Genomic DNA, 41,713 nt, shown 5'->3' on the forward strand with positions numbered 1-41,713 from the left:
CCGACCGCCACGCCGTAGGCGACCCACCGCCAGATCGGCTGCCGGTGGATGAGCCACAGCGACGGCAGCAGCCCCGCCGTCACGACCACGTTCGACGCGAGTGCCAGCAGCGAGTACGTCTCCGCCAGCGTGACCGCCAGCGTCACCACGGTCACGACCACCAGCACCGCGCTGGCCGCCGACACCGTCAGCCCCGGCAGCCACGGTGTCGGCTCCGGCGGCCGCGGCGGCACGGGTGCGGGCGCGGGTCCCGGCACCGGCTCGACCACCGACTCCGCGCCCGACAACGGGTCGACGTACCGGACGACGACCCCCAACGACGTCGCGACGCGCCCGGCCAGCTGCAGCCCTCGCCGCGACACGACCGCGCCCGCGGCGGTCCCCGGCTCGGCGCGCCGGACCGCGGCCGCCACCTTCGCCCACTCGTGGAGCGCGTCGGTCAGCTCGGCGCCCAGCGGCAGACGGCCCGGCTCGGTGACCGCGACACCGTCGTCACCGATCAGGACCGCACGCTCGCCGTTCGCGCGCAGCTGTATCCCCGACATCGACACCTTCCGAAACTATCGGCCCGCCCCGAGAGCGTAGAAGGCGACCGCACCCGCGGTCGCCACATTGAGTGAGTCGACGCCACCCGCCATGGGGATCTTCACCGCCACGTCCGCGGCCGCGATCGCCTCCGGCGTGAGCCCCGGCCCCTCCGACCCGAGCATCACCGCGGCCTTCGCGGGCGGCTCGACCGACGACAGGTCAGCCGCCCCGGACGGCGTGAGCGCCATCACAGTGAAGCCGTTGTCCTGCAACAGTTTCAGCCCGTCCGGCCACGGCGAGAGCGTCGTGAAGGGGACAGCGAGCACGTGTCCCATGGAGACACGGACGCTGCGCCGGTACAGCGGGTCGCTGCAGCCCGCGCCGAGCAGCACGCCGTCGACGCCGAGCGCGGCGGCGTTGCGGAACAGCGCGCCGAGGTTCTCGTGGTCGCCGACGCCCTCCAGCACGGCCAGCCGGCGCGCACCGTCTAACACGGACGAAACAGACAGCGGCTCGGGCCGGTCGGCCATCGCGAGCACCCCGCGGTTGAGGTGGAAGCCGATCACCTCGGCCATCACCTCGGCGGTCGTCACGTACACCGGCGCGTCGACCGGCGGCAGGGTCTCGAGCTTCCGCCGGACGCCGAGCATCGACCGCACCGGGTAGCGCGACGCGAGCATGCGACCCACGGCGATCGTGCCCTCCGCGATCACCAGCCCCAGCCCGCCGGGCCGGTCGGGTCGGCGGTCGGCGGTGCGGAGGAAGCGGTACTCGTCGAGCCGCGGGTCGTCGGGGTCGGTCACCTCAATCACGCAATCATGGTTCCACACCGTGAGAAAGTGTTACGTGAGGCACACACATGTCTTGCTCTGCGTAACAACGGAAGTGAAACGATGCACCTTTTTGGCCCCTAGTAACAGCTTCCGCCGTGTGTAACGGTTGAACTTCCCGCGCACACGCCGACTGCTCGGATCGGCTGGGAGGGGCGGTATGGGACAGGATGTCGCGGCCGGCACGTTCGATCGCTCGGCTCGCCAGCGTTACCGCTTGAAGGTCCAGCGTTGTCTGGACGCCCTCGCGAGAATGCTCACCGAGGGCGGTTTCTCCACGTCACCACCGCGGATAGGGCTCGAGGTCGAACTGAACCTGGTCGACGACGGGCTGCAGCCCGCGATGGCCAACACCGTGGTGCTGGAGAAGCTCGACGACCCGTCGTTCACGACGGAGCTGGGTCAGCACAACCTGGAACTGAACGTGCTGCCCCGGCCACTGTCCGGTGACGAGGCGAGCAGGCTGGAGACGGAGCTGCGCACGTCGCTGACCGACGCGAACCTCAAGGCACAGGACGCGGGCGCCACGCTGGTGATGATCGGCATGCTGCCGACGTTGCGGAGCGAGCACTTCAAGGCGCGCTGGCTGTCGACCAACGCGCGGTACTCCCGGCTGAACGACCAGATCTTCGCCGCGCGCGGCGAGGACATGGTGCTGTCCATGGAAGGCCCGGCGATCCCGGGCCAGCGCGGCGAACGGCTGCGCAGCTCCGCGGACTCGATCCTGCCGGAGTCGGCGTGCACGTCGGCGCAGCTGCACCTCCAGGTGCCGCCGGAGGAGTTCGCGTCCCATTGGAACGCGGCGCAGTGCCTCGCGGGCGTCCAGGTGGCAATTGCCGCCAATTCGCCGTTCCTGTTGCGCAAGGCACTGTGGCACGAGACCCGGATTCCCTTGTTCCAGCAGGCAACTGACACCCGGCCGGAGGAACTGAAGAACCAGGGCGTGCGCCCGCGCGTGTGGTTCGGGGAGCGGTGGATCACGTCGATCTTCGACCTGTTCGAGGAGAACGTGCGCTACTTCCCCGGCCTGCTACCGGAAATCGACGACGAGGACCCCATCGAGGCGCTGGACTCCGGCAAGGCGCCGAAGCTCGCGGAGCTGCGCCTGCACAACGGCACCATCTGGCGCTGGAACCGCCCGGTCTACGACGTGGTCGACGGCGTCCCGCACCTGCGCGTCGAGAACCGCGTGCTCCCGGCGGGCCCGACGCCGGTGGACCTGATCGCGAACGCGGCGTTCTTCTACGGCGCGCAACGCGCCCTGGCGACGGCCGAACGTCCGGTGTGGACGCAGATGTCGTTCCAGGCGGCGGAGGAGAACCTGTACGCGGGCGCCCGGCACGCGTTCGACGCGCAGCTGTACTGGCCGGGCATCGGCTGGGTCCCGCCGGACGAGCTGGTGCTGCGCCGCCTGCTGCCGATGGCGCACGACGGGCTGCGCGAGTGCGGCGTGTCGGACGCCGTGCGGGAGCGGTACCTCGGCGTGATCGAGCAGCGGTGCCTCGCACAGCGCACCGGCTCGACGTGGCAGCGGGAGACGGTCGCGAGCCTGGAGGCCGGCGGCCTGGACCGCGACGCGGCGCTGGTCGGCATGCTCCACCGGTACGTGGAGCTGTCGGCCACGAACGAGCCGGTCCACACGTGGGCGGTCGTCTGATCCGCGGGAAACTCACTGAAACAACCGGTGTCCCCGGGTCGACCTAGCGGAGGTGACCTCAGGGCAGAAGATCGCGACCGTCGCGTGGAAGCGGGTCCTCGCCCTGCTGGCGATCCCGCTGGTCCTCGGCGGCGCGGTGCTGGGCACCTACCTGCTCGCCGAGAGCCGCGACGGCCTGCCCGGTGATCCGCCCGGGGAGTGCGGCAGGGGTGTGGCGTCCGGTGTGCGCGCGTCCGCCGACCTCGAGGTCTACAACACCGACCGGATGAACGTCGTGGTGTCGAGCAGGCTGCGGGTCATCCTCCCGCTCGACCACGGGTTCAGCGCGCCGTTGCTGGCCGCGCCGTCGAGCCCGGAACGCAAGTGGGCCATGCGTTGCGTGCTCGGCCGCCTTCTCCACGACTCCAGGGAAGAGGAGTACCGGACGGCGCTGCCGACCGTCGAGGTGCGCGACGGGCACGTCGTGGTCGAGGACTACGCCTACCGGGAAGTGGTCGGCGAGCCGGACATGTGGGTCGGCGTCGCGAGCATCCACGCCGGGGAGGACGGACAGTGGACCCTCTGGTTCCAGCCACCGGCCGCCCTGGAGAACGCGATCTGGACCCGGGTCAGCGTCAAGACCCCGGAGGGCTGGGGGAACAACCCCACGCCATGGCCTCCCGCCGCCCGTGACGGCACGACGACCAGGTGGGCGTTGCACGCGGACGGCCAGTCGGTCATGGGCGTGACGACGACCATGCGACCGGACACCCGCGCGACCGTCACCGGCACCGGAGCCGTCTTCCCGTACTCGGTCGGCCGCGCCGTGCTGTACTCGCTGATCAGCGCGTTGCTCGCCGCCCTGATGTACGCGCGGCTCCGGCGCGTCCCGGCGGGCGGGAACACACCGGAGTTCCTGGCCAGGAACGACGAAGCCAGGCGGGTGGCCTTCCCCGCTGCGGCCGTCTCGGCGGTCATGCTGGTCACCGAGGTGGCCATGGTGACCTGGATCGGCCTCGAGGACGACGGGTTCCCGTGGGGGCTGGGAGCGGTGCTCAAGTCGGCCGTGGTGCTGGCGCTGTTCGCGTTCTGCGCGATCCGGTGGCGTGCGGGCATCGCGATGACCGCGGCCCTGACGCTGTGCGCCACGGCGGTGCTCGCCCTCCTCCTGCTCGCCGAAATCCGTGGGACACCACTGGTCGACGACGGACCTGTCCGGGCGGCCGTGAAGACGGCGTTCGTCCTGCTGACCACCTGTGTGTTCGCGGGCGGCTTCGTCGCGGCGGTGCACACGGTCCGCACCGCGGGCCGGTCACGACCGAACCGGGTGGCCGTGTGGTTGATCGCCGCGATCTGCGCGGTCGTGCTGGTCGTGGACGCCGCGGCCGCCGCGATCGTCGTCGTCGCACGACAGCAGTGGCTCTCACCCGACCCGTTGAACGCCGACAACGCCTGGCGCCTGGACTGGTACGTGGGCAATCTGGCAGCCGACGCGGCGCGGTGGCTGACCATCTTCCTCGCCGTCGTGCTGTGGTCGCGGGTGCGGCACCACCTGGAGCACACGGACGACGTCGACGTGACCTGGGTGAAGATCAACCTCGGGATCGTCTTCTTCGTGGTGGAGATGCGGTGGGGGGTGGTGGTCTGGGGTTGGTACTTCCCGGTGTGGCTGGTGGTCGGCGCGCTCGCGATGAAGGTCTTCCTCAGGATGGGTTCCCCTCTCGACCGGCTGACGAGGCCGGGCGGCCCCACGGTGCGCGCGGCGCTGGCGGGCATCGACGTGACCGAACTACGGCGGCGGGCGAAGGACTGGCAGCTCTACGTCCAGCACGCCAAGTCGGCCGAGCTCGCGTACGCGAGCGGTGACATCGACCGGGAGACCTACGAGTCCAAGGTGGGCGGCGGAGCGCCGGAACGCGGCTGGTTCACCGGGGTGCGGCGGCGGTTCGGCAGGCAGCAGACCCAGCCGAGGCCGGCGGTCCTGCTCGGCGGGCTCACCCCGATCGACGTGCTGCTGGCGCGGGGACCCAGCACCGACGTCGCGGGCAACATCCGCCACGCCACGCGGTACGCGCTCGTCCTCGGCCTGCCGGTCGAGCTGGCGATCTACCTGTACGACTGGCCGGACCTGTTCGTGCTGTGGCGCCGGCCGGAGTCGTACCTCTACGACACGGTGTGGCCGGTGACCGCGATGGCCGTCAGCTGGTACCTGACCGGCGCGATCATCGGCGGGCTGTGGCGCCACCTGCCTGGCAAGCGGGGACCGGTCAAGGTGCTGCCGCTGGCGGTGCTGTTCGTCGTGTCCCGGCTGGGCATGCTCGGCGTCGAGCACGTCACGGGCGTCGCCGTGTCGACCGACGAACTCGTGAGCTGCGGCGTCTTCGTCGGCGTCGTGACCATCATCGGGCTGCTGATGGACCTGGCCACGCTGCGTCCGCTCAGCTCCGCGTGGTCGCGCCCGCGGCAGGCGCTGATGGCGGTGTACGGCGTGCAGAACCTCGCAGGCCAGCTGACCTTCCTCCTGGCCCAGGTCGCCGCGACGCTCGCGATAGTGGCATTCCTCCGCGGCGGCGCCGAACCACCGCCGTACCCGGCCGTCGACCCGTTCCAGCTGGTCCCGCTGCGAGACCAGTGAGTTGTCCACAGCGTCACCAGTTGTCCACAGACAAGATCGACAACGCCCGGACTGTCAGCCCCCACTGGTAGACTGGCATGGCGGGTGGCCCCCGGGATCGGGTGGGGGTTGGGCACCGGGCGTTTTCGCGATTCGCGCGCCTTGGCTGTGACCCGCTCCACGCACCTGCGACGCGCGACTTCGCGGTGCCCACCTCCAGTTCGCGCACCTTCGCGCAACCCGCCCCCATGCGGCCTCGACGACGTGTCACCATCCACGCGACCGCAGCCCACCAGGCGAGCACCTTGAGCCCGAACCGAAAACAAGCGAGTTGTCCACAGGCAAGATCGACAACGCCCGGACTGTCACCCCCCACTGGTAGACTGGCATGGCGGGTGGCCCCCGGGATCGGGTGGGGGTTGCGTACGCGACCGTCCTGGGTCAGGTGTCCCTGCGAAACGCGGAACGACCTGGCCGTTCATAGCCGAGACCCCCACTCCGAGCAGTGCCGTCTGCCGAACCGGAGCGGGGGTCTCGCTGTTCCCGAACTGACTGCCGCTCCCACCACGAAGCGACGAGCTAAGGTTAGCCTAACTTAATCAACACGCGCAAGCTCAGGCGCGCGGGTCACCACCGGACGGCGTACCCACGGCAGCCGCGACCGCACCTGGATGCCGCCCCGACGTGCGAGGATCCACCCGCACACCACGGTCGACAGCACGGCAACCGCGCCGCCGATGATGAACGGCGACCGTCCGCCGAACTCCGCGGCCATCCACCCGGTCATCGGCGCGCCGATCGGGTTGCCGCCGATGAACACCAGCATGTACAGCGCCATCACCCGCCCCCGCATCTCGGGCGCGGTGGACAGCTGGATGGTGCTGTTCGCCGTGTTCATGAACGTCATCATCGCGAGCCCGCACGGGATCAGCGCCAGCCCGAACGCCAGGTACGTCGGCATCACGCCGGCGACGATCTCGAACACGCCGAACACGAACCCCGCGCCGACCAGCAGCGTCAGCCCCGGCTTGCGCCGTGTGCTGCGCCGCACCGCCAGCAGCGCGCCGGAGAAGCTGCCCACCGCCAGCAACGTCGACAGCAGGCCGTACCCGTCCGCCTCCCGGTGGAACACGTTCGCCGCCGCGATCGCCAGCGTCGTGAAGAACGTGAACGCGAACGTGCTCACGCAGAACACCAGCGCCAGCACGGCGATGATGTCCGGCCGCCCGCGCACGTACCGCAGCCCGGCCATCAGCTGCCCGCGCCGCGACGACGGCGCCGCCGTCCGGTGCAGCTCGCCGGCGTTCATCCGGATCAGCCCGTAGATCACGGCGAGCGTCGAGACCGCGTTGACCAGGAACACCCAGCCCGTGCCGGTCCAGATGATCATCACACCGGCGATGGCGGGACCGAGGATCCGCGCCAGGTTGAACGTGGACGAGTTCAGCGCCACCGCGTTCGCCAGGTGCTCGCGGCCGACCATCTCGCCGACGAAGCTCTGCCGCACCGGCGGGTCGAACGCGGTGAACACGCCGAACACCAGGCACAGCAGGTACACCTGCCACAGCTGCACGATCCCGCTGACGTCGAGCAGTCCCAGCGCCAGCGCGCACAGCGCCATGCCGGACTGGACGAGCACCAGCAGCTTGCGCTTGTCGACGCGGTCGGCCAGCACCCCGGCCCACAGCGTCAGGAACAGCGTCGGCAGGAACTGCAGCGACGCCGCGACCCCGAGCGCGACGGGGTCGTAGCCGGACAGCTCGAGCACGAGCCAGTCCTGTGCGATGCGTTGCATCCAGGTGCCGATGTTGGACACGGCCTGCCCGGACGCGAAGAGCCGGTAGTTGCGTACTCGCAGTGCCGCGAACATGCTCCGATGTTCAGCGGGCTTCTTCGAGTCCTCGGCGAGCCCGGCTCGAGAAGTTGTCGAGTCTGTTGTCAGTTCTCTCTTTTCCGCCACTAATCCTGTTGGCTCGCCATCCGGTCGATGATCTCCGCCGCGCGGGAGAGCAGTTCCCGTTCCGCTTCGGTGAGTTCCGCGAGCCGCTTGTCCAGCCAGGCCTCGCGCGCGGAGATGTCCGCTTGGATGTGCGCGCTCCCCTCCTCGGTGATCTCTACGATGGCCTGCCGGCCGTCACTGGGATGCGGTCGACGGCTGACGTAGCCGAGCTCCTCGAGTGCAGCGATCACCCTGGTCATCGACGGGGGCTGGACAACCTCCTTGGCCGCGAGCTCACCTGGGGTGAGGGGGCCACATTTGTACAGGCAGAACAGTGCGGAAAGCTGGGTGAGCGTGATCGAGGAGCTGGTCCGCTGGGCCCGGAGCCTGCGGTTGAGCCGCACTACCGCCAGCCGCAACCGGCTGGTCAGGGAGCTCTCGGCTACGTCGTGCTCCTTGTTCGACACATCGTTAGCATACCTCACGAGTTGACCCCAGTCACTTGCGTTCAGCTGAAGGCTGCCCTGATCGGCCCGATCGCGAAGTAAACCACGAACGCGGCGGCCACGACCCACATCAGCGGGTGGATGCCGCGGACCCGGCCGGTCGCCGCGCGGATCAGCACGTAGCTCACGAACCCGGCGCCGATGCCGTTGGCGATCGAGTACGTGAACGGCATGACCACGATCGTCAGGAACGCGGGCAGCGCGATCGTGAAGTCGCTGAAGTCGATCTCCTTGATCTGCGCCATCATCAGCACACCGACGATCACCAGCGCGGGCGCGGCCGCCTCGACCGGCACCGAGTTGTACAGCGGCGTGAAGAACATCGCGGCGATGAACAGCAGGCCGGTGACGACGTTCGCCAGGCCGGTCCGCGCGCCCTCGGCGATGCCGGACGCGGACTCGATGTAGACCGTGTTCGAGGACGACGACGCCGCGCCGCCCGCGACCGCGCCGAGGCCGTCGACGAACAGCGCCTTGCCGGTGTTGGGCAGCTTGCCGTCGTCGTCGACGAGGCCTGCCTCCTTGCCGAGGCCGGTCATGGTGCCGATGGTGTCGAAGAAGTCGGTGAGGACGAGCGTGAACACCAGCAGGACGGCGGTGATGATCGGCACCTGGACCCAGGCGTCGAGGTTCACGTCGCCGAGCAGCGACAGGTTCGGGGTGTCGACGACCTGGTCGGGCACACCGGGATAGCCGAGGTTCCAGCCCTTGGGGTTGGTGCCCATCGACGGCCCGGCGTCCACAATGGCCTCGAGGATGATCGCGAACACGGTGGTGGCGATCACGCCGATGAGGATCGCGCCCTTGATCCGGCGCGCGACGAGGATGCCGGTGACGATCAGCCCGACCACGAACACGAGCGTCGGCCAGGACGCGATCGACCCGTTGATGCCGAGCCCTACGGGGACGGTGGTCTCGGCGGCGTCGGGCAGGCGGCGCACGAACCCGGCGTCGACGAGCCCGATGAGCGTGATGAACAGGCCGATGCCGACGGCGATCGCGGCCTTGAGCGAGGGCGGGACGGCGTTGAACACGGCCGTCCGCACGCCGGTGACGACGAGGATGAGGACGACGACACCGTTGACGAGGACGAGGCCCATGGCGGCGGGCCAGGACATCTGCGGCGCGATGGAGACGGCGACGAAGGCGTTGATGCCCAGGCCGGTGGCCATCGCGAACGGGTAGTTGGCGACGAGTCCGAAGAGGATCGTCATCACGCCGGCGACGAGGGCGGTGACGGCGGCCACCTGGTCGGTCGGGAGGAAGCCGCCGAACTTGTCGGTGTGCGCCGGATCGTCGGGGAAGGACCCGATGATCAGCGGGTTCAGCACGACGATGTACGCCATCGTGACGAACGTGACCAGCCCGCCGCGAACCTCCCGGCCCACGGTGGAGTTCCGCTCGGTGATCTTGAAGAACCGATCGAGGGCAGCTGTCCTGGTTGCCATGGCCCGGTAGCCTCGCGCATGTGTCCGACGTAGGGAAACCCGACCCGGGAATCGAAACACAGAAGTCACCTCCGCCGCTCCCCGACCGGCTGCTGGCGCTGCCGCCGCTGGTGTACGTGGGGACGGCGGCGTGGTTCGTGGCGCTGTGCGTGCTGCTCGTCGGGCGGTACGTGTTCGACGTGTTCCCGCCGATCTGGCTGTGGACGGCACTGGCGGGTTCGATCCTGGGCTTGATCGGCTTCCCGATCATGGCGTGGCAACGCAGGGCCAACCGCCGCGGCAGCAGAGGCGCACAACGCCTCAAATAAGGACCCTGACCAGGGAAAACCCCTCGCGCGCGCCCGGTGCCCAACCCCCACCCGATCCCGGGGGCCACCCGCCATGCCAGTCTACCGGTACCCACCGACAAAAACGAGGCCATGACCGCCACCTGTGGACAACCGGGTGCCCTGTGGACAACCGCCGCTTCGCCACCGCCCACTGTCGGTCCCACCCGCTAGGCTGGATTCCGGGGGCCGGAGGCCGCCCACCCGGCAGGTTGTCCACAGCAGCCCGCCGCACGGCCCGAAACTGTCGGTCCACGCGACTACGCTGGAAATCGGGGGCCGGAGGCCGTCACACGTCGTGGTTCTCGGGGTCCTCCAGCAGCGCCACCACCAGGTGCCGCTCCTCCCACCGCCCCGTCACCCACGCCAGCGCCCGCCCCAGCCCGGCCGTCGAGTCCTCGCAGTGGACGGTCCCGTCCGCGACCCACCACGGCACCGGCTGCCCCGCCACCGTGAGTCCCTCGTGGACGATCGGCCCGCCCTCCGGCACCGGCATGCCGACGAGGTCGCACGCGTCCACCACCGCGCCGAGGTCGGCCCAGAGCACCGGTGCGCCGTCGGCGTCCGGCCCCGCCGGCGCCCCCTCCGACGCCAGCGGCACGTCGAGCAGCTCCGCCAGCGGCGCGGCCAGCGACGCGTCGACCGACACGTAACCCTCGGTCACCGGCGCGAGCCACGGCACGTCGAGCACCGCCGCGTTGACGGTCACCTCGCCCTCCGCCGTCCGCACCTCCGCGGGCGGGTCGAGGTCGGCCGGGTCGACCACGCCGTCGCGGACCGCCTCGGCCAGCGCGGTGTACGCCCGCCGGATGGCCCCGCGCGTGATCGTCCGCGCCGGATCCGCCAGCCGCTCGAGCAGGTCCTCGGCGTCCTCAGTGGACTCCACGACCAACTCGGCACGCACGCCCATCAACTCCTGGAGCCGTGGCTCCAGGTCCGTCGGCGCGACGTCGTACAGGCCGGCGAGCGACGTCGCGTCCGGCAGGCGCCAGTGCGCGGGCGGCTGCCCGGCCAGGAGCGCGTGATGCGCGATCCACCACGCCGTGTAACCGCCGCGCAGCACCCGCCACGTCTCGGGTTCGCTCGCCAGCAGCCGGATCGCGGCCGGCCACGCGTCGTCGGCGACGAGGTCGAGGTCCCGCACCGCCTCCAGCCGCTCGGGCGGTTCCGGCTGGTCGTCCCACCAGTCGGCCTCGTCGGCGAGGTCGTGGTCGGGCCCGGTGGGTGCCTCGTCGACGACCACGGTGAACCCGTCCAGCACTCCGACGGCGGCGAGCACGTGCGGTGACCACTGCGCGGCGATGTCCTCCGCGAGCACACCGACGGGTGAATCCTCGGCGAGGACGGTGAGGAACGCCGTACCGGGCAGCGCGAGTTCGTCGGCGCGCCGCGGCTCACCGGCGGTGTCACGCAGCGCGAGCGCACCGAGCCACGGTTCGTCGCCGGGACGCAGCCCGGCCTCCTCGACCAGTCGCAGCACGGTGTTCGCGAGCCCGCTCGTGTCCAAACCGGACTCGGCGTCCTCGAGGCTGTGGTCGACCTCGGTCACCATGGCGGCGAGCAACTCGTCCGCGCCACCGTGCCGGGCGCCGAGCCGTTCGAGCAGCGGGTGCACGGCGTCGGGGTGCACGACGTGCACACCCTCCAAACTGGACAGGTCGAGGTCGGCGATCAGCACGCCACGCGGCCCCGGCACGGTACGCCCGTCCGCGAGCGGCACCGGCAGCCCGCCCAGGTCGTCGACCGCGGAGGGGTCGTTGTCGACGATCTTGTCCAGCGCCTCGTAGAGCAACCGCCATTCGCTTGCGGGACGGCTGATCCCGGTCAACGCATCGACCACATCGGACAGTCGCAGCCGGACGACGTCGACCGCGGCGAGCGCGACCGACTGCTCGACGAACTCCGCGCGCACCAAACCGGGGACGAAGGAAGCGACGGAGTCGGCGAGTTCCTCGCTGGGCACGGGAAGCAGCCGCGCCTCGGCGGGCGCGAGTGGCTTGTCGTCGAGCGCGGACGGCAGCCACGGCGACACCCGCAGCTGCGCCAGCACCGCGTCCCGCAACTTCTCGTCCACTTCGGACAGGGGGAACCGCGGCAACGGCACGATCTTCGGCCGCGCAACGGGTTCGAGGCGGTCGAGCAACCGCGGATACGCCCGCGCGGCGGCGGCGAGCACGTGATCGGTGGCGTTCCCGGGCCGGATCCGTCGCCGCGACGGCTCGATCGGCAGAGTCGCGATCAGCCGAGCGGGCAGGGAAAGCCGTTCGTCGGTGGGCGTGGGCGCGTGGAGCACGTCGCTCACCCGTGGCACGGGCGTGCCGTCGGCGTCCACCTGGAGCGCCCAACAGACTGTCCACTGTAGACGTGCTTCGGCGCCGAGCGCGGGATCCGGCGGCAACTCCCCGCGATCACGGACGACCACCCATCGGGTGACACCGTCGGGCCCGTGGATGTCCGTGCCGTCCCGCCACCAGACGTCGCCATCGATCTCGATCCGGCTGAGACCGTCGAGCGCGAGCAGGACGTCGACGGCCTGGCGCCGGAACTCGTCGAGGTCGACACCCTCCCGCAAGGGCAGGCGCACCTCGGTGGTGAACCCGTCGGGCGGCGTTTCGTCGACGGGCCAGGGAAGACGCAGCACGGGAACCCGGTCAGCCCCGGCCTCACGCCGAGTGCGCTCGACGTCGAACGCCACCCCACCGGAGGCGGACACGATCCGCGGCGCGTCACACACCGTCAGCACGGCAGCGAAGCCGACCCCGAACCGCCCGACACCCTGGTCCTTGGCGGACGCACGCAGGGACGCGAGCGCCTCGACTCCTTGCCGGGTAAGGGCTTGCCCGGTGTTGGCAACGCGCAACTCACCGTCCACAAGCGACACACGCAGGACGCCGTCACCGTCGGCGGCGTCCGCGGCGTTCTGGGCGAGCTCGATGAGCAGCCGGTCGCGGTACCCGCCGAGGACGAGGTCCTCCTCGGCGTTGGCGTCCTCGCGAAGCCGCGTGGGCGAGGACCGCCAAGCCCCGAGCACCGACTCCCGCAACGCGGCGGTGTCGAAGGGATCGGTCACTCGCGGGAAGCCGGCTCGTCGTTCCCGGCCGTCTCCCCGGTGACGACCGGCTCGATCGCGGCAGGCGCGGCGGCCTCGACCACAGCGACGGCCGGCTCACCAGGAGCCTCGGACTCGCCCGGCTGCGCCTCGACCGGCTCGGCAACCGCGGCAGCCTCCGGCTCGGCCGTCTCGCCCGAGTTCCCGGCGGCCTCCGCATCGGGAACGTCGGCGACATCACCAGAGGTCGGAGCGGACTCAGCAGCCTCGCCCGGCGCACCGGAATCAGCCTCGACAGAGACTGGCGACTCCCCGACAGCAACCTCGCCCGAAGCCTCGGCAGCTCCGACCTCACCCGACGGCACACCGGAACCAGCCTCGGCAGAAACCGGCGACTCCCCGACAGCAACCTCGCCCGAAGCCTCACCAGCTCCGACCTCACCCGACGGCACATCGGAACCGATCTCGGCAGAAACCGGCGACACCTCGGCAGCGGGCTCAACCGCACCGACAGCCGCCTCACCCGAAGACTCGGCAACCTCGGCCTCAGCAGCTCCGGCCTCACCCGACGCACCGGAACCCGCCTCGGCAGAAACCGGCGACACCTCGACAGCAGGCTCAACCGCACCGACAGCTGCCTCGCCCGAAGACGCGGCAGTCTCGGCCTCAGCAGCTCCGACCTCACCCGACGGCACATCGGAACCGATCTCGGCAGAAACCGGCGACACCTCGACAGCAGGCTCAACCGCACCGACAGCTGCCTCGCCCGAAGACTCGGCAACCTCGGCCTCAGGCACCCCGGCTTCACCGGAACCAGCGTCAGCAGAATCGGACGACGCAGCCTCTACCGGCTCAACCCCATCGACAGCAGCCTCGCCCGAAGGCCCCGCGACCACAGCCTCGCCGGCCATCGCGCCGGAATCATCCGCCTCGGCAGACGCCGGCGACTCAGCCTCCACCGAGTCCGCCGCGCCTGGGGCTTCGTCGACCGCAGCAGGCACCTCGTCGACGACGGTCAACGGCTCGACGTCCAGCTGGGCGTCGTCGTAGATGAGGTCGGCCACCAGCACCGGGCTGACCTGCTCCACCTCAGCCTCGGAGTGCGCCCCGCACCCGTACTCGACGTGCACGACATGCCCGTCGGCAGGCGCGAACTCGTTCCCGCACGTCCCGAAAGCGGCCCGCAACGACCCGGCCAACGGCAGGTAGAACCCACACGTCCCACAGTGCGCGGGCGCGGATCGCGCCATGTCCGACCGCGGCCCGAAGTCACTCGCCAGCCACCGGTCGGCGGCGTCGAGCCGCGCGGGCCGCGACATGACCCGGACCCGCCCGAGCCCTGCCTCCGCGGCCACTTCCTCGACCGCCGGGTCGTCGGACGCGACGTACGCGGGCACGAGCCGGGGGTCGTCGGGCGAGGTCGGGAGCAGGTCGCCGACGCCGAGGTCACCGGCCTGGACGCGCTCTTGCCACGGGATCCACTCCGGCGCGACGAGCGCGGTCGGCCCCGGCAGCAGGACCACCTCGCTGACGGTCACGTCGGTGTCCGGGCCGGCCGACGTGATCGTCACGGCCCAGCGCCAGCCGCGGTAGCCGGGCTTGTCGGCTTCGAAGAGGTGGGTGACCGCGGCCGAGTCCTCGATCTGGTACTCGACGTAGTCCCCTACGCGCTCGTCGCCCGCCTCTTCCTGCGCGGCGGCGCGCGCGAGGTCGACCTCGCCCACCAGGGCGGGGTCGATCAGGTCAGACTGCTGCACGTTCATCACGAACGATTGTGCCCCACCGCCCGATCGCGCCCGACGCCGGTCGTGCAAGGCTTGGCTACGTGCGGGCCGTACTCGCCGTCGCAGGCGTTCTCCTCGTCGCAGGCTGCTCCGCCGAGACACCGGCGGCACCGGCCGACGGCACGCTGGAGGTCGACGTCCTGGCGACGATCCCGCACGACCCGCAGGCCTTCACCCAGGGCCTGGAGCTGGTCGACGGCGTCCTCTACGAGGGCACCGGCCTCGAGGGCGAGTCGAGCATCCGCACGGTCGACCCCGAGACCGGCGCGGTCGAGAAGAAGGTCGACCTGCCCGCCGACCTGTTCGGCGAGGGCATCACGGTCGCGGGCGACACGATCTGGCAGATCACCTGGCAGGACGGTGTCGCGATCCGCCGCGACCGGGCCACGCTCGCCGAGGAGGCCCGCGTCCCCTACGACGGCGAGGGCTGGGGTCTGTGCCACGACGGCGACCGCCTGGTCATGAGCGACGGCACCGACCGCCTCACCTTCCGCGACGTGCGGACGTTCGCGGCGCGGGGCGAGGTCCGCGTCCGCGACACGGACGACCAACCGCTGACCAACCTCAACGAGCTGGAGTGCGTGGACGGCCAGGTCTACGCGAACGTCTGGCAGACCGACCGGATCGTCCGCATCGACCCCGGGACGGGCCAGGTCACGGCGGAGGTCGACCTCTCCGGACTGCTGCCGGAGGAGGACCGCGCGGGCACCGACGTCCTCAACGGCATCGCCGCCGTCCCCGGCACCGACGAGTTCCTGGTCACGGGAAAGTTGTGGCCCTCGATGTTCCGGGTGAGGTTTGTCACCCCGGGTACGTAACCTGGTAGTGGGATCCCCTGCGCGGGTGGTTCCGTCTTGTCTGTGATGAGCCCACGAGTACGGCAGGATGGACGGTGTGATTCGTTCCGGTTCGGGAGACGCGCAGGAGCAGGGCGGCCGAGGTCGCGGCTCCGGTAAGAAGCGTCGCCGCAGCTGGACCAAGCAGCAGGCGCCGAGCTGGCAGCCGCACCCGCAGCCACCGCAGCCGACGCGTGCCTACGAACCGCCGCCGCGCCACGACCAGCCCCGTCAGGAGCCGCTGACCAGCGCGATCCCGGCCCCGGCCCACTACCCGCCGCCGCCGGAGGACCTGCGCAAGACGCGTCCGGTCCGCCGCGAACCACCACCCCCGCCGGCGCGCCGCGACTGGCGGGACGTGCCGCCTCCGCGTCGCGTGCTGCCGCCCACGCCGCCGACGCGGCCGATGGACTACGACTACGACGGCAGCCCGCCCGAGACGTACGGCCCCGACGGCTACGCCGCTGACCAGCCGGTTCCCCGTGAGCAGCCGCCACCCGGGCCACAGCCGACGGCCGTGGCGCCGCCGTCCGCGGCAGCCCCGGGCTACCCGAAGAAGCTGACGGTCACCCGTGTCGCCGCGCTCCGCGGCAAGCAGCTGACGAGCAACGCGGCCGCTGCCTTCAAGAGGGCGGTGAACGCCGACGGCGCCGACAAGTCCGGCCTCACCGCGCTCACCTACGCGACGATGCTCAACTACGCGAGCGACGCCGCCATGGCCGTCGCCCTCGCCAACACCCTGTTCTTCTCCGCGGCGAGCGCCGACTCGTCCAAGGGCAAGGTCGCGCTCTACCTGTTGATCACGATCGCGCCGTTCGCGCTGGTCGCGCCGGTGATCGGCCCCATGCTGGACCGCATCCAGCGCGGCCGCCGCCTCGCCATGTGCCTCACGTCGGTGGGTCAGGCCCTGGCCTGCCTGGTGATGGCCACGAACTTCGACGGCTGGCTACTGTACCCGGCGGCGCTCGCGAAGATGGTGCTGTCCAAGTCGTTCACGGTGCTCAAGGCGGCGGTCACCCCGAGGGTGGTGCCGCCGGACATCACGCTCGCCAAGACCAACGCGCGCCTCACCACGTTCGGCCTGATCGGCGGTGCGGCGTTCGGCGCGGTCGCCACGCTCGTGCTGCAGCTGTTCGACTCGGCGGGCGCGCTGTGGTTCACCGCGATCATCTGCGTGGTCGGCGCGGCGCAGGCCATGCGGATCCCGGCCTGGGTCGAGGTGACGGAGGGCGAGGTTCCGGCCTCCCTGTCGGCCCACCCGGAGAAGCCGAGACGACAACCCATGGGCCGCAACGTCGTCGTGGCCCTCTCCGGCAACGCGACCATCCGCGTGCTCACCGGCTTCCTCATGATGTTCTCGGCGTTCGCGGTACGTGCGCAGACCGAGGGTGAGCCGTTCAAGCAGCTGCTCCTGCTCGGTGTCATCGCGGGTGCGGCCGGCGCGGGCAGCTTCATCGGCAACGGCGTCGGCGCGCGTCTGCACCTCGGTCATCCCGACCAGATCGTGCTCGCCTGCATCGGCGGCAGCCTGGCGGCGACGGTGGTCGCGATGCTGATGGAGGGCATCGCGACGGCCGCGATCGTCGGTCTCGTCGGCGCGACGGCCAGTGCGCTGGCGAAGAACAGCCTCGACGCGGTCATCCAGGACGACCTGCCGGAGGAGTCCCGCGCGTCCGCGTTCGGCCGGTCGGAGACCGTGCTGCAGCTGGCGTGGGTGTTCGGTGGCGCGCTGGGTGTGCTGCTGCCGCCGACGTTCTGGCTGGGCTTCCTCGTGATCTCGCTGCTGCTGGCGTTCGGCCTGGTCCAGACCATGCTGACGCGCAAGGGCCAGTCCCTGTTGCCGTGGTTCGGCGGCGAGCGCCCGGTGCGACCGTGGCGGACGGCGACGGGACCGCAGCAGGCGGCGTTCTCGGAGGGGCCGCCGCCTCCGCCGAAGGACCGCACGTAGGCTCACGGCGTGCGCAAGCTGCTGGTCCTGGTGGTGCTGGTGCTCGCGGGCTGCACGTCCGCGCCCGAAGCGGAGCCACCGCCGCCGACGATCGACTTCCTCATCGCGGGCAAGAAGACGACCGCGAAGCCGTTCCTGTACTGCGACGTGAAGGTCGAGAACTGCAAGCGCGACAACACCGCCATGCTCAAGCTCCCGGTGCCCCCTGGCACACCGGTGAAGGTGACCGTCCCCAAGGACGTCGCCGACACGCCGTGGTCAGTGGTGATCCAGTACAAGACCGCGGCGGGTGAGCAGAGGGCCCCGGTCACGGTCGCCACGTTCGCGCCCGGCAAGGAGACCTCGTTCGAGGCGCTCCCGCCGGGCGCGGGCGACCAGCTGCAGACCGTGGAGGTCAAGCAGGCCGGTGGTGTTCTTGTTCAGGGCGATGCCGGCCCGGAGGCCGTGACCAGGACAGCGTGGTCGCTGCAGGTGACGGGTTAGGGATCCAGCTCGCGCGCGACAGCGCGGACGACGTCCGCGATGCGCTTGGTCATCTTGCGGTCGGGGTAGCGGCCGCGGCGCAGGTCCGGCTGGACCTTCGCCTCGAGCAGCTTGATCATGTCCTCGACGAGGCCGTGCAGTTCCTCGGCCGGGCGGCGCCGTGCCTCGGCGACCGACGGCGGTGGGTCGAGCAGCCGCACGGACAGTGCCTGCGGACCCCGACGACCGTCGGCGACGCCGAACTCGATGCGTTGACCGGCTTTCAGGCCGGGCACCCCGGCCGGCAGGGCGGAAGAACGGACGTAGACGTCTTCGCCCCCGTCCTGTGTGACGAACCCGAAGCCCTTCTCCGAGTCGTACCACTTGACCTTTCCGGTCGGCACAACGGTCACCTCCACACACAAATGAACGCGCCCCAGGGCGTACCCAGGACGCGTCATTCCAGCCTAGGCCACTTTGTGGCGGAGGGGGTAGCCGGTTATGCCCGCTGATGGATGCAGAGGATGTTGCCTTCGCTGTCAGCGAACCAGGCGGCGCGCTCGCCGCCCATCTCGGCGATGTGGTTGACGGTCTTCAGATCGGGCAGGTCGTAGTCGGCGAACGTGACGCCGCGGCCCTCCAGGTCGTGGATCTCGGCTTCGATGTCGTCGACCTCGAAGCTGAGGACGGTGTGACCGCTCTGCGCGCCGGGCTCGGCGGGGAGCAGGCCGATCGCGTCGCCACCGGCGGCGAACACGCGAGCGCCGTCAGGCGTGGTGTCGCGTGCTTCCAGGCCGAGGGTCTCGCCGTAGAAGCGAGCGGCGCGGTCCATGTCGGAAACGGGGAGCATGGTCGTGGTGGCTGATTTCGTGAGCATGGATTTCATGCTGCGCCCCTGCTCAGGGGCTTGGGAAGCGTGGTGACCAGGTGTCACCAGGCGTTCCTGCTCCGCAGGTGGAGGACCAGCGCGGCGATGTTCCACGAGTCGTCATCACCCCGGTGGTGACGGCCTTCCAGCGGCAGGCCCGCGATCTCCAGGGCCTGTGCCATGCCGGGACGTTTGCGCAGGCCGTGCGCCTCGGTGAAGCGGAGCTTGGCGTTGGTGTGGCCGGCGCTGAACGGGTATTCGGTGCCGGTGTGCTTGCACTGGCGGGTGAACTGGTTGCGGTCGTAGTCGCCCCAGCTGGCCCACGGCCGCCGGTTGCTCTCGTGTTCCGTGGCCAGCAGCCGGCAGGCCTCGGCGAACGTGACGCCCGAGTCCACTTCCTCCTGCGTCAACGAGGTCAGGTCGGTGCAGAACGCACTCACCCTCGACCGTTGCGGGCGCACCAGCACGCGGTGCTTGCCGAGCCGTGTGCCCCCGGCGAGGTCGACGACGGTGAGGCCGATCTCGATGATCTCGCTCACCTGCCCGGGCGGCGGCTGCCCGTCCCAGCAGGTCGCCTCCACGTCGACGATGTTGATCAAACTCACATCGCGTGAGTCTAGGGACGGGCCCGCAGGAAGCCGACCAGTTTTCGCGCCGCCCCCGCAGGAACGGCAAGGACCGTCCCCGGCGACTTGCTGTCCCTGATCGCAGCCAGATCGCCACGCAGTTCGACACAGTTGCCGGTCGGCCCCGACCGGGATGACTTCCGCCAGCTCACCGCAACTCCTCGTGGATCTTGTCCGTGGCCCGCACGGAAGGACCGCATGAGACCCGCGTCGGCAGGTCGCGTGAGTCTAGGGACGGGCCCGCAGGAAGCCGACCAGTTTTCGCGCCGCCCCCGCAGGAACGGCGAGCACCGTCCCCGGCGACTTGCTGTCCCTGATCGCAGCCAGATCGCCACGTAACTCGACGCAGTTGCCGGTCTCCCCAGACCGCGAGGACCTACGCCACATGCTCATACCTCCTCGAGAACCTGCCGCAGCATCGCCACGCTCGCAGGTGTGGACAGCGCGATCCTCTCCAGCTTGCCAACCAGCTCGAGATATGTCTCGGCAATCTCGTCGTGCAGATAAAGGCTGCCGTTCCTGGCCTCCACGTTGACGACCGGGCTGGTGTTCGCGAACTCCATGAGCCGCCAGGAGTGGAGCACCAGCGAGTGGGGCTGGTGCTCCCGCACGATCCGGACCCCGATTCCCCGGTCCCGCGCCCCCATCAGGTGCCGCAGCTGCTCGCGCAGCGCCTCGGGCCCGCCGAAGGGAGTCCGCAAGGCGGCCTCGCCGATGTAGGCGACGTAGTCGACCGTGCCGAGGATCTGCTGTCTGCGCAGCCGAGCCATCCAACGCGCCTCGATGACCTCCGCCGCCACCCCGCCTGATCGCATCAGACCGACCGCGTAGCGGTAGGTCTGCAGCAGCCCGGGGACCAGGTTCACCGACCAGTCCGTCAGCCGGATGGCCTCCGCCTCGTAGCTGGCGATGGCCCCCATGTCCATGGGCACCCCGGGCAGCGGCAGGTCCCACCACCCCGACCCGTGCCCCGCGCGAGCCGACTCGACCAGCTCCACCCGTTGCGCCAGCGGCAACTTGTAGATCGTCGAGATGGTCGCCACGTCCTCCGGCGAGATGTGCCGCTTCCCGGTCTCGATCCGCGACATCGTGCTCGGCGACCACTGCGCCAGCTTCGCCGCCTCCTCGAGCGAAAGCTCCGTCTGCTCTTTCCTGACCGCCCGCAAACGCGCCCCGATGATCCGGTCCCGCGCCCGCGGCGCTTTCCGCTCCCCACCCATGTCCCAGCCCTTTCCGCAATCGCAATTTCCGGCTTCCTGCCAGGCACGAAACTACCGTTCGGAAATCAGGAAAAGAAAACCGGCACGGAAACGACGAAATTATGACGCGGGAGTGTAAATGAGCCAGGAGGTGCACGTCAGCTCATGGGTTTCCATCAAGCCCGGGTGCTCGATCTCGTACCGCGTCAACGGCGACGAGATCGAGTTCCAGTTCGGTGCCACGGCCGACGGGCTGGAGTTCGTGTTCCACACCGCCGCGCTGCGCGACTTCGTCGATGTCGCGCAGGCGGCGATGTCGGAACGTCAGTGACAGAGCGCCGGGTCCGCCTGGAAGCCCGGGGTGTCCCGCGGGCCGCTCACCGGCACCCGCGCGACCTCGGTGGCGACGCCCCCGTCGACCACGTACGCGACGTACTCCCCCTCGTAGCGCGTGTAGTCGAGGTCGACCGCCTGACCGCTGACCTGGATCAGCTGACGGCCGTCGTGGTCGTCCACGCAGCCGTAGCGGACGATCGCGGCGAGGCCGCCGCCCTCCATGAGCCGCAGCGGCGTGCCGTCGGCGAGCTTGACCGGCGTCAACGCTGTGCCGTGCAGGCCCCACACGCCGTAGTGGTCGGTGTTGGCGCCGACCATCTCCGTCACGACCACCTCGTCGCGGCCGTCCGCGTCGACGTCCACGACCCGCATCGGCTGCGTGCCGGCGATCAGGCTCGACGACACCGTCGCGGTCAGCCGCTTGCCGCCGACCCTGGCGGTCAGGACCTGCTCGTCCATGTTGCCGTCGACGGTCCGCAGCGTCACCCGGTCCATCCGCCCGTCACCGTTGAGGTCCGCGTACACGGTCTGAACGTCGGCGTCGGCGGTCACGGCCTGCCGCTCGCCCGAATGCACCTGCCCCGCCAACCCGAAAACCGTCGCCGACAGGGCAAGCGCGGACGCAACGAAATTGAACACGTGATTCTCCCCAGAATTAATCGCAACCGGCCGCGAGGAATTCCTCGCGGCCCTCCCACAGCAAAGGAGACGCGGCGGATCAGGCCGCGTTGTGCGATGTGACCTGGATCACGCGTGCTTCGCGGACGCCGCCTTCTGCAGCCCGAGCAGCTCGACGGAAACCTCGCGCATCTCCACCTTGCGGATCTTTCCCGTGACGGTCATCGGGAACTCGTCGACCACCCGCACGTATCGGGGGATCTTGTAGTGCGCGAGTTTTCCGGTGCAGAACTCGCGGAGGGCCTCGACGGTCAGCGGCTCCGCGCCTTCCCGCATGCGGACCCACGCCATCAGCTCCTCGCCGTACTTCTCGTCCGGCACGCCGATGACCTGGGCGTCGAGGATGTCCGGGTGCGTGTAGAGGAACTCCTCGATCTCGCGCGGGTACACGTTCTCGCCGCCGCGGATGACCATGTCCTTGATGCGGCCGGTGATGTTGAGGTAGCCCTCGTCGTCCATCACCGCGAGGTCGCCGGTGTGCATCCAGCGCGCCTTGTCGATGGCCTCGGCCGTCTTGTCCGGCTGCTCCCAGTAGCCCAGCATCACCGAGTAGCCGCGGGTGCACAGCTCACCTGGCGTGCCGCGCGGCACGGTCAGGCCGGTCTCCGGGTCGACGACCTTCACCTCGAGGTGCGGCAGCACCCTGCCCACAGTGGACACACGGCGGTCGAGCGAGTCGTCCTTGCGGGTCTGCGTGGAGACCGGCGACGTCTCGGTCATGCCGTAGGCGATGGTCACCTCCGCCATACCCATCCGCTCGATGACCTGCTTCATCACCTCGACCGGGCACGGCGAGCCCGCCATGATCCCGGTCCGCAGCGATGACAGGTCGTACGACTCGAAACCGGGCTCGGCCAGCTCGGCGATGAACATGGTCGGCACCCCGTACAGCGAGGTGCACCGCTCGGCGGCCACCGCTTCGAGGGTGAGCTTCGGCTCGAAGCCCGGCCCGGGGTAGACCATGCAGGCGCCGTGGGAGGTGGCGGCGAGGTTGCCCATGACCATGCCGAAGCAGTGGTACAGCGGCGGGACGATGCAGATGCGGTCCTGTTCGGTGTAGGAGCACATCTCGCCGACGAAGTAGCCGTTGTTGAGGATGTTGTGGTGCGACAGGGTCGCGCCCTTCGGGAACCCGGTGGTCCCGGAGGTGTACTGGATGTTGATCGGGTCGTCCGCGGACAGCCGGGCCTGCAGCTCGGTGAGGTGCGCGACCGACCCGCCCCGCCCGATGGCGACCAGTGAGGTCCACTCCTCCCGCCCGATGAGCAGCACGTCCTGCAGGTCGGGGCACTCGCCGCGCACTTCGTCGATCATGGCCGCGTAGTCGGAAGTCTTGAAGCTCGGCGCGGCGACGAGCGTGCGGATGCCGGCCTGGTTGAGCACGTACTTCAGCTCGTGCACCCGGTAGGCGGGGTTGATGTTGACCAGGATGGCGCCGATCTTGGCGGTCGCGTACTGCGTGAACGTCCACTCGGCACAGTTCGGCGCCCAGATCCCGACCCGGTCGCCCTTGTCGACGCCGAGGTCCACCAGCCCGAGCGCGACGGCGTTGACCTCGTCGGCGAACTGCCGGTACGTCCAGCGGCGCCCGGTCGAGTGCTCGACCAGCGCCTCCCGGTCCGGCCAGGCCGCGACGGCGCGGTCGAGGTTGTCACCGATCGTGTCGCCGAGCAGCGGCTTCTCGGACGTACCGGACACGTAGCTCGGCACCGCTGGCGTGGTCATGTGAGCCTCCCGGGAACGACTGGCACCACGGTATGTCTACATCCGCGTCACGTCTCGCTCAACGTTCGTCAACACAGGTTCGCCGCTGTCGACAAAGATGGAAGGCACGATGAGCCTCGCCATCACCGTGCACGGGTCGAACGTGCGCCTGGCGGGCGCGGTGGACGTCCAGACCGCGCCCGCGCTGCGTGCCGAGCTGACGGAACTCATCAACGCGGCGAGCCCCGGCACGGAGCTGAGCGTCGACCTCGGCGAGATCTCGGTACTGGACTCGACCGGCCTGTCCACCCTGGTGAAGGCCCACCGCCTGGCCACGGCCAGGGAAGCGCGCCTCACGCTGACCGACCTCCCGGACCACATCGCGCGGATGCTCAACATCACGGGCCTGGACCTGCTGCTCAACCTGGCCTGACCCTGCTCCATTCGAGGGCATTCGACCGAAAGACGGCTGCCTTCGCGCTTGCCCAGGGCACGATCACGTATCCCCGGACCAGGTGGAGCACGTGGAAGACTACGAACCACTCGACTCGGTGAACGGCAGCCGATGGGTCGAGGACCGGCGAGAGCTCGCCTCCCTAATTGCGCAAGCCCTGTCGGATCCCGAGATCGCCGACGCTCTGCGCACATTGGGCGTACCTGCCCCGGAGGCGGCACGAGAGATCAGCGACCGAAATGGCCTGTTCGCCCGGTTTCGTACAGCGCAGCGGTGGCCAATCCGACTGAGGCTCTTCGAGGAGGTGGCCGACGCACGGTTCCCTCGGCTGCGACCAGGCGTAGGTGCGCTGTACGGACTGGCGCTTGTCGGCGCGTACCTTGCGGTGCTGTTGATGGCCTATCCCCGGATGCCGGTCCACCACCAGGTGTTCGGCTTGGTGGGCCTGGGCGCCACAGTTGCTGTGGCCGTTCGACTTGCCAGGAAAGACGTGGTCGTGGCGCGACGAGCGGTCCAGGCGATTCGGGAACCACACCGCGCACCGAATCTGCTCCGGGACATCGTCCTGGCAGAGGTACGGCAATACCTCGCTGAACACGGCCTGGTGCGGTACGGCACAGAGTTGCCAGTCGACCAGACCGGCCTCATCGGCGGTGCCGTCGAGCCGACGACGATCGTCACCCCCGCCGGGCAGCAACTACAGAGACTCGCCCAGAGTTCTGCGTCCGACGCAGTCGCTCTCGCAGGCCCCAGGGGCGTGGGCAAGACGACAACGATCCGCGCTATCGCGGACGGCATGTTCAGCGACGCTGATGAACCACCGCCGCTCGCAGTGGTGACGGCCGCACCATCCCGTTACGAACCGCGCGATTTCGTGCTACACCTGCACGCAGCGCTGTGCCGCCGAGTCATCGCGCTGTTGAACGGGTACTTACGTCTCCCACCCGAGGACAACAAGAGGTGGCGGATCCGGTGGCAGTGGTTCAAGCCATGGCTCATCGTCGCTGGGCTCATCATCTTCCTTCTCATCATGGCGCGTGGGTTGTGGGATCCCTCGTACCCGGACTTCTCGTCCATGTTCTGGGACCGGCCAGACAGCCCACCCAAGTCGGGCGCCGCCTGGCCGGATCCAGTACCACTGGCGTTCTTCGACACCCTGCGGTTCACCGTGGCTTTTGCCCTCTTCGGCGTCTTCGTCCAAGTCGTCGCCATCTTCGCGTTCGTCGTCGTCCGCGAGATCCACCGCTTCCTCGACGAGCCGGGAGATTGGCGGCTGACGACGCTGCGCACGGAGGCGTACGACGAACTGCACCGCATCCGGTTTCTGCAGACGTTCACGAGTGGCTGGTCCGGGAAGATCGGCCTGCCATACGGCGCCGACCTCGGCTTGAACCGATCAACTCAACTAGCCGAGCAGACGCTCACGCATCCGGAGGTGGTCGACAACTTCCGGCGGTTTGCGCAGCGGTGCGCGACCACACTGGTCAGAACCGGGGTCGCGGGACGGCTCGTCATCGCCATCGACGAGCTTGACAAGATCACGGATCCGGAGCAGGTGCACGAGTTCGTCAACGAAGTCAAAGGGATCTTCGGCGTTCCAGGCTGCCTGTTCCTGGTCTCGGTGTCGGAAGATGCCATTGTTGCGTTCGAGCGGCGCGGCATCCCAGTCCGCGACGCGTTCGACAGCGCGTTCACCCACATGATCCGGCTGGAGAACTTCACCCTCTCGGAGAGCAAACGCTGGCTGTCGCGGCGGTTGCTGGCTGTTCCGGATCAGTTCACTTACCTGCTTCACTGCCTGTCAGGTGGCCTCCCACGGGAGTTGCAGCGCGCGACGAACGAACTGGTCGACATCGTCCGTGACGACAAGTGCGCCGATCTGGCACACGTGACCACGACCATGCTCGACCGGGAGCTGGCCCGCAAGGCTCATGCCTTCGCCGCGGCTGCCCAGCGGTTCGAGGACGCCCCGGAGCTGTCGTCCTATCTGAGCGACCTGATGACCATGACCGAACCCTCAGTCGACCAGCTGGCACTGGCTCACCGGCTCGCACCGGCAGGAGCGACCAATGAGCTTCAACGAATCCGCTGGCAGAGCGCATGCTTCCTGCTCTTCTGCGTGACTGTTCGAGAGGTGTTCGTCAACACGCTGAGCAAGGATGGACTGAGGAATCTCGACTCGCTCGCCCGTGCACGCGCACACCTCGCCGTCGATCCGCAGACGGCGTGGCAACTCGTGCAGTCAGTGCGGTCTGCCGCCGACCTCGGGGAGAACGATTGACCTCACAGGCTTGAACGACCTGCTCAACCTCGCCTGACCTGCCCTTTCGGCAAAAACCCGAGCGAAAGTCCCATTCGCTCGGATTCGTGCCGCGCAACCGCGGCGGATCACCCTCGTAGCGCGTATGTTCGAAACCAGCTCGAAGAACGCCCACGTCAGGAGGGATCGAAAATGCGTCCGCCGTGACCACACCGAACCGACACAATGCGCCCATGCCGCCGTTCCGCTGGGACCTCGTGACCCCCGACCAGCTCGGGTCACTCCTCGACGACGTCGCAGAACCCTCCCTGTGGTTCCGCGACGATCTGGTGACCTGCGCCGGAAAGGTGCTCGCCCGCGGCGGTGACGCGCGGCTGGTGTTCGTCGGCCGCTCGCTGGACTCGATGTTCGACCTGCTCAGCGGCGCCCTACCGGACCGGGTGACACGCCTGCCGCTGTCGTTCGCCGGGTTCACCCAGGCGCACGTCCCCAGGGCCCGCGAGGTGCTGACCGAGCACGGCATCACCCCGGCGACCCTCGCCCGCGAAGCGGTGACCTTCGTGGACGTGGTGTTCCGGGGCAGCACGTTCGGCGAACTCTTCTCGCTGCTTGACAACTGGACAGTGGATTCTCGCGCACCATGGGACGTGATCCGCCGGCAGCTGCGGTTCGTCGGCGTCACCGTCCAGGGGAAGACGAGCCCCAACACCTGGCGCTGGCACCAGCACGCCGAGTGGACCGCGCGGCTGCCGGCCCGCGCGGTCCAGAACGTGTCGCTGCTCTACCTCGTCTGGACCTACTTCGGCGACCACCAGACGAAGCTGACCAGGTCGTTCCGGCCCGAGGCCTGGTACGCGGACGACGACGGCCCGGACAGGGGCGACCGGACCAGGCAAGCCCTCGCCGAAGCCGTCGCTCTCGTCCGGTACGGGCGCGGCCGCGAAGGGCGGCGGGCGCTCGCCCGTGCCACCGACGGGGAACCCGCCCGCCGGGAGAGCTGGCTACGGAGTCTCGTCACCGAACTCGGGCGGTGACCACGGCAGCTTGACCACGAGGCACGGCCCGCCGACGAAGACGCCACCGTCCACCCCGAGCGCCTTGCCACCGGCGTACTCGTAGGGGCTGTCGACCATGGCCGGGGCGATGCCCAGCTGGTCCGCGATCACCGAGTGCCCGTGCACGACCTGCTCCCCGCCCAGCACGGTCAGCAGCCGGGTCGCGACATCGGCTCCGTTCGGCCCGCGGAACGCGTGGCGTGTGGTCAGCCGCCGCCACACCTCCCACCACTCCACGATGTCGTCGGAGTCCAGGACGTCCTGGATGTTCTCGTTGATCTCCTCGATGTCCGCGCCCCACACCAGGTACTCGAGGGTGTCGGAGTGCATCAGCAGGTGGTCGCCGACCAGCTCGACCGCGGGGCGGGAGGTCAGCCACTCGATGTGCTCGTCGGTGACCGCCTCCTGGTCGGTGAGCTGGCCGCCGTTCATCTCCCAGCTGCGGGCGAAACTGCGCGGGCCGAAGTCCGACGGGACCTCCGTCTCGCCGAAGCGGTGCATGCCGAGCAGGAGGATCTCGTGGTTGCCGAGCAGGGCCTGCACCTGGCCGCCCGCGTCGGCGGCCTCCTCGGACAGGCGCATGACCAGGTCGATCACGCCGATGCCGTCGGGACCCCGGTCCACGAAGTCACCGAGGAACCACAGGTGGTCCTCGCCGCCGGACCAGTTCGCCTCGTCGTCGATCAACCCGGCGTCGGCGAGTGCGGCGAGCAACTCGTCGAGATGCCCGTGCACGTCACCGACCACGTAGGTCGACGGTCCTTCTTCCTGCACACCGCGACAATATGCCAGGCCGATTTCGCCCGCTTCTCAGTCGGCAAAAAGTTGCCGCGGCGCTCAGGCCGGGAACGGGTCGTCGACGTTCCCGACCAGGTCAGCGACCGAGTCGATGACCCTGCTGGGCCGGTAGGGAAATCGCTCGGCCGTTTCCGGGTTCGAAATGCCGGTGAGCACGAGAATCGTGCGCAAACCGGCTTCGAGCCCGGACCGGACGTCGGTGTCCAGGCGGTCGCCGATCATGAGGGTGGACTCCGAGTGCGCGCCGAGGGTGTTCAGCGCGGACCGCATCATCAACGGGTTCGGCTTGCCGACGAAGTACGGCGCGTGGCCGGTGGCCTTCTCGATCAGCGCCGCGACCGAGCCGGTGGCGGGCAGGGAGCCCTCGCGCGACGGGCCGGTCGCGTCCGGGTTGGTGGCGATGAACCGGGCGCCCTGCTCGATCAGCCGGATCGCCGTGGTGATCGACGTGAAGCTGTACGTGCGGGTCTCGCCGAGCACGACGTAGTCGGGGTCGCGGTCGGTGAGCACGTAGCCGATCTCGTGCAGCGCGGTGGTCAGGCCGGCCTCGCCGATGACGAACGCCGAACCGTCCGGGCGCTGCGAGTCGAGGAACTTCGCGGTGGCCAGCGCGGAGGTCCAGATCGACTCCTCCGGCACGTCGAGGCCGGTGCGGTGCAGGCGTGCCCGCAGGTCACGCGGGGTGTAGATGGAGTTGTTGGTGAGCACGAGGAACTGGTTGCCCTTGGCGCGCAGCTCCTCGATCAGTTTGTCCGCCCCCGGGATGAGGTGCTCCTCGTGCACCAGCACCCCGTCCATGTCCATCAGGTAGGTCCACTTGCGCGGTTCGGCCATGCGTCCATTGTCGCGGCAACGCCGTGAACATCCACCTCGGCCGCCTTCACCGCGAGGAACACCTGGTCGCCGGGGGCCAGGGCGAGGTCCGCGACGGCGGCCGGGGTGAGGTCGGCGGTGAGCCCGTCGGCGGGACCGTCGCCGACGGCACGCACGCGGACGACGTCGCCACGTGGTTCGAGTGCGCCGACCGTCGCGGGGAAGACGTTGCGGGGACTGCCTTGCGGGCGCTCGATGTGGACGGCGACCGCCGCCGGGCGGAACACGGCGACGGCCGGTTCCCCCTCGACGACGTCCTCGCTGTGGGCGCCCGCGACCGGGGTGCCATCGGCGGTGACGAGGCCGTCGGCGGTGGCGATCCCCGCGATCAGGTCGAGCCCGGCGATGCGGGCGGCGAACGGGGTGCGCGGTGCGGAGAGGACGGTCTTCACCGCGCCCTGTTCGACGATGCGACCCTGGTCGAGGACCAGCACCCGGTCGGCGAGCACGAGCGCGTCCAGCGGGTCGTGGGTGACGAGCACGACCTGGGTGTCCGGGTTGGCACGCAGCACGCGACGGACCAGGCCGCGCAGGGCGGGCGCGGCATCGACGTCGAGGGCGGCGAAGGGCTCGTCGAGCAGCAGCAGCGCGGGGTCGGTGGCGAGGGCCCTGGCGAGCGCGACGCGCTGCTGCTGCCCGCCGGACATGGCCCGAGGACGACGGTCCGCGAGCGACGCGGCGTCCACTTCGGTCAACAGGGTCCGGGCTTTCTCCTCCGCCGCCGCGCGTTTCTCACCGAGCGCTCGGGGCCCGAACGCGACGTTGCCGAGCGCGGTCAGGTGCGGGAACAGCAGCGGGTCCTGCGAGAGAAGCCCGACCCGCCGGTCGTACGGCCGCACGAAAGTAGATTTGTCGACAAGTGTCCTGCCGTTGACGGCGAGGTGGCCTCGGTCGGGCCTCAGCAGCCCGGCGAGCACGTCCAGCAGCGTGGACTTGCCCGCGCCGTTGGGCCCGAGGACGGCGACCACCTCGCCGGGTGCCGCGGTGAAGGCGACCTCGAGGCGGAACTCGCCGCGGACGACGGTGACGTCGACGTCGATCACAGGCGGCCCTCCACGGCCCGGGGGCGGGCCACGGCGATGACCACGACGGCGACGACGACGAGCAGCAACGAGAGGGCGACCGCACCGTCCACATCGGTCTCGCCGAGCGTGTAGACCTCGAGCGGCAAGGTCCTGGTCACCCCCTCGAGCGAGCCTGCGAAGGTGATGGTGGCGCCGAACTCGCCGAGCGCACGGGCGAACGACAGCACGAGCCCGGACCCGAGCGCGGGCAGCAGCAGGGGCACGGTGACACGCCGGAACACCGTCCAGGGCCGCGCACCGAGGGTCGCGGCGACCGTCTCGTACCGCTCCCCCGCGGTGCGCAGCGCGCCTTCCAGTGCCACGACGAGGAACGGCATCGCGACGAACGTCTGCGCGATCACCACGGCGGCGGTGGTGAACGGGATGCGCCAGCCGAACAGGAAGTCGAAGAACTGGCCGGCGAAACCGTTGCGCCCCAACAGGTACAGCAACGCGAGCCCGCCGACGACGGGCGGCAGCACCAGCGGCAGCAGCACGACCGCCCGCATCAGGCGGATGCCGGGCACGTGCGCTCGGGCCAGCACGACCGCCAGCGGACCACCGAGCAGCAGGCACAGGACCGTCGACGCTGCCGCCGTCCGCAACGACAGCTCCAGAGCGGCCAGCGCGGACGGGGAGGTCACCAGGGCGGGGAACTCCGCGAGATCGGTGCGGGTGACGAGCCCGACGATCGGCAGCACCACCAGCGCCAGCGCCAGGCACGCCGGCACCCAGAGCAGCGCCGGGACCGCCGTGCTCGTCCGCCTCCTGCCGGTGCTGCTGGTCACGGGACGACGAACCCGACCTTCTCCAGCTCGGCCTTGCCCACGTCGCCCGTGACCAGGTCGACGAACTCCTTGGCGAGGTCCGCCCGCGGCGCGTCCTTGAGCACGGTGATCGGGTAGGAGTTGACCGCATCCTCCGACTCGGGGAAGGCGATGCCCTTGACCTTGTCGCCGGCGGAGTTCACGTCGGTGACGTAGACGAGGCCGGCGTCCGCCTCACCGGTCTGGACCTTGTTGAGCACGGACTTGACGTCCTGCTCCTCGCTGACCGGCCTGATCGTCACGCCGGCGGCCTGCTCGACCTTCTCGGTCGCGGCGCCGCACGGCACCTGCGGTGCGCACACGACCACGACGACACCGTCCTTGGCGAGGTCAGCGAAGGAGGCGATGCCCGCGGGGTTGTCCGGCGGCACGGCGATGGTGAGCCGGTTGGTCGCGAAGACCTCGGGTGTCCCGTCGGCCAGCCCGGCGTCGGTCACCTTCGCCATGTTCTTCTCGTCGGCGGAGGCGAACACGTCGGCCGGCGCGCCGTTGGTGATCTGCTGCACCAGCGCCGACGAGCCGGCGAAGCTGATCTTCACGTCGACACCGGGGTGGTCGGCCTCGAACTTCTTCTCCAGCGCGGTGAACGAGTCGGTGAGCGAGGCGGCGGCGAGCACGGTCAACGTCCGCGCCTCCGTCCCCGTCTCGCCGGAAGCCCCCGCGCCGGACGACGAGCACCCGGCCACCAGGAGCCCAACGGCCACGACGGCCGCACCCAGCTTGCGCATGAAACCTCTCCTCAGGGGACCTCGACGGCGACGGAGGTCGCCTTGACCACCGCGACGGCCAGCGAGCCGGGCTCGAGCGCCAGCTCGCGCACCGCCTCCGCACTCATCAGCGACACGACCCGGTAGGGCCCGCACTGGATCTCGACCTGCGCCATCACGGTGTCGGCGACGACGTGGGTGACCAGCCCGACGAACCGGTTGCGCGCGGACCGCCCCACGCTCGTCGGGTCGTGCACGTCGGCGGCGTTGTCCCGCGCGAACGCGGCCAGCGCGGCCCCGTCGACGACTTTCCGCCCGGCGGAGTCGACCCCGGCGGTCAGCTGCCCCCCGTCCACCCACCGGCGAACCGTGTCGTCGCTGACCCCGAGCAGTCGAGCTGCTTCGGACATCCGAAACTGCGGCATGAGAAGGAGGATATAGCCGCAAACGCGGAAGTCCCAGGCGCGGCTAACCTTGAGGTGTGACCACCGTCCGAGTGCGCTACTTCGCGGGTGCCCGAGGCGCGGTCGGCCTCTCCGAGGAGACCGTGTCCGTGCCGGAAGACGCCACCGTGCAGGCCCTGGTGAGCGACCTGGGCACGCGACACGGCGAGAAACTCACCCGCGTGCTGACGGCCTGCAGCTTCCTGCTGGACGGCGTGGCGGTCCGGGACCTGTCGACCCCCCTCCCGGACAACTCGGAAGTGGACGTCCTCCCTCCGTTCGCAGGCGGCTGACCAGCAGGTCAGCGCCACCCGCCTCGACACGGCGACACCTCCCCGGGAACCGCGCCCCCGAGCTGAACGCTTGGCCCGTGCGCGCCCGTTTTCGCACGTCGCCGCACCCGCCAAGTGGCGGAATCGCCAGTTCAAACCGCTCCACACCCCCGGACTGGCGCGAAAAGATGCGGCGATTGGTGACCTGAGGCACGATCAGACTGATCGACAAGGGCCGTTACCGCCCGACCACGGGCGGCGACATCGGCGCACTTGCGCCCCTTACTGCCCTTCTTTCCCCGAGATCATTTCAACCTGGGATTGCGCAGGGCTTTGCGCCAGGTAACGGAGTGAATTCAGCGTGCAGTCGCCGTACCCTTCACGCCTGCTTCCGCAACGTGACCCAACCCTCAGCCAGAGTGAATTGTTGAGGTGCAATCACGGGGTTATAACGGCCCAAAACATGGCTCTGACCTGCGGTTACACACCCCATCGCGATACCCCGAATAGTGTTACTGTGACGACGGTCACATGCCTTACAATTTTGCAACTCGCTTTTGGATACGTACCGTCGCTCTCTGGTTGGCCCCGACCAACCGGCAGGACCCGAGTGCCCGGAGCGTCATCCCGATCCGGCGGGCACGAAGGAGATATCCCCCGAGTGAAAGAAAGCCTCCGGATCGGGACACAGGGTCTTACCGGCCCTTTGGCAGACGCAGGGGCAGAGACAGAAATGGCGTATCGAGGCATTCACCGCAAGCCGTCCACCTCCGTTCGTCGCACCATCGCTCGCGTCGTCGTTGCCGGCGTCGCGGTCGGTGCGCCACTGGCGGTGGCACCCGCTTTCGCGTCTGCCGACCCCGTCAACTGGGACGCGATCGCGCAGTGCGAGAGCGGCGGTAACTGGAGCATCAACACCGGCAACGGTTACTACGGTGGTCTGCAGTTCACCCAGAGCACGTGGGAGGCCAACGGCGGGTCCGGCAACCCGGCGAACGCGTCGCGTGAGGAGCAGATCCGGGTCGCGAACAACGTGCTGCAGACGCAGGGCATCGGCGCATGGCCGGTGTGCGGCGCTCGTGCGGGCGCCAGCGGCGGTGGCGGCGGTGCCGCCCCGCAGCAGCAGCAGAGCGCGCCGGTCGAGCAGACCCAGCAGCAGCAGCAGGAGGAGGCCCCGGTCCAGTCCGCGCCGGCGCGTCCGATCCTGGTCAAGTCCAACCCGAAGGGCGACTACACCGTCGTCGCGGGCGACTCCCTGTCGAAGATCGCCACCGAGAAGAAGGTGGCCGGCGGCTGGCAGGCGCTGTACCAGAAGAACAAGCAGTTCATCGGCGACCCCAACCTGATCGTCCCCGGTCAGAAGATCGCCACCAAGTAACTGGCTGGTTCAGGCGAGAAGGACTCCACCGCGGTCCCCCGGCGGTGGAGTCCTTCTCTGTCGGTGGTGCGGGCTACGGTCCGCCCCATGAACCGAACGGACCGGCTGTACGGGATCGTCGAGGACCTGCGGGCAGCCGCGCCGCTGCGGCGCAGTGCCCGCCAGCTCGCCGCCCGGTACGAGGTCAGCGTCCGCACCATCGAGCGGGACATCAGTGCCTTGCAGCAGGTCGGCGTGCCGATCTACGCCGACACCGGCAGGCGCGGCGGCTACGCCATCGACCCGGCGCGGACACTGCCACCCCTCAACTTCACCCCGGCCGAGGCGGTCGCCGTCTCGGTGGCGCTGAAGCAGGCCGCGGGCTCCCCGTTCGCGCGGGCCGCGAGCAGCGCGCTGCGGAAGATCATGGCCGCCATGCCCGCACACGAGGCGTCGGCCACGCGGGAGCTGGCCGGCCGGGTCGGCTTCCTGTTCCCGGAGACCGAGGCACCGGCCATCCCCGTCGTCATCGAGGACGCGCTCGCCGCGCGCCATGTGCTGCGGCTGGACTACGTCGACAAGCGCGGCACGCCGACCGAGCGGCTCGTCGAGCCGGTCATGTTCGTCGCCAATGAGGAGAACTGGTACCTGGTCGGGTGGTGCCGCCTGCGTGACCAGCTGCGGGCCTTCCGCCTCGACCGGGTCGTCGCCGTCCATGACACCGGCGAGTCCGTGCCCGACCGGCCGACCGAGGACCTCAATCTCCCCTATCACGTGACGCAGGCCACAGCGTTCACGTGAAACCGGGCTGGAAACACCGACAGGACGTTGTCGCCGACGAGCCCGATCGTGGTGCCACGCACGAGATGAGGAGGCACCACATGGCACACGGCTCGGTCGACTGGTTCCAGATCGACACCGACGACACCCAGAGCACCGAACGGTTCTACGGCGAGCTGTTCGACTGGACCTTCGCGAACGACCCCAACAGCCCCGGCTACCGGCTCGTCACCGCGAAGGACTCGAACCGTCCGCAGGGCGGCGTGTCCACCGGCACGCGCAACCGGGCCACGTTCTTCGTGGTCGTGTCGGACGTCGCCGCGACCGCCGCGCAGGCCGAGCGGCTCGGCGGCAAGGTGGTCGACCCACCGACGACGACGCCGGACGGCCTGACCTTCGCGCACCTGCTCGACCCGGCGGGCAACCACATCGGCGTCTACTCGCCGATCGAGAAGTGACGCACTAGGGGCGCGTATCGAACTGGACCGCGCCCGGCTGCGCATACAGCTAGACGAGTAATGCGTAAGTCGGGGCGGTGGCTGGAGACGGACGAAGGGTGTTCAAGATCCGTTTGTGACGACAGACCTGAACACCCTTCTGACCGCACTCTACGTCAAGATCGATGACTACCTCGCTGGTGGGCGTCGGATGGGCAGACCACCGAAGCTCACTGACGCGGAGCTGGTGACGTTGGCTGTGGCCCAGGCGCTGCTCGGTTTCACCTCCGAGGCACGGTGGCTGCGGTTCCTGCCCTTACGGATGCCCGGCGCGTTCCGATATCTGCCTGGTCAGTCCGGTTACAACCGGCGCCTGCGTGCCGCACTACCACTGATCAAGCAGGTCATGCGGCTGGTAGCCGCGGACACCGATCTATGGACCGACACCACCTGGATAGTCGATTCAACCCCGGTGGAGTGCGGCCGGTCCCTGCCCACCGTGAAGCGCTCGGAACTGGCCGGCTGGGCCAAGTACGGCTACTGCCGCTCACACTCGCGCTGGTTCTGGGGCCTGCGCCTGCACCTGGTCTGCACCCCGGCCGGCCTACCGGTCGCCTGGGCGTTGGCCGACCCGAAGATCGACGAACGGCAGGTCCTCGTGGCCATCTGCGACCACGAACCCCACCTGCTCACCGAACGCCCCGGACTGCTCATCATCGCCGACAAGGGCTACATCTCCCGCGAACTCGACCACTACCTCACCCAGCGCGGGATCCAACTGATCCGACCGTCCTACCGCAACCGCACACCACACCCCGGCGAACCGCTACTCAAGTCGATCCGCCAACTCATCGAATCGGTCAACGACACATTGAAAGGCCAACTCAACCTCGAACAACACGGCGGACGCACCATCGAAGGCGTCGGAGTCCGCATCGCCCAACGCCTCCTCGCCCTCACCGCCGCCATCTGGCACAACCGCGCCACCGGCCAAGCCATCACCCGATCCCTGACCGCCTACGACCACTGACCGAGTTACGCATCATTCGTCTAGGGGCAGTTGACCCACTCGTCGGTGCCGTCGGTGAAGACCTGGTGCTTCCAGATGGGCAGCCGGGCCTTCACGTCGTCGACGAGGTCGGCGCAGGCGGCGAACGCCTCCGCACGGTGTTCGCCCGCCACGGCGCAGGCCAGCGCCACGTCACCGATGGCGAGGGGACCGATGCGGTGGCTGACGGCGACCGCCCGCACACCCCGGTGGCGGGCGGCCACGTCGGCGGCCACCTCCTCGATCACCGCCTTCGCGCTCGGGTGGCCCTCGTAGTCGAGGTGGGTGACGCCCTTGCCGCCGTCGTGGTCGCGGACCACGCCCGCGAACGTGACCACCGCACCGGCGGCGTCGTCCCCGACCAGGGCGGCGTGCTCGTCGACGGAGATCGGCGCCTCGCTGATCTCCGCGCGCAACACCCGCGCGGCGGGCCAGGAGGCCGGCTTGTGGTCGCCGCCGCGGAGCTGGTCGAGGGCGTGGTCGAGCACGCCGTCGAGCACGCCGAGGCCGTCCTTCACGCCGCCGGACGAGCCGGGCAGGTTGACGACCAGCGTCCGGCCGACGACGCCCGCCACCCCGCGGGACAGCACGGCGGTCGGGACCTTCGGCAGGCCGGCGTCGCGGATGGCGTCGGCGAGGCCGGGGATCTCGTAGTCGAGCAGGCGGCGGGTCATCTCCGGGGTGGCGTCGGTGGGGCTGATGCCCGTGCCGCCGGTCGTGATGACCACGTCGGCGCCGACCGCGTCCCGCAGCGCGGCCAGCACGGGCTCACCGTCCGGGACGACCACGGGGTCGGGCACGTCGAACCCGCGCGACCGCAGCCAGGCGACGATCACGGGTCCGGTCTTGTCCTCGTACACGCCGGCGGCGGCCCTGTTCGACGCAGCGATGACGACAGCGGTGCTCATCGGCCCTCCGGTCGGGTCCAGACCCCGGTCTTGCCGCCCTCCTTGCGCTCGACACGCACCTCGGACAGCACAGCGGCCGGGTCGACGGCCTTGATCATGTCGTGGAGCGTGAGGCCCGCGACCGTCACCGCGGTCAGCGCCTCCATCTCGACACCGGTCTGGCCGCTGGTGCGGACCGTCGCGGTGATGGCCACCGCGTCGGTGCCCAGGTCGAAGTCGACGGTCACGCCGGTGATCGCCAGCGGGTGGCACAGCGGGACCAGGTCCGGGGTCCGCTTGGCGCCCATGATCCCGGCGACGCGGGCCACCGCCAGCGCGTCGCCCTTCTTCAGGCCGTTCGACGCCAGCAGGCCGATGACCTCGGCCGTGGTGTGCACCCGGCCGGTCGCCACCGCGACGCGGGACGTCACCGACTTGCCGGTCACGTCCACCATCCGCGCGGCGCCCGACTCGTCGACGTGCGTCAGGTCGCTCACGAAGTCGATGCTACGGCTGCGCGGCCCGAGCGACGGCCTCGGCCACCGCGGGTGCGACCGCCGAGTCGAACACGCTGGGCACGATGAACGACGCGTTCAGGCGGTCACCGTCCACCACGTCCGCGATGGCGTCCGCCGCGGCCAGCAGCATCGTGTCGGTGATGGCGCGGGCCTGGGCGTCCAGCAGGCCGCGGAACACGCCGGGGAACGCGAGCACGTTGTTGATCTGGTTCGGGTAGTCGCTGCGCCCGGTCGCCACCACCGCGGCGTGCTTCTGCGCCTCGAGCGGGTCGATCTCCGGGTCCGGGTTGGCAAGCGCGAACACGATCGCGTCCTTGGCCATGGTGGCGACCGCCTCGGCGCCGAACAGGTTCGGGGCCGACACCCCGATGAACACGTCCGCGTCGACCAGCGCGTCGGTCAGCTTGCCGGTCATCAGGTCGCGGTTGGTGTTCTGGGCGAGCCACGTCAGGTTCGCGTCGAGGTCGCCGCGGTCCGGGTGGACGATGCCGTTCACGTCGACCGCGATGATGTCGCGCGGGCCCTTCTGCAGGAGCAGCCGGATGATCGCCGAGCCCGCGGCGCCCGCGCCGCACACCACGATCTTCGAGTCCGCCAGGTCCTTGCCGACCACCCGCAGCGCGTTGCGCAGCGCGCCGACCACCACGATCGCGGTGCCGTGCTGGTCGTCGTGGAAGACCGGGATGTCGAGCATCTCGCGCAGGCGGGCCTCGATCTCGAAGCAGCGCGGCGCGGCGATGTCCTCGAGGTTGATGCCGCCGTACACGGGCGCGAGCAGCTGCACCGTGCGGATGATCTCCTCGGTGTCCTGCGTGTCCAGGCAGACCGGCCACGCGTCCACCCCGGCGAACTTCTTGAACAGCGCCGCCTTGCCCTCCATCACCGGCAGCGCGGCGGAGGGGCCGATGTTGCCGAGGCCGAGCACCGCGGACCCGTCGGTGACGACCGCGACCGTGTTCCGCTTGATGGTCAGGCGGCGGGCGTCGGCCGGGTTCTTCGCGATGGCCTGGCTGATCCGGGCCACGCCCGGCGTGTACGCGCGGGAGAGGTCGTCACGGTTGCGGAGCTGGACCTTCGAGCTGATCTCGATCTTGCCGCCGAGGTGGATGAGGAAGGTCCGGTCCGACACCTTGCGGACGGAGACGCCGGGCAGCTCCTCGAGCGCGGCGGTGATCTGCTCCGCGTGGTCGGACGAGTGGGCGTTCGCCGTGATGTCGACGACGATGCGGTCCGAGTGGGACTCGACGACGTCGAACGCGGTGATCACCGCGCCGGCCCTGCCGGCCGCGCCGGTCAGGTCGCCCGCGGCGCTCGCCGACGGCGGGGCCTCGACGCGGACGGTGATGGAGTAGCCAGGGCCTGGAACCGGCATGTCGGGGACCTACTTGTTGATCTCGGTCTGCGGGTGTGTGTACGGCACCGAATCGAGCGGGAAGACCAGGTCACCCCACGGCGCGAGCGCGCCCTGGCGGTCCGCGGCGAGCTCGCTCACGGGGTGGTTGCCGTGGTCGTCGTCGGCAGGCCAGTGCGGGTCGATGCGGCCGTCCTTGGCGCCCTTCTTGGCCACGCGTCCTCCTTCAGCTCGGGTGTCCAGAGATTACCGGAGCGCGAGGTGGGGGCGACCGCGTATACCGTGGTCCGGTGCCCGGTCTCACGCTCAACGACTGGCTGCGTGCCCAGGACGACGCCACGCTGGCCGCCCTCCTGTCCGCCCGCCCCGACCTGGCCACTCCCCCGCCACCGGACTCCGTGGTCCTGGCCGCGCGGGCCGCGACCAGGGCGTCGGTGACCAGGGCGGCGGAAGGGCTCGACACCTTCACGCTGGCCGTGCTGGACGCGCTCGTGGTGGCGGACGCCGACAAGGCGCCGGTGACCGAGGAGCGGGTGCGGGAGATCGTCGGGCCGGACGTCGACCCGGTGCGGGTGCGGGAGGCGCTGGACACGCTGGTGCGGCTGGCGCTGGCGTGGGGCACCGACGAGCTGTCGGTGGCACCGGCCGCGCGCGAGGCGGGCGGGATGTTCCCGGCGGGTCTGGGCAGGCCGTCGCCCGCGCTGGACGGTGTGGACATCGCGGGCATGCTCGCGGACCTGCCGGAGGCGGAGCGGCGGCTGCTGAACACCCTCGCGCACGGCTCCCCGCTGGGCCGCACGAAGGACGCGGGTGTCGAGGTGCCGCTCGACGAGGCCACCACGCCGGTGCAGCGGCTGCTCGCCATGGGACTGCTGCTGCGGCGCGACGCCGAGACCGTGGAGCTGCCGAGGCAGGTGGGGCTCGTCATCCGCGGCGACAGTCCGCTCGGCACGGTCAAACTGGACGAACCGGCGCCCGCCACCAAGCAGCACAAGTCCTCCACCGTGGACGCCACGGCCGCCGGTGAGGCCCTGGAGTTCCTGCGCCGCACGGAGACGCTGGTCCGGCTGTGGTCCGCCGAGCCCGCCGCGGTGCTGAAGGCAGGCGGGCTGGGCGTGCGGGACCTGCGCAAGCTCGCCCGCGAACTGGACACCGACGAGCGAGGCGTCGGCCTGATCGTGGAGGTGCTGTTCGCCGCGGGCATGGTCGCCGACAGCGCGTCGGCGACGACGCCGGAGTGGATGCCGACCACGCTGGTCGACCCGTGGCTGACCGCCACCCCGGCGAACCAGTGGGCGACGCTCGCCGCCGCGTGGCTGGACATGCCGCGGCTGCCCGGTCTCGCGGGCATGCGGGACGCGAAGGACAAGGTGCTGGCGCCGCTGTCCGACGACCTGCGGCGGCCACCGGCGCCCGCGGAGCGGCGGCGCATCCTGGCGGCGCTGGCCGAGCTGCGGGCGGGCACCGGCGTCGCGTCGCCGGACGACCTGGCCGCCGTGCTGGCATGGCGGGCGCCGCGGCGCGGTGGGCGGCTGCGGGACGAGATCGTGCGGTGGACGCTCTCCGAGGCCACCACGATGGGGCTGGTGGCGCTGGGCGCGCTGACCGGCGCCGGGCGGGCGCTGCTGGACGACGGCCCGGCGGCGGCCGCGAAGCGGATGGCCGACTCGATGCCGGAGCCGCTGGACCACGTCCTGGTGCAGGCAGACCTGACGGTCGTCGCGCCCGGACCGCTGGAGCCCGCGCTGGCCGTGGACATCGGGCAGGTGGCGGACGTCGAGTCGGCGGGCAGCGCGACCGTGTACCGGGTGACGGAGTCGTCCGTGCGGCGGGCCCTCGACGCCGGGCGGACGGCCGAGGAGCTGCACGACCTGTTCACCACGCGGTCGCGCACACCGGTGCCGCAGTCGCTGACCTACCTCATCGACGACGTGGCCCGGCGGCACGGCCGGTTGCGCGGCGGCGCCGCGGCGTCGTTCCTGCGCTGCGACGACCCGGTGCTGCTGGCCGAGGTCTCCGCGCACCCGGCCGCGGCCCGGCTGGAGCTGCGCAAGATCGCGCCGACCGTGCTGGTCAGCCCGGTACCGCTGGCGGACGTGCTGGAGGAGCTGCGCGGGGCGGGGTTCGCACCCGCCGCCGAGGACGCGCACGGTCAGGTGCTGGACCTGCGGCCGTCAGGGCTGCGGCTGCCGGCACCCGCCAGGTCACGGCGGCCCGGGGCCATGGCACCGGCCTCGCCGGAACGGTTGCAGGCGATGGTCGAGCAGCTGCGTGCCGGGGACATGGCGGCGGGCACCAAGCGGGGGCGGACGGTGTCCCTCGCGGCGGGTACAGGGGCCACGGACACCGCGGCGACGCTGGCGCTGCTGCGGGAGGCCATCGAGCAGAACAGCCAGGTGTGGATCGGGTTCGTCGACTCGCGTGGCGTGGCGAGCCAGCGCGTGGTGGACCCGTTCCGCGTCGGCGGCGGTGTGCTGGAGGGGCGGGACGTCACGCACGGAGCGGTCCGGCAGTACCCGCTGCACCGGATCACGTCGGCATCGCTCGTGGAGAACTGAGCCGGGCTCGAGCGGGGTTCGAGTGGGCGGGCGCACCGTCCCGTCATGGCAACGGACCTGGTGGCGCGTGCGGACACGATCGACGGCGGCGTGCGCGCCCTGCTGTCCCGCTTGGACCTCACCCGCACCGACGACGAGCACGAGCGGATGCTGGACGCGTTGATGGGGGTGAGCCGTGCCGCGGACGCGCTGCGCGCCCTGGCCCGCGGCGACCTGGCGACCGCGCAGGAGGCGACCCGGTCGATGGCGTACTACGCCCGCCGGGCCCACGGCGAGTGAGTCGCCGGCCTGACTGCGACAAGTCTCGCTCCCGGTCGTCGAGAGCGAGACTCGCTCGAGTGTTCCGTCAGCCCGCGCGGGCGCTCATGCGCTGGTGCATGGCGTGCTCGACCAGCGTGATCAGCGTTTCCTTGGTCGATTCGCGGTCCCGGGCGTCACAGGTGACGATCGGCACCGACTGCTCGACGGTGAGTGCGTCGCGGACGTCGTCGATGCGGTGGTGGAGAACCCGGTCGAAGCAGTTGATCGCGACGATGTAGGGCAGGCCGCGGTCCTCGAAGAAGTCGATGGAAGCGAACGCGTCGGCCAGCCTGCGGGTGTCGACCAGCACCACCGCGCCGATCGCGCCGCGGACCAGGTCGTCCCACATGAACCAGAACCGGTGCTGACCCGGCGTACCGAACAGATACAGAATCAGATCGCTGTCC

43 protein-coding genes (1 of these 43 only partly in view) are annotated in these 41,713 nt (G+C 70.1%); 17 read left to right on the top strand and 26 right to left on the bottom strand.

Features of this window, described 5'->3' with window-relative positions; translation table 11 throughout:
• Together ACYQ77_RS38585 and ACYQ77_RS38590 are read right to left on the bottom strand one after the other, a co-directional pair.
• Positions 1-536 carry the 5' portion of a DUF2537 domain-containing protein gene (locus ACYQ77_RS38585; RefSeq protein ID WP_459721199.1) on the bottom strand. 43 nt of this gene lie to the left of the window's left edge, so only the first 536 of its 579 coding nucleotides appear in the window; its start codon is at positions 534-536; the stop codon falls past the left edge of the window.
• A 24-nt stretch (positions 537-560) separates the two neighbouring features.
• The gene (locus tag ACYQ77_RS38590; RefSeq protein WP_459721069.1) at positions 561-1,340 is read right to left on the bottom strand and encodes a TrmH family RNA methyltransferase; all 780 of its coding nucleotides are present in this window, start codon (positions 1,338-1,340) and stop codon (positions 561-563) included.
• 178 nt (positions 1,341-1,518) lie between these two features.
• Between ACYQ77_RS38590 and ACYQ77_RS38595 the strand changes: the two genes are divergently transcribed.
• Positions 1,519-3,015, top strand: a complete 1,497-nt coding sequence (locus ACYQ77_RS38595) for a glutamate--cysteine ligase (protein WP_459721072.1) — start codon at positions 1,519-1,521, stop codon at positions 3,013-3,015.
• A 52-nt stretch (positions 3,016-3,067) separates the two neighbouring features.
• Entirely contained in the window at positions 3,068-5,629 is a 2,562-nt protein-coding gene (locus ACYQ77_RS38600; protein WP_459721075.1) for a DUF6185 family protein, read from the top strand.
• 574 nt (positions 5,630-6,203) lie between these two features.
• Here ACYQ77_RS38600 and ACYQ77_RS38605 read toward each other — a convergent pair.
• The 3 genes from ACYQ77_RS38605 to ACYQ77_RS38615 all read right to left on the bottom strand — a co-directional run bounded on the left by ACYQ77_RS38605 (position 6,204) and on the right by ACYQ77_RS38615 (position 9,501).
• Positions 6,204-7,478, bottom strand: coding sequence for an MFS transporter (locus ACYQ77_RS38605; RefSeq protein WP_459721078.1), 1,275 nt, complete (start codon positions 7,476-7,478; stop codon positions 6,204-6,206).
• Positions 7,479-7,567: 89 nt separating this feature from the next.
• The gene (locus ACYQ77_RS38610; RefSeq protein ID WP_459721081.1) at positions 7,568-8,014 is read right to left on the bottom strand and encodes a MarR family winged helix-turn-helix transcriptional regulator; all 447 of its coding nucleotides are present in this window, start codon (positions 8,012-8,014) and stop codon (positions 7,568-7,570) included.
• A gap of 41 nt (positions 8,015-8,055) precedes the next feature.
• Positions 8,056-9,501 (bottom strand): NCS2 family permease, encoded by a 1,446-nt coding sequence (locus ACYQ77_RS38615; RefSeq protein ID WP_459721086.1) that lies wholly within the window; start codon positions 9,499-9,501, stop codon positions 8,056-8,058.
• 20 nt (positions 9,502-9,521) lie between these two features.
• On the opposite strand from ACYQ77_RS38615, the gene ACYQ77_RS38620 reads away from it, so the two are divergent.
• A complete protein-coding gene (locus ACYQ77_RS38620; protein WP_459721089.1) occupies positions 9,522-9,809 on the top strand; it encodes a DUF2530 domain-containing protein in 288 nt (95 codons plus the stop codon).
• A gap of 307 nt (positions 9,810-10,116) precedes the next feature.
• Here ACYQ77_RS38620 and ACYQ77_RS38625 read toward each other — a convergent pair whose 3' ends face one another.
• Together ACYQ77_RS38625 and ACYQ77_RS38630 are read right to left on the bottom strand one after the other, a co-directional pair.
• Positions 10,117-12,897: a sacsin N-terminal ATP-binding-like domain-containing protein gene (locus tag ACYQ77_RS38625; protein WP_459721092.1), complete on the bottom strand. Its 2,781-nt coding sequence runs from the start codon at positions 12,895-12,897 to the stop codon at positions 10,117-10,119.
• Positions 12,894-14,639 (bottom strand): DUF3027 domain-containing protein, encoded by a 1,746-nt coding sequence (locus tag ACYQ77_RS38630; RefSeq protein WP_459721094.1) that lies wholly within the window; start codon positions 14,637-14,639, stop codon positions 12,894-12,896. The genes ACYQ77_RS38625 and ACYQ77_RS38630 overlap by 4 nt, the downstream gene beginning before the upstream one ends.
• 62 nt (positions 14,640-14,701) lie before the next feature.
• Here ACYQ77_RS38630 and ACYQ77_RS38635 point away from each other — a divergent pair, with 62 nt between their 5' ends.
• From ACYQ77_RS38635 to ACYQ77_RS38645, 3 genes are all read left to right on the top strand, one after another.
• Positions 14,702-15,478: a glutaminyl-peptide cyclotransferase gene (locus ACYQ77_RS38635; RefSeq protein WP_459721096.1), complete on the top strand. Its 777-nt coding sequence runs from the start codon at positions 14,702-14,704 to the stop codon at positions 15,476-15,478.
• 67 nt (positions 15,479-15,545) lie between these two features.
• Positions 15,546-17,444 carry an MFS transporter gene (locus ACYQ77_RS38640; protein WP_459721099.1) on the top strand — a complete coding sequence of 633 codons (1,899 nt, stop codon included), beginning with the start codon at positions 15,546-15,548 and terminating at the stop codon, positions 17,442-17,444.
• Between the two features lie 9 nt (positions 17,445-17,453).
• Positions 17,454-17,927 carry a DUF2771 family protein gene (locus ACYQ77_RS38645; protein WP_459721102.1) on the top strand — a complete coding sequence of 158 codons (474 nt, stop codon included), beginning with the start codon at positions 17,454-17,456 and terminating at the stop codon, positions 17,925-17,927.
• Here ACYQ77_RS38645 and ACYQ77_RS38650 read toward each other — a convergent pair.
• The 6 genes from ACYQ77_RS38650 to ACYQ77_RS38675 form a co-directional block, all read right to left on the bottom strand.
• A complete protein-coding gene (locus ACYQ77_RS38650; protein WP_396107838.1) occupies positions 17,924-18,310 on the bottom strand; it encodes a cold-shock protein in 387 nt (128 codons plus the stop codon). The genes ACYQ77_RS38645 and ACYQ77_RS38650 overlap by 4 nt on opposite strands.
• Positions 18,311-18,405: 95 nt before the next feature.
• Entirely contained in the window at positions 18,406-18,792 is a 387-nt protein-coding gene (locus tag ACYQ77_RS38655) for a VOC family protein (RefSeq protein ID WP_459721105.1), read from the bottom strand.
• Positions 18,793-18,836: 44 nt separating this feature from the next.
• Complete coding sequence (locus ACYQ77_RS38660; protein ID WP_459721108.1) at positions 18,837-19,379, bottom strand: 3'-5' exonuclease; 543 nt, start codon at positions 19,377-19,379, stop codon at positions 18,837-18,839.
• Between the two features lie 11 nt (positions 19,380-19,390).
• Positions 19,391-19,600: a DUF397 domain-containing protein gene (locus ACYQ77_RS38665; protein WP_459721111.1), complete on the bottom strand. Its 210-nt coding sequence runs from the start codon at positions 19,598-19,600 to the stop codon at positions 19,391-19,393.
• A 28-nt stretch (positions 19,601-19,628) separates the two neighbouring features.
• Complete coding sequence (locus tag ACYQ77_RS38670; protein WP_459721113.1) at positions 19,629-19,793, bottom strand: DUF397 domain-containing protein; 165 nt, start codon at positions 19,791-19,793, stop codon at positions 19,629-19,631.
• Positions 19,790-20,620: a helix-turn-helix domain-containing protein gene (locus ACYQ77_RS38675; RefSeq protein ID WP_459721116.1), complete on the bottom strand. Its 831-nt coding sequence runs from the start codon at positions 20,618-20,620 to the stop codon at positions 19,790-19,792. Before ACYQ77_RS38675 ends, ACYQ77_RS38670 begins: the two co-directional genes overlap by 4 nt.
• A gap of 118 nt (positions 20,621-20,738) precedes the next feature.
• On the opposite strand from ACYQ77_RS38675, the gene ACYQ77_RS38680 reads away from it, so the two are divergent.
• Positions 20,739-20,930: a hypothetical protein gene (locus ACYQ77_RS38680; protein ID WP_459721119.1), complete on the top strand. Its 192-nt coding sequence runs from the start codon at positions 20,739-20,741 to the stop codon at positions 20,928-20,930.
• Here ACYQ77_RS38680 and ACYQ77_RS38685 read toward each other — a convergent pair.
• On the bottom strand, positions 20,924-21,574 hold the full coding sequence (locus ACYQ77_RS38685) for a hypothetical protein (protein WP_459721121.1): 651 nt from the start codon (positions 21,572-21,574) through the stop codon (positions 20,924-20,926). The two genes, ACYQ77_RS38680 and ACYQ77_RS38685, sit on opposite strands and share 7 nt — an antisense overlap.
• Before the next feature lie 108 nt (positions 21,575-21,682).
• Complete coding sequence (locus tag ACYQ77_RS38690) at positions 21,683-23,338, bottom strand: AMP-binding protein (RefSeq protein WP_459721124.1); 1,656 nt, start codon at positions 23,336-23,338, stop codon at positions 21,683-21,685.
• Between the two features lie 109 nt (positions 23,339-23,447).
• Between ACYQ77_RS38690 and ACYQ77_RS38695 the strand changes: the two genes are divergently transcribed.
• The 3 genes from ACYQ77_RS38695 (at position 23,448) to ACYQ77_RS38705 (ending at position 27,065) form a co-directional block, all read left to right on the top strand.
• Entirely contained in the window at positions 23,448-23,750 is a 303-nt protein-coding gene (locus tag ACYQ77_RS38695; RefSeq protein ID WP_459721127.1) for an STAS domain-containing protein, read from the top strand.
• A 91-nt stretch (positions 23,751-23,841) separates the two neighbouring features.
• The gene (locus ACYQ77_RS38700) at positions 23,842-26,052 is read left to right on the top strand and encodes a hypothetical protein (RefSeq protein ID WP_459721130.1); all 2,211 of its coding nucleotides are present in this window, start codon (positions 23,842-23,844) and stop codon (positions 26,050-26,052) included.
• Positions 26,053-26,264: 212 nt separating this feature from the next.
• Positions 26,265-27,065 carry a hypothetical protein gene (locus tag ACYQ77_RS38705; RefSeq protein WP_459721132.1) on the top strand — a complete coding sequence of 267 codons (801 nt, stop codon included), beginning with the start codon at positions 26,265-26,267 and terminating at the stop codon, positions 27,063-27,065.
• Here the strand turns inward: ACYQ77_RS38705 and ACYQ77_RS38710 are convergent.
• The 6 genes from ACYQ77_RS38710 to ACYQ77_RS38735 form a co-directional block, all read right to left on the bottom strand.
• Complete coding sequence (locus ACYQ77_RS38710; protein WP_459721133.1) at positions 27,033-27,860, bottom strand: metallophosphoesterase family protein; 828 nt, start codon at positions 27,858-27,860, stop codon at positions 27,033-27,035. The two genes, ACYQ77_RS38705 and ACYQ77_RS38710, sit on opposite strands and share 33 nt — an antisense overlap.
• Positions 27,861-27,923: 63 nt before the next feature.
• The gene (locus ACYQ77_RS38715) at positions 27,924-28,718 is read right to left on the bottom strand and encodes an HAD-IIA family hydrolase (RefSeq protein WP_459721135.1); all 795 of its coding nucleotides are present in this window, start codon (positions 28,716-28,718) and stop codon (positions 27,924-27,926) included.
• On the bottom strand, positions 28,688-29,800 hold the full coding sequence (locus ACYQ77_RS38720) for a sulfate/molybdate ABC transporter ATP-binding protein (RefSeq protein ID WP_459721138.1): 1,113 nt from the start codon (positions 29,798-29,800) through the stop codon (positions 28,688-28,690). Before ACYQ77_RS38720 ends, ACYQ77_RS38715 begins: the two co-directional genes overlap by 31 nt.
• A complete protein-coding gene (locus tag ACYQ77_RS38725; RefSeq protein ID WP_459721141.1) occupies positions 29,797-30,609 on the bottom strand; it encodes an ABC transporter permease in 813 nt (270 codons plus the stop codon). The genes ACYQ77_RS38720 and ACYQ77_RS38725 overlap by 4 nt, the downstream gene beginning before the upstream one ends.
• Entirely contained in the window at positions 30,606-31,376 is a 771-nt protein-coding gene (gene modA, locus ACYQ77_RS38730; RefSeq protein ID WP_459721144.1) for a molybdate ABC transporter substrate-binding protein, read from the bottom strand. Before modA ends, ACYQ77_RS38725 begins: the two co-directional genes overlap by 4 nt.
• 11 nt (positions 31,377-31,387) lie before the next feature.
• Complete coding sequence (locus tag ACYQ77_RS38735) at positions 31,388-31,780, bottom strand: TOBE domain-containing protein (protein WP_459721147.1); 393 nt, start codon at positions 31,778-31,780, stop codon at positions 31,388-31,390.
• 56 nt (positions 31,781-31,836) lie between these two features.
• Between ACYQ77_RS38735 and ACYQ77_RS38740 the strand changes: the two genes are divergently transcribed.
• The 5 genes from ACYQ77_RS38740 to ACYQ77_RS38760 all read left to right on the top strand — a co-directional run bounded on the left by ACYQ77_RS38740 (position 31,837) and on the right by ACYQ77_RS38760 (position 35,674).
• Entirely contained in the window at positions 31,837-32,091 is a 255-nt protein-coding gene (locus ACYQ77_RS38740; RefSeq protein ID WP_459721149.1) for a MoaD/ThiS family protein, read from the top strand.
• Positions 32,092-32,803: 712 nt separating this feature from the next.
• Positions 32,804-33,448, top strand: a complete 645-nt coding sequence (locus ACYQ77_RS38745) for a transglycosylase family protein (RefSeq protein ID WP_459721201.1) — start codon at positions 32,804-32,806, stop codon at positions 33,446-33,448.
• Positions 33,449-33,535: 87 nt separating this feature from the next.
• Positions 33,536-34,228 carry a helix-turn-helix transcriptional regulator gene (locus ACYQ77_RS38750; protein ID WP_459721152.1) on the top strand — a complete coding sequence of 231 codons (693 nt, stop codon included), beginning with the start codon at positions 33,536-33,538 and terminating at the stop codon, positions 34,226-34,228.
• 80 nt (positions 34,229-34,308) lie between these two features.
• Positions 34,309-34,665 carry a VOC family protein gene (locus ACYQ77_RS38755; RefSeq protein ID WP_459721154.1) on the top strand — a complete coding sequence of 119 codons (357 nt, stop codon included), beginning with the start codon at positions 34,309-34,311 and terminating at the stop codon, positions 34,663-34,665.
• A 115-nt stretch (positions 34,666-34,780) separates the two neighbouring features.
• The gene (locus tag ACYQ77_RS38760) at positions 34,781-35,674 is read left to right on the top strand and encodes an IS982 family transposase (RefSeq protein ID WP_459721157.1); all 894 of its coding nucleotides are present in this window, start codon (positions 34,781-34,783) and stop codon (positions 35,672-35,674) included.
• 20 nt (positions 35,675-35,694) lie between these two features.
• Here ACYQ77_RS38760 and ACYQ77_RS38765 read toward each other — a convergent pair whose 3' ends face one another.
• From ACYQ77_RS38765 to ACYQ77_RS38780, 4 genes are read right to left on the bottom strand one after another with little or no spacing between them, the layout of a single operon-like run.
• Complete coding sequence (locus ACYQ77_RS38765; protein ID WP_459721160.1) at positions 35,695-36,600, bottom strand: molybdenum cofactor biosynthesis protein MoaE; 906 nt, start codon at positions 36,598-36,600, stop codon at positions 35,695-35,697.
• A complete protein-coding gene (gene moaC, locus ACYQ77_RS38770) occupies positions 36,597-37,076 on the bottom strand; it encodes a cyclic pyranopterin monophosphate synthase MoaC (protein WP_459721163.1) in 480 nt (159 codons plus the stop codon). Before moaC ends, ACYQ77_RS38765 begins: the two co-directional genes overlap by 4 nt.
• A gap of 10 nt (positions 37,077-37,086) precedes the next feature.
• Positions 37,087-38,469, bottom strand: a complete 1,383-nt coding sequence (locus ACYQ77_RS38775; RefSeq protein ID WP_459721165.1) for a malic enzyme-like NAD(P)-binding protein — start codon at positions 38,467-38,469, stop codon at positions 37,087-37,089.
• Between the two features lie 9 nt (positions 38,470-38,478).
• Complete coding sequence (locus ACYQ77_RS38780) at positions 38,479-38,664, bottom strand: hypothetical protein (RefSeq protein ID WP_459721168.1); 186 nt, start codon at positions 38,662-38,664, stop codon at positions 38,479-38,481.
• A 74-nt stretch (positions 38,665-38,738) separates the two neighbouring features.
• Between ACYQ77_RS38780 and ACYQ77_RS38785 the strand changes: the two genes are divergently transcribed.
• Together ACYQ77_RS38785 and ACYQ77_RS38790 are read left to right on the top strand one after the other, a co-directional pair.
• Positions 38,739-41,006 carry a helicase-associated domain-containing protein gene (locus tag ACYQ77_RS38785; protein WP_459721171.1) on the top strand — a complete coding sequence of 756 codons (2,268 nt, stop codon included), beginning with the start codon at positions 38,739-38,741 and terminating at the stop codon, positions 41,004-41,006.
• 45 nt (positions 41,007-41,051) lie between these two features.
• Positions 41,052-41,285: a hypothetical protein gene (locus ACYQ77_RS38790; protein WP_459721174.1), complete on the top strand. Its 234-nt coding sequence runs from the start codon at positions 41,052-41,054 to the stop codon at positions 41,283-41,285.
• A gap of 67 nt (positions 41,286-41,352) precedes the next feature.
• Here the strand turns inward: ACYQ77_RS38790 and ACYQ77_RS38795 are convergent.
• Positions 41,353-41,713: GTP-binding protein (locus tag ACYQ77_RS38795; RefSeq protein WP_459721177.1), on the bottom strand; the 361-nt coding region annotated here is incomplete at its 5' end.

It is taken from the genome of Actinophytocola sp. KF-1, assembly GCF_054661535.1.

Bases quoted from the DNA above. Each gene is read 5' to 3' on its own strand.
- ACYQ77_RS38595 (WP_459721072.1), top strand. From the start codon at position 1,519: ATGGGACAGGATGTCGCGGCCGGCACGTTCGATCGCTCGGCTCGCCAG.
- ACYQ77_RS38605 (WP_459721078.1), bottom strand. From the start codon at position 7,478: ATGTTCGCGGCACTGCGAGTACGCAACTACCGGCTCTTCGCGTCCGGG.
- ACYQ77_RS38615 (WP_459721086.1), bottom strand. From the start codon at position 9,501: ATGGCAACCAGGACAGCTGCCCTCGATCGGTTCTTCAAGATCACCGAG.
- ACYQ77_RS38630 (WP_459721094.1), bottom strand. From the start codon at position 14,639: ATGAACGTGCAGCAGTCTGACCTGATCGACCCCGCCCTGGTGGGCGAG.
- ACYQ77_RS38640 (WP_459721099.1), top strand. From the start codon at position 15,546: ATGGACGGTGTGATTCGTTCCGGTTCGGGAGACGCGCAGGAGCAGGGC.
- ACYQ77_RS38655 (WP_459721105.1), bottom strand. From the start codon at position 18,792: ATGAAATCCATGCTCACGAAATCAGCCACCACGACCATGCTCCCCGTT.
- ACYQ77_RS38665 (WP_459721111.1), bottom strand. From the start codon at position 19,600: ATGCGGTCCTTCCGTGCGGGCCACGGACAAGATCCACGAGGAGTTGCG.
- ACYQ77_RS38670 (WP_459721113.1), bottom strand. From the start codon at position 19,793: ATGAGCATGTGGCGTAGGTCCTCGCGGTCTGGGGAGACCGGCAACTGC.
- ACYQ77_RS38675 (WP_459721116.1), bottom strand. From the start codon at position 20,620: ATGGGTGGGGAGCGGAAAGCGCCGCGGGCGCGGGACCGGATCATCGGG.
- ACYQ77_RS38680 (WP_459721119.1), top strand. From the start codon at position 20,739: ATGAGCCAGGAGGTGCACGTCAGCTCATGGGTTTCCATCAAGCCCGGG.
- ACYQ77_RS38690 (WP_459721124.1), bottom strand. From the start codon at position 23,338: ATGACCACGCCAGCGGTGCCGAGCTACGTGTCCGGTACGTCCGAGAAG.
- ACYQ77_RS38695 (WP_459721127.1), top strand. From the start codon at position 23,448: ATGAGCCTCGCCATCACCGTGCACGGGTCGAACGTGCGCCTGGCGGGC.
- ACYQ77_RS38705 (WP_459721132.1), top strand. From the start codon at position 26,265: ATGCCGCCGTTCCGCTGGGACCTCGTGACCCCCGACCAGCTCGGGTCA.
- ACYQ77_RS38715 (WP_459721135.1), bottom strand. From the start codon at position 28,718: ATGGCCGAACCGCGCAAGTGGACCTACCTGATGGACATGGACGGGGTG.
- modA (WP_459721144.1), bottom strand. From the start codon at position 31,376: ATGCGCAAGCTGGGTGCGGCCGTCGTGGCCGTTGGGCTCCTGGTGGCC.
- ACYQ77_RS38735 (WP_459721147.1), bottom strand. From the start codon at position 31,780: ATGCCGCAGTTTCGGATGTCCGAAGCAGCTCGACTGCTCGGGGTCAGC.
- ACYQ77_RS38745 (WP_459721201.1), top strand. From the start codon at position 32,804: ATGGCGTATCGAGGCATTCACCGCAAGCCGTCCACCTCCGTTCGTCGC.
- ACYQ77_RS38750 (WP_459721152.1), top strand. From the start codon at position 33,536: ATGAACCGAACGGACCGGCTGTACGGGATCGTCGAGGACCTGCGGGCA.
- ACYQ77_RS38755 (WP_459721154.1), top strand. From the start codon at position 34,309: ATGGCACACGGCTCGGTCGACTGGTTCCAGATCGACACCGACGACACC.
- ACYQ77_RS38765 (WP_459721160.1), bottom strand. From the start codon at position 36,600: ATGAGCACCGCTGTCGTCATCGCTGCGTCGAACAGGGCCGCCGCCGGC.
- ACYQ77_RS38775 (WP_459721165.1), bottom strand. From the start codon at position 38,469: ATGCCGGTTCCAGGCCCTGGCTACTCCATCACCGTCCGCGTCGAGGCC.
- ACYQ77_RS38790 (WP_459721174.1), top strand. From the start codon at position 41,052: ATGGCAACGGACCTGGTGGCGCGTGCGGACACGATCGACGGCGGCGTG.